This window comes from Candidatus Nitrosopumilus sp. bin_32a, from assembly GCF_054095935.1.
In genome coordinates, this window is sequence record NZ_JBSWSN010000002.1 from 224,025 (window position 1) to 277,669 (window position 53,645).

General features: G+C 34.9%; 61 protein-coding genes and 2 tRNA genes (1 of these 63 only partly in view). 26 read left to right on the top strand and 37 right to left on the bottom strand.

Features of this window, described 5'->3' with window-relative positions:
- Both ACW9XH_RS02365 and ACW9XH_RS02370 read right to left on the bottom strand, forming a co-directional pair.
- Positions 1-264, bottom strand: the 5' portion of a protein-coding gene (locus ACW9XH_RS02365; RefSeq protein ID WP_457759029.1) for a hypothetical protein. Its footprint begins 57 nt before the window's first position; the window shows 264 of its 321 coding nt (coding positions 1-264); its start codon is at positions 262-264; its stop codon lies beyond the left edge, outside the window.
- Positions 265-599: 335 nt separating this feature from the next.
- Positions 600-938, bottom strand: a complete 339-nt coding sequence (locus ACW9XH_RS02370; protein WP_457759030.1) for a hypothetical protein — start codon at positions 936-938, stop codon at positions 600-602.
- A gap of 75 nt (positions 939-1,013) precedes the next feature.
- On the opposite strand from ACW9XH_RS02370, the gene ACW9XH_RS02375 reads away from it, so the two are divergent.
- Positions 1,014-1,472: a hypothetical protein gene (locus ACW9XH_RS02375; protein WP_457759031.1), complete on the top strand. Its 459-nt coding sequence runs from the start codon at positions 1,014-1,016 to the stop codon at positions 1,470-1,472.
- A gap of 12 nt (positions 1,473-1,484) precedes the next feature.
- On the opposite strand, the gene ACW9XH_RS02380 is transcribed toward ACW9XH_RS02375, so the two are convergent.
- The 7 genes from ACW9XH_RS02380 to ACW9XH_RS02410 all read right to left on the bottom strand — a co-directional run bounded on the left by ACW9XH_RS02380 (position 1,485) and on the right by ACW9XH_RS02410 (position 6,836).
- Positions 1,485-2,174 carry a hypothetical protein gene (locus tag ACW9XH_RS02380; protein WP_457759032.1) on the bottom strand — a complete coding sequence of 230 codons (690 nt, stop codon included), beginning with the start codon at positions 2,172-2,174 and terminating at the stop codon, positions 1,485-1,487.
- Positions 2,171-2,461, bottom strand: a complete 291-nt coding sequence (locus ACW9XH_RS02385; RefSeq protein ID WP_457759033.1) for a hypothetical protein — start codon at positions 2,459-2,461, stop codon at positions 2,171-2,173. Before ACW9XH_RS02385 ends, ACW9XH_RS02380 begins: the two co-directional genes overlap by 4 nt.
- A 182-nt stretch (positions 2,462-2,643) precedes the next feature.
- On the bottom strand, positions 2,644-3,918 hold the full coding sequence (locus tag ACW9XH_RS02390; protein WP_457759034.1) for a multicopper oxidase domain-containing protein: 1,275 nt from the start codon (positions 3,916-3,918) through the stop codon (positions 2,644-2,646).
- Positions 3,919-4,170: 252 nt separating this feature from the next.
- A complete protein-coding gene (locus tag ACW9XH_RS02395; protein ID WP_457759035.1) occupies positions 4,171-4,404 on the bottom strand; it encodes an Lrp/AsnC ligand binding domain-containing protein in 234 nt (77 codons plus the stop codon).
- Between the two features lie 50 nt (positions 4,405-4,454).
- A complete protein-coding gene (locus tag ACW9XH_RS02400) occupies positions 4,455-5,780 on the bottom strand; it encodes a DEAD/DEAH box helicase (RefSeq protein WP_457759036.1) in 1,326 nt (441 codons plus the stop codon).
- 101 nt (positions 5,781-5,881) lie between these two features.
- A complete protein-coding gene (locus tag ACW9XH_RS02405; RefSeq protein WP_457759098.1) occupies positions 5,882-6,688 on the bottom strand; it encodes a DsbA family protein in 807 nt (268 codons plus the stop codon).
- Between the two features lie 74 nt (positions 6,689-6,762).
- Positions 6,763-6,836 (bottom strand) — tRNA-Thr (locus ACW9XH_RS02410).
- Positions 6,837-6,959: 123 nt separating this feature from the next.
- Here ACW9XH_RS02410 and ACW9XH_RS02415 point away from each other — a divergent pair.
- Both ACW9XH_RS02415 and ACW9XH_RS02420 read left to right on the top strand, forming a co-directional pair.
- Positions 6,960-7,190, top strand: coding sequence for a hypothetical protein (locus ACW9XH_RS02415; RefSeq protein WP_457759037.1), 231 nt, complete (start codon positions 6,960-6,962; stop codon positions 7,188-7,190).
- Positions 7,191-7,274: 84 nt separating this feature from the next.
- Positions 7,275-7,826: a pyruvoyl-dependent arginine decarboxylase gene (locus ACW9XH_RS02420; RefSeq protein WP_457759038.1), complete on the top strand. Its 552-nt coding sequence runs from the start codon at positions 7,275-7,277 to the stop codon at positions 7,824-7,826.
- Here the strand turns inward: ACW9XH_RS02420 and ACW9XH_RS02425 are convergent, their stop codons facing one another.
- On the bottom strand, positions 7,827-8,975 hold the full coding sequence (locus ACW9XH_RS02425; protein ID WP_457759039.1) for a hypothetical protein: 1,149 nt from the start codon (positions 8,973-8,975) through the stop codon (positions 7,827-7,829). It lies immediately after the preceding gene.
- A gap of 141 nt (positions 8,976-9,116) precedes the next feature.
- Between ACW9XH_RS02425 and ACW9XH_RS02430 the strand changes: the two genes are divergently transcribed.
- A complete protein-coding gene (locus tag ACW9XH_RS02430; protein WP_457759040.1) occupies positions 9,117-9,689 on the top strand; it encodes a hypothetical protein in 573 nt (190 codons plus the stop codon).
- Positions 9,690-9,804: 115 nt separating this feature from the next.
- Here the strand turns inward: ACW9XH_RS02430 and ACW9XH_RS02435 are convergent, their stop codons facing one another.
- Entirely contained in the window at positions 9,805-11,577 is a 1,773-nt protein-coding gene (locus ACW9XH_RS02435; RefSeq protein WP_457759041.1) for a M3 family oligoendopeptidase, read from the bottom strand.
- A 209-nt stretch (positions 11,578-11,786) separates the two neighbouring features.
- On the opposite strand from ACW9XH_RS02435, the gene ACW9XH_RS02440 reads away from it, so the two are divergent.
- On the top strand, positions 11,787-12,719 hold the full coding sequence (locus ACW9XH_RS02440; protein WP_457759099.1) for a transcription initiation factor IIB: 933 nt from the start codon (positions 11,787-11,789) through the stop codon (positions 12,717-12,719).
- Positions 12,720-12,723: 4 nt separating this feature from the next.
- Positions 12,724-13,284 (top strand): TATA-box-binding protein, encoded by a 561-nt coding sequence (locus ACW9XH_RS02445; RefSeq protein ID WP_457759042.1) that lies wholly within the window; start codon positions 12,724-12,726, stop codon positions 13,282-13,284.
- 36 nt (positions 13,285-13,320) lie between these two features.
- Here the strand turns inward: ACW9XH_RS02445 and ACW9XH_RS02450 are convergent, their stop codons facing one another.
- The 4 genes from ACW9XH_RS02450 to ACW9XH_RS02465 all read right to left on the bottom strand — a co-directional run bounded on the left by ACW9XH_RS02450 (position 13,321) and on the right by ACW9XH_RS02465 (position 14,806).
- A complete protein-coding gene (locus ACW9XH_RS02450) occupies positions 13,321-13,584 on the bottom strand; it encodes a UBP-type zinc finger domain-containing protein (protein WP_457759043.1) in 264 nt (87 codons plus the stop codon).
- Position 13,585: 1 nt separating this feature from the next.
- Complete coding sequence (locus ACW9XH_RS02455) at positions 13,586-14,125, bottom strand: inorganic diphosphatase (protein ID WP_457759044.1); 540 nt, start codon at positions 14,123-14,125, stop codon at positions 13,586-13,588.
- A 61-nt stretch (positions 14,126-14,186) separates the two neighbouring features.
- Positions 14,187-14,609: a hypothetical protein gene (locus tag ACW9XH_RS02460; RefSeq protein WP_457759045.1), complete on the bottom strand. Its 423-nt coding sequence runs from the start codon at positions 14,607-14,609 to the stop codon at positions 14,187-14,189.
- Between the two features lie 65 nt (positions 14,610-14,674).
- Positions 14,675-14,806, bottom strand: a complete 132-nt coding sequence (locus ACW9XH_RS02465; protein ID WP_457759046.1) for a hypothetical protein — start codon at positions 14,804-14,806, stop codon at positions 14,675-14,677.
- Between the two features lie 142 nt (positions 14,807-14,948).
- Here ACW9XH_RS02465 and ACW9XH_RS02470 point away from each other — a divergent pair, with 142 nt between their 5' ends.
- Positions 14,949-15,557, top strand: a complete 609-nt coding sequence (locus tag ACW9XH_RS02470; protein ID WP_457759047.1) for a hypothetical protein — start codon at positions 14,949-14,951, stop codon at positions 15,555-15,557.
- Between the two features lie 2 nt (positions 15,558-15,559).
- Positions 15,560-16,666 (top strand): hypothetical protein, encoded by a 1,107-nt coding sequence (locus ACW9XH_RS02475; protein ID WP_457759048.1) that lies wholly within the window; start codon positions 15,560-15,562, stop codon positions 16,664-16,666.
- Between the two features lie 62 nt (positions 16,667-16,728).
- On the opposite strand, the gene ACW9XH_RS02480 is transcribed toward ACW9XH_RS02475, so the two are convergent.
- Both ACW9XH_RS02480 and ACW9XH_RS02485 read right to left on the bottom strand, forming a co-directional pair.
- Complete coding sequence (locus ACW9XH_RS02480; protein ID WP_457759049.1) at positions 16,729-20,568, bottom strand: CFI-box-CTERM domain-containing protein; 3,840 nt, start codon at positions 20,566-20,568, stop codon at positions 16,729-16,731.
- A 4-nt stretch (positions 20,569-20,572) separates the two neighbouring features.
- On the bottom strand, positions 20,573-21,352 hold the full coding sequence (locus ACW9XH_RS02485) for a hypothetical protein (protein ID WP_457759050.1): 780 nt from the start codon (positions 21,350-21,352) through the stop codon (positions 20,573-20,575).
- Between the two features lie 354 nt (positions 21,353-21,706).
- On the opposite strand from ACW9XH_RS02485, the gene ACW9XH_RS02490 reads away from it, so the two are divergent.
- From ACW9XH_RS02490 to ACW9XH_RS02500, 3 genes are all read left to right on the top strand, one after another.
- Positions 21,707-22,555, top strand: a complete 849-nt coding sequence (locus ACW9XH_RS02490; protein ID WP_457759051.1) for a TrmB family transcriptional regulator — start codon at positions 21,707-21,709, stop codon at positions 22,553-22,555.
- A complete protein-coding gene (locus tag ACW9XH_RS02495; protein ID WP_457759052.1) occupies positions 22,552-22,725 on the top strand; it encodes a hypothetical protein in 174 nt (57 codons plus the stop codon). Before ACW9XH_RS02490 ends, ACW9XH_RS02495 begins: the two co-directional genes overlap by 4 nt.
- Positions 22,726-22,862: 137 nt before the next feature.
- Entirely contained in the window at positions 22,863-23,036 is a 174-nt protein-coding gene (locus ACW9XH_RS02500) for a hypothetical protein (RefSeq protein ID WP_457759053.1), read from the top strand.
- Positions 23,037-23,643: 607 nt separating this feature from the next.
- Here ACW9XH_RS02500 and ACW9XH_RS02505 read toward each other — a convergent pair.
- Positions 23,644-23,835, bottom strand: a complete 192-nt coding sequence (locus ACW9XH_RS02505; RefSeq protein WP_457759054.1) for a hypothetical protein — start codon at positions 23,833-23,835, stop codon at positions 23,644-23,646.
- Between the two features lie 152 nt (positions 23,836-23,987).
- Between ACW9XH_RS02505 and ACW9XH_RS02510 the strand changes: the two genes are divergently transcribed.
- A complete protein-coding gene (locus ACW9XH_RS02510; RefSeq protein WP_457759055.1) occupies positions 23,988-24,650 on the top strand; it encodes a zinc-ribbon domain-containing protein in 663 nt (220 codons plus the stop codon).
- 6 nt (positions 24,651-24,656) lie between these two features.
- On the opposite strand, the gene ACW9XH_RS02515 is transcribed toward ACW9XH_RS02510, so the two are convergent.
- Positions 24,657-24,754: transfer RNA gene (locus tag ACW9XH_RS02515), tRNA-Val, on the bottom strand.
- A 95-nt stretch (positions 24,755-24,849) separates the two neighbouring features.
- On the opposite strand from ACW9XH_RS02515, the gene ACW9XH_RS02520 reads away from it, so the two are divergent.
- Entirely contained in the window at positions 24,850-25,098 is a 249-nt protein-coding gene (locus tag ACW9XH_RS02520; RefSeq protein WP_457759056.1) for a hypothetical protein, read from the top strand.
- Between the two features lie 2 nt (positions 25,099-25,100).
- Here the strand turns inward: ACW9XH_RS02520 and ACW9XH_RS02525 are convergent, their stop codons facing one another.
- From ACW9XH_RS02525 to ileS, 6 genes are all read right to left on the bottom strand, one after another.
- A complete protein-coding gene (locus ACW9XH_RS02525; RefSeq protein ID WP_457759057.1) occupies positions 25,101-25,268 on the bottom strand; it encodes a 50S ribosomal protein L40e in 168 nt (55 codons plus the stop codon).
- Between the two features lie 30 nt (positions 25,269-25,298).
- A complete protein-coding gene (locus tag ACW9XH_RS02530; RefSeq protein ID WP_457759058.1) occupies positions 25,299-26,216 on the bottom strand; it encodes a succinate--CoA ligase subunit alpha in 918 nt (305 codons plus the stop codon).
- Positions 26,213-27,319, bottom strand: a complete 1,107-nt coding sequence (locus tag ACW9XH_RS02535; RefSeq protein ID WP_457759059.1) for a succinate--CoA ligase subunit beta — start codon at positions 27,317-27,319, stop codon at positions 26,213-26,215. The genes ACW9XH_RS02530 and ACW9XH_RS02535 overlap by 4 nt, the downstream gene beginning before the upstream one ends.
- A 40-nt stretch (positions 27,320-27,359) precedes the next feature.
- Positions 27,360-27,689, bottom strand: coding sequence for a hypothetical protein (locus tag ACW9XH_RS02540; protein WP_457759060.1), 330 nt, complete (start codon positions 27,687-27,689; stop codon positions 27,360-27,362).
- 114 nt (positions 27,690-27,803) lie between these two features.
- Positions 27,804-28,388, bottom strand: a complete 585-nt coding sequence (dps, locus tag ACW9XH_RS02545) for a DNA protection during starvation protein (protein WP_457759061.1) — start codon at positions 28,386-28,388, stop codon at positions 27,804-27,806.
- Between the two features lie 52 nt (positions 28,389-28,440).
- Complete coding sequence (ileS, locus tag ACW9XH_RS02550; RefSeq protein ID WP_457759062.1) at positions 28,441-31,638, bottom strand: isoleucine--tRNA ligase; 3,198 nt, start codon at positions 31,636-31,638, stop codon at positions 28,441-28,443.
- Positions 31,639-31,724: 86 nt separating this feature from the next.
- Between ileS and purD the strand changes: the two genes are divergently transcribed.
- A complete protein-coding gene (gene purD, locus ACW9XH_RS02555; protein WP_457759063.1) occupies positions 31,725-32,987 on the top strand; it encodes a phosphoribosylamine--glycine ligase in 1,263 nt (420 codons plus the stop codon).
- On the opposite strand, the gene ACW9XH_RS02560 is transcribed toward purD, so the two are convergent.
- Together ACW9XH_RS02560 and ACW9XH_RS02565 are read right to left on the bottom strand one after the other, a co-directional pair.
- Positions 32,978-33,541 (bottom strand): 5-formyltetrahydrofolate cyclo-ligase, encoded by a 564-nt coding sequence (locus ACW9XH_RS02560; RefSeq protein ID WP_457759064.1) that lies wholly within the window; start codon positions 33,539-33,541, stop codon positions 32,978-32,980. The two genes, purD and ACW9XH_RS02560, sit on opposite strands and share 10 nt — an antisense overlap.
- A complete protein-coding gene (locus ACW9XH_RS02565) occupies positions 33,534-34,394 on the bottom strand; it encodes a bifunctional 5,10-methylenetetrahydrofolate dehydrogenase/5,10-methenyltetrahydrofolate cyclohydrolase (protein ID WP_457759065.1) in 861 nt (286 codons plus the stop codon). Before ACW9XH_RS02565 ends, ACW9XH_RS02560 begins: the two co-directional genes overlap by 8 nt.
- A 94-nt stretch (positions 34,395-34,488) precedes the next feature.
- Here ACW9XH_RS02565 and ACW9XH_RS02570 point away from each other — a divergent pair, with 94 nt between their 5' ends.
- Positions 34,489-34,773, top strand: a complete 285-nt coding sequence (locus tag ACW9XH_RS02570; protein ID WP_457759100.1) for an antibiotic biosynthesis monooxygenase family protein — start codon at positions 34,489-34,491, stop codon at positions 34,771-34,773.
- Entirely contained in the window at positions 34,770-35,096 is a 327-nt protein-coding gene (locus ACW9XH_RS02575) for a cupin domain-containing protein (protein ID WP_457759066.1), read from the top strand. The genes ACW9XH_RS02570 and ACW9XH_RS02575 overlap by 4 nt, the downstream gene beginning before the upstream one ends.
- Here ACW9XH_RS02575 and purN read toward each other — a convergent pair.
- On the bottom strand, positions 35,093-35,710 hold the full coding sequence (gene purN, locus ACW9XH_RS02580; RefSeq protein WP_457759067.1) for a phosphoribosylglycinamide formyltransferase: 618 nt from the start codon (positions 35,708-35,710) through the stop codon (positions 35,093-35,095). The genes ACW9XH_RS02575 and purN overlap by 4 nt on opposite strands.
- A gap of 76 nt (positions 35,711-35,786) precedes the next feature.
- On the opposite strand from purN, the gene ACW9XH_RS02585 reads away from it, so the two are divergent.
- Positions 35,787-36,749 (top strand): exonuclease, encoded by a 963-nt coding sequence (locus ACW9XH_RS02585; RefSeq protein ID WP_457759101.1) that lies wholly within the window; start codon positions 35,787-35,789, stop codon positions 36,747-36,749.
- A gap of 188 nt (positions 36,750-36,937) precedes the next feature.
- Here the strand turns inward: ACW9XH_RS02585 and ACW9XH_RS02590 are convergent, their stop codons facing one another.
- Positions 36,938-37,060, bottom strand: coding sequence for a hypothetical protein (locus ACW9XH_RS02590; protein WP_457759068.1), 123 nt, complete (start codon positions 37,058-37,060; stop codon positions 36,938-36,940).
- A 118-nt stretch (positions 37,061-37,178) separates the two neighbouring features.
- Positions 37,179-38,456 (bottom strand): glycerate kinase type-2 family protein, encoded by a 1,278-nt coding sequence (locus tag ACW9XH_RS02595; RefSeq protein WP_457759069.1) that lies wholly within the window; start codon positions 38,454-38,456, stop codon positions 37,179-37,181.
- A 52-nt stretch (positions 38,457-38,508) separates the two neighbouring features.
- Between ACW9XH_RS02595 and ACW9XH_RS02600 the strand changes: the two genes are divergently transcribed.
- The 3 genes from ACW9XH_RS02600 to ACW9XH_RS02610 all read left to right on the top strand — a co-directional run bounded on the left by ACW9XH_RS02600 (position 38,509) and on the right by ACW9XH_RS02610 (position 40,943).
- Positions 38,509-39,453 carry an iron-containing alcohol dehydrogenase gene (locus tag ACW9XH_RS02600; protein WP_457759070.1) on the top strand — a complete coding sequence of 315 codons (945 nt, stop codon included), beginning with the start codon at positions 38,509-38,511 and terminating at the stop codon, positions 39,451-39,453.
- 93 nt (positions 39,454-39,546) lie between these two features.
- The gene (locus ACW9XH_RS02605) at positions 39,547-40,653 is read left to right on the top strand and encodes an LLM class flavin-dependent oxidoreductase (protein ID WP_457759071.1); all 1,107 of its coding nucleotides are present in this window, start codon (positions 39,547-39,549) and stop codon (positions 40,651-40,653) included.
- Positions 40,654-40,712: 59 nt separating this feature from the next.
- Positions 40,713-40,943 carry a hypothetical protein gene (locus ACW9XH_RS02610; protein ID WP_457759102.1) on the top strand — a complete coding sequence of 77 codons (231 nt, stop codon included), beginning with the start codon at positions 40,713-40,715 and terminating at the stop codon, positions 40,941-40,943.
- On the opposite strand, the gene ACW9XH_RS02615 is transcribed toward ACW9XH_RS02610, so the two are convergent.
- Both ACW9XH_RS02615 and ACW9XH_RS02620 read right to left on the bottom strand, forming a co-directional pair.
- The gene (locus ACW9XH_RS02615) at positions 40,938-41,351 is read right to left on the bottom strand and encodes a hypothetical protein (protein ID WP_457759072.1); all 414 of its coding nucleotides are present in this window, start codon (positions 41,349-41,351) and stop codon (positions 40,938-40,940) included. The two genes, ACW9XH_RS02610 and ACW9XH_RS02615, sit on opposite strands and share 6 nt — an antisense overlap.
- Positions 41,352-41,560: 209 nt before the next feature.
- The gene (locus ACW9XH_RS02620; RefSeq protein ID WP_457759073.1) at positions 41,561-41,785 is read right to left on the bottom strand and encodes a hypothetical protein; all 225 of its coding nucleotides are present in this window, start codon (positions 41,783-41,785) and stop codon (positions 41,561-41,563) included.
- Positions 41,786-41,862: 77 nt separating this feature from the next.
- Here ACW9XH_RS02620 and ACW9XH_RS02625 point away from each other — a divergent pair, with 77 nt between their 5' ends.
- Positions 41,863-42,495: a pyridoxamine 5'-phosphate oxidase family protein gene (locus tag ACW9XH_RS02625; RefSeq protein ID WP_457759074.1), complete on the top strand. Its 633-nt coding sequence runs from the start codon at positions 41,863-41,865 to the stop codon at positions 42,493-42,495.
- Positions 42,496-42,532: 37 nt separating this feature from the next.
- Here ACW9XH_RS02625 and ACW9XH_RS02630 read toward each other — a convergent pair whose 3' ends face one another.
- Positions 42,533-42,670, bottom strand: a complete 138-nt coding sequence (locus ACW9XH_RS02630) for a hypothetical protein (RefSeq protein WP_457759075.1) — start codon at positions 42,668-42,670, stop codon at positions 42,533-42,535.
- A 122-nt stretch (positions 42,671-42,792) separates the two neighbouring features.
- On the opposite strand from ACW9XH_RS02630, the gene uvrB reads away from it, so the two are divergent.
- The 3 genes from uvrB to uvrC are packed head-to-tail and all read left to right on the top strand — an operon-like array spanning position 42,793 to position 49,137.
- Positions 42,793-44,748 (top strand): excinuclease ABC subunit UvrB, encoded by a 1,956-nt coding sequence (uvrB, locus tag ACW9XH_RS02635; protein WP_457759076.1) that lies wholly within the window; start codon positions 42,793-42,795, stop codon positions 44,746-44,748.
- Complete coding sequence (uvrA, locus tag ACW9XH_RS02640; protein WP_457759077.1) at positions 44,735-47,554, top strand: excinuclease ABC subunit UvrA; 2,820 nt, start codon at positions 44,735-44,737, stop codon at positions 47,552-47,554. The genes uvrB and uvrA overlap by 14 nt, the downstream gene beginning before the upstream one ends.
- Complete coding sequence (uvrC, locus tag ACW9XH_RS02645; protein WP_457759078.1) at positions 47,551-49,137, top strand: excinuclease ABC subunit UvrC; 1,587 nt, start codon at positions 47,551-47,553, stop codon at positions 49,135-49,137. Before uvrA ends, uvrC begins: the two co-directional genes overlap by 4 nt.
- A gap of 20 nt (positions 49,138-49,157) precedes the next feature.
- Here uvrC and ACW9XH_RS02650 read toward each other — a convergent pair whose 3' ends face one another.
- The 3 genes from ACW9XH_RS02650 to ACW9XH_RS02660 all read right to left on the bottom strand — a co-directional run bounded on the left by ACW9XH_RS02650 (position 49,158) and on the right by ACW9XH_RS02660 (position 51,698).
- Complete coding sequence (locus ACW9XH_RS02650) at positions 49,158-50,396, bottom strand: cupredoxin domain-containing protein (RefSeq protein WP_457759079.1); 1,239 nt, start codon at positions 50,394-50,396, stop codon at positions 49,158-49,160.
- 76 nt (positions 50,397-50,472) lie between these two features.
- A complete protein-coding gene (locus ACW9XH_RS02655; RefSeq protein ID WP_457759080.1) occupies positions 50,473-51,072 on the bottom strand; it encodes a cupredoxin domain-containing protein in 600 nt (199 codons plus the stop codon).
- Positions 51,073-51,317: 245 nt separating this feature from the next.
- Complete coding sequence (locus ACW9XH_RS02660; protein WP_457759081.1) at positions 51,318-51,698, bottom strand: hypothetical protein; 381 nt, start codon at positions 51,696-51,698, stop codon at positions 51,318-51,320.
- A gap of 106 nt (positions 51,699-51,804) precedes the next feature.
- Here ACW9XH_RS02660 and ACW9XH_RS02665 point away from each other — a divergent pair, with 106 nt between their 5' ends.
- Positions 51,805-52,011, top strand: a complete 207-nt coding sequence (locus ACW9XH_RS02665; RefSeq protein ID WP_026090100.1) for a hypothetical protein — start codon at positions 51,805-51,807, stop codon at positions 52,009-52,011.
- Position 52,012: 1 nt separating this feature from the next.
- Here ACW9XH_RS02665 and ACW9XH_RS02670 read toward each other — a convergent pair whose 3' ends face one another.
- Positions 52,013-53,176, bottom strand: coding sequence for a citrate synthase (locus ACW9XH_RS02670; protein ID WP_457759082.1), 1,164 nt, complete (start codon positions 53,174-53,176; stop codon positions 52,013-52,015).
- 117 nt (positions 53,177-53,293) lie between these two features.
- Between ACW9XH_RS02670 and ACW9XH_RS02675 the strand changes: the two genes are divergently transcribed.
- On the top strand, positions 53,294-53,485 hold the full coding sequence (locus tag ACW9XH_RS02675; protein WP_457759083.1) for a hypothetical protein: 192 nt from the start codon (positions 53,294-53,296) through the stop codon (positions 53,483-53,485).
- Positions 53,486-53,645 lie beyond the last annotated feature (160 nt).

Consider the following 53,645-nt stretch of genomic DNA (forward strand, 5'->3'; position numbering starts at 1 on the left):
GTCATATCTTGATTTGGGCATTGCAATTGTGATTTGAGTTTGTTGGTATGATTTGATATTGACTGTGGGCTGTGCTTGTAAAATTGCTTCTAATAATGGCATGACTTGTTCTTTAGTTTCTGAATCTAATCTCTTTGAAACATTCTCAATGATCAATTGTTTTTGTGAAATTGGCTCTGTTGTGATATTTTCAATTAAAGTTAACTGGACCATTTGACCGTTATCTACTATCTGAGTAATTTTAAATTCATTCGTTTCAGGCATAATGTCCCTTGGTTTTCTTTATGATTTATCTTTAACGAATTGAAAAATACAATACTATTACTGCAGTCACTACTGCCGATGTCACTCCTAATCCAAAGATAATCTTACTTCCATCAATCTTCATGTTTCTTATTTCCTAATGTTAGAATTAAACTGTACTGATTTTTAATTTTTTAAAATAACTCCACTGATGATTCCTACGTAAGTGTTTTAATAGAAATTCAACTACATTTGTCATCGCACGTTAACTGTATTCATACATCTGCGATAGTACGACCAGTCCAACAGGAGTCATAAAGAGTGTCCAATTGGGCACTCTTTTTCATTAAAATTTACTAGTTTGAATCTGTATTTTCAGGTGTGTTTTTTGTTTCATTTTCCATGGGTTCGGGCTTTGGAGGATCAAGAATTGATTTTTTAATTATCGCTGCCCTGTCTTTTATGATTTGGTTGAATTCTCGCATGTCATCTAAACCTGGTGTCTGTTGTTGATTCTGATATGCTTGCAAAAATCCCGAATATACACATCCTGTAATGATTCCAAATGCTGTATCTGGAACTGATTCAATTTCAGGAACAAAATTTTCTGCTATTTGTTTGTAAGATTCTGACTCGTTGATGTAATAGTCAATTAAACTGTCGATGAAATCCTTGTTTTCTTTGGAAATTCCCATGTATACTTTCTTTATTTTCTAGTTTATTTAATTGTCTTTGATTAATCGTTTATTTATTCATGAACTGATTTCAATATGTTGTGGAAATTAGAATCCGATGAAGGTTTTTTTAGAATATATGATTCTAAAAAACTCGTAGCGGGATATTTTGATCCTGACTATGGGGATATTTTTCCAAAAGAAAATTCTGAAGAAATCATTTCATCTATGTTGAAAAACCAAGATAAAATTTTAGGTGGAATTGTTATGGTTCCTCTTGTTAAATTTAGATTATTTGACACTGATTTGGATACTACTTTAACAAATGTAGAATCTCAAGTAAATCGTGTAGATGAGCATTTGCAGAAATGGAAGTTATTTTTATCTAAAATGGATTATGAGTGGCACTCTGTTCGAATCTCTCACACTGATCAGGATATGCTTACAATAGCATTTCAGATAAAATTCTCAAAACCCACCCCTCTTGAAAAAATGTCTTTAGGTGAGGAACTTTTTGATATTTTTGAAACGTTGCAAAAATATGATTTGTTGTAGAATCTTGTTTATCTAAGGCAGGTGGTCTTTTTTCCATTTTTCAGCCTCATTAAAACAGTTGAACCATTCAATTTCAGTTTCATCAGAATCAAATTCGTTTATTTCATTTTTAAATTCTAAATCGCAATTCTTTTTCATATTTTCTGAGATCTGAATCACTTTTTGCTTGAGCACATTATCTGGAGGTGAGAATTTATCTGCTTCATCAAATTCTACTATTCCTGCCTTGGCTAATTGGAATTCAGCTAGTCCTAAATTTTCATATTCATATGCTTCTTGAATTTGTGTATCTGACCTTACCTTTGCTAATTCGTCGCCTGATGTAATCCATTTGATATATTCAACATCGCTTTTTAATTGTGTTTCAGATGATATCCTGAATAATTCTACTGAACTTTCAAATAATTCAGGTGTGGATAGATTATCATATCTAGAAACAATGTCTTCAAATTTATCCACATGTTCTTCATAATATTTTAACAACTCTTCTTTTGTTATGTCGCCTTCATCCCATTTTGTTTTTTCAGAATAAAATTTTGTTTGTAATTCTGATACATCTTGTTGAATTTGAGCAAGTTCATTTCCGAACTGAAATCCTTTTTGCTTGGTCTGTTCAGCCGAATAATTGTATACAATAATTGCAATGATGATTATAATCCCTATTGCAGCTATGGTGATGTTTTGAATTTTATTTTTTTTCAAAGATAATCTATGTAATTCCCTTCATCATCTAACTTTAATTCAATTGTAAATTCAGTCCCGCTAATAAAAGAGTCATTTCGAGTAGTTCTGACTCTGCCAATTACCAACTCGTATGGCCAAATCTCAACTACGATTGCACCTACAGTCACAATTGGCGTTTCTGTAATTTCCATATCTTCGCGTTTTACACCGTGTCTTTCAAGCATGTGTATGGCGTGATCTAATAGTGGTTTAGGATTATTATAATTTAGTACCCAAACTTTTCCTTCATAATCAATTTGCTGCAATTTGAAACAATCCTAAATTAACTCCTATAACAATTAATCGCCAATAGATTCTGACTTTGAATTTTATACCCACTCTCAAAAGAATTCCGTATTGTTTTGGATGTTTTTTGGTTCAACTCCGCGGGGATTCACCTGTTAAATTGAGGATGGAAATGGACGCAGACAGGCTTGAAAAAAAATGATTAGATCACTTCAAAAAGTGACATCATTCCTGCAGAGATATGATCATTGACGTGACAGTGGAACATCCATGTTCCAACATTGTCTGGAATAAAGTCAACAGTCTTTAGACTAGCTGGCATTAACTCCATTACATCAACTCTCATTCCATTCCACAAGACAGTGTTTCCATGCCAGTGTGGGGTATGCAAATCTACTTCAGTTCCCATACCAATTAGATACCAACGTACATGTTCACCTTGTTGAAGCGTTTGTCCTGGCAGATTACCATAGACGTATCCGTTAATACCGTGCATGAGATTACTCTCAGCAAAATCATCATCTCCAACTAATTCCTCATTATCACAAGTTTCATCAGTGAATGTTTCCAGGTTATCACAAAGATAGTTGCTAGAATTTTCATCAGAAACTGTAAAGAGACTTACCATTTCTCTGTTCACATCAATCGGTCTACCGTTTGAATCGGCCATTCCTTTAGCAGTTACAACCATTGGACCGACAAGTCCTGAATTGGTATCCATTGGCGAATCAACATGTGAATGATACATCCAAATTATTGAACTAGGATCGCTTGGCCCTGGGCCTGCACGTTCTGGTACTGCCCATTCGTAAGTGTGTTTTTGTCCTGGAGCAACTATTCCATCAGATTTGTTACTTGCAGGAGTCCCATCATTGTATTCAGCACCTTCAGAATCTTTATCATAAAAGACCCCATGTGGATGAACTGAATAATCTAGTTCGACAGAATTATTTTTGAATACAACTTTGATTGTATCACATACTTCGGCATGAATCATTGGTCCTAGTGTTCCAAGATGTTCCCATTCAGAGGTCCTTGGTTTGAGTTTTGAAAATGTGTCATCAGTATACTCACGATATAATGCCTTGATGTAAGTACTTCCAATTCTATCTGAAGAATTTTCAACAAATACATTTTCATCTTCATTAAACTCTTGTCCCTTCATCTGGTTTAGTCCCAAAGGAGCATAATCCCATTCTACTTCGTCTGCAGCAATGTAATAGGTGCGTGTTTTACCCTCATTGCTTTTACATTCACTAGTTTGAATGGTTTGAACTGAAGCTACTTTTGGGGAAGAATAACTTGAATCTGATTCAGAGCATAATCTATCTCCACAAACTTTGTCAGATCCTGTCACTGGCAGTCCTACTCCTTGACCTTTTGTGGCTTCACTTTCTTGAAGTAGACCAAATGACAAGAATGCTACAAGTGTTACAGATAATGCAATTAGCATAAGAGAAGTTCTTGACTTAGTCATTGTACCAACGAAAGAAAAATTTCTTTTAAACTGTAGGTACATTCTTCGAAGTTATTCTGATTTTATAGAATAGACGTCTAGATTCAATTCCGTAAAGGCTTGAACCTTTCTTGGGAAATAAATTAGACACATGAAAACTAATCAGCAACTCGGTATTTTATTCACTAAAACTGCTCTTAAATCGATATTCAAATTAGGTGTGAGTTTCTGATAGTTTTACAAAACAATAACTGACAATACAGCTTAGATCAATTAATCGGGATGAATTACGTTTAGAGTCATAGTGCTGACAACTCTGGATAATTTTCTAATTGATGCTATCACCTTTTCGAATTCATTTTGATCTTCGGTCTGAATTTCAGCAATCACGTCATAAGCCCCAAAAGTCAGATATGCATTAGTAATATTTTGCATTTGTTTTAATTCATCTACGATGTATTCTTCTGCTCCTAAGTCACAATTTAATAAAATGAATCCTTTGTGCATTGGCTTATCTTAGAATTATTAGGTTGTTCGAGTCTTTAAGTTTTACAGTATTACCATCTACTACGTCCGCCGTAGCTATTGCCACCGCTTCCACTATCTTTGTCCCCATATCTCTTTCTTGGACCTCTGTCGTCTCTTGGATTTCCACCACTGCGTGATCCTCCATATCCTCCAGAGCGACCTCCTCTAGAATAATTTGATCTTGATTGACCTCCATATCTTCTTGATGGGGTTTGTCTTTTGAGTGGATCTGGGATTGAAATTTGAATTCCCATTTCTTGATTTAGGTCTGTAAGTGGAACTTTGATTTGACGTTTAATGAGATTCCAGTCTCCTACTGATGAATAAGACACAAATGTCACTGCTTTGCCTTTTGTACCCGCTCTTGCTGTTCTTCCAATTCTATGGAAATATACCATTTCTACATTTGGAACATCATAATTAATTACTAATTCTACTCGCGGAACATCTATTCCTCTAGATGCAATATCTGTTGCAACTAGAATGTCTGCTTTACCGTTTCTGAATTTTGCCATGGATTGCTCTCTTCTATGTTGTGACATGTCGCCTTCAATTGCAACTGCATCGTATTTCTCTTGATGGAGGAATTTTTGAACATCTCTGGTTCTATATTTTGTTGAACAAAATACTATGCATTGACCCTTTACTGGTTTGATAAAATCTAATAAATATTTGAATTTGTCTCTATCTTTAATCACTAAATATGATTGATCAATTCCTTCACCACTAAGATCATCTGCATCTAATAGGAATTGCTTTGGATTTTTTAGATAATCTTCAGAAAGTCTTAGAATCTGGGTTGGCATTGTTGCTGAAAACAATGACATTACTCTATCTTCTGGTGCTAAATCTAAAATAAATTGAATATCGTCAATGAACCCCATGTCTAGCATTGTATCTGCTTCATCTAGAACAATATGGCTGATGTCTCTTAGTTCTATTGAGCCCCTTTTGAGATGATCAATTAATCTACCTGGTGTTGCTACGAGGATTTCAACTCCTCTGTGGAGTGCATCAAGCTGGATTCCCATTCCCTGTCCTCCATAAATTGTCGCTACTTTGATTCCTGTATATTTTCCGAATTTTTTAATTTCATCTGAAATCTGCATGGCAAGTTCTCTTGTTGGTGCCATAACTAATCCTTGAATTCCTTGTTTTGGTTGAATTTGTTGTAACATTGATAATGCAAATGCTGCAGTCTTTCCAGAACCTGTGTGTGCTTGTCCTACGACGTCTCTTCCTGATAATAATACTGGGATGGCTGCTTCTTGAATTGGAAATGCTTCTTCAAAACCTTGATCTGTAATTCCTTTTAGAACGTCGTCGCTTAATCCTAAATCTTTAAATTTTGTCATTTTATCTTTATCTCTTTGGCAATGACGAAAAAGCTCATTGCCCACTCGTCATTATTCTGATGATTGTTGTCGCTCGTGGTCTAATAAACGCTTGGTATTTTTCATGCATCTAATTGAGCATCAATTATTTTTTTGAAACTTTCAAATGGTTGGGCTCCTTTCAATTCAACAAATCCAATTTGATCATTTCCTACAAAGAATCCTGGAGTTCCAGAAACTCCATAGTTTCTTCCATCATCTAGATCTTTTTGGATTTCTGAAACATGTTTTCCACTAGTAAGACATGAATCAAATATTTTCTGATCTAGTTGCATAGTTGAAGCATATTGGCTAAACATGGATAATGCATCGGCAGTTTCTAGTTTATTCCAATCATTTTGTTTTTCAAATAGCATGTCATGCATTTCTCTAAACTTGTTTTGATCATTTGCACATTCTGCAGCAACTGATGCTGGTAGTGCGTTTGGATGAATACTTTGAATAGGAAAATCTCTAAAAACTAATTTCACTTTGCCTTGTTCGATATAATTCTCTAGAATTGATGGTAATGTCTGAGTATGAAATCTTGCACAAAATGGACACTGAAAGTCTGAAAACTCTACGATTGTAATTGGCGCATCTGGATTTCCTATGATCGGATCATTGTCTATTGAAATTTTCACTGGTGCTGCTGCTTGTTTTGTAGGTAGTTGATTTTGTAACAGTTTTAGCTCCAGTTTTGCCATTGCATCATTAAGATCATCTGTTGAAATTTGGTTTGGATTTAGATTTGATGTGTATGACCCTGCAAAGAATGCTGAAATTCCAACTAGAATTATCACTCCTATAATTAGTCCGTTAAATGTAGATTTTTTTATGGATATTTTTCCATTATTATTTTGACTAATTTCTGAATCCTCTAAACTCATTTCAATTGATTCAAAATTTATCATACTTATTCGTATTGCCGACTTTTGGACTGGAGATGTTTTTAGAAATGAAGAGCCAATGACGGGATCTGAACCCATGACCTATTGATTACAAATCAATTGCTCTACCAGGCTGAGCTACATTGGCACGAAATAAAATAAAATTTTTGAAGGTTTAAAGTGTTACCTGTGGTTAATTTGAAAATTATTTTATTGTAAAATCATTGAAAACACAGTCAGTTTATAATAATGCCCTACTCTGATACCTCTTATGAGATACATCGAACCTACTCGAGTCAAGGTTTTGATGATGATGTTTTTTGCTACTGGTGCGATCGGTATTGTTGTTGGATTATCGCCAATTTCTCCGCCTTCTATGACCATGATGATTACTTTCATGGGCGTAATCAATGTCGGATTGGGTGCATTCTTTTCATTTCTACTTTTGACACAGATTCAAAAAGAACCTGATAAAAGAAAGAAGAAAAGAAAAACTGACTAGTCTTTTTCAGACCATTTGAAATTATTCTAAAATATTTCGTCCCAATTAAAGTATAAATAATAACTTTCTATCATGAATTCAGAAATGCTAGATCTTGTTGCAAAGAATTTGTTTCTTACAAAAGGTAAGGGTGTCCATGAGGACAGATTGACCAGTTTTGAATATGCACTTCGAGATGCTGGTATTGCCGGAACTAACCTTGTTTTAATTTCTAGTATCTTTCCTCCAAAAGCAAAACTGATCAGTAGAAAAGAAGGCTTGAAAAAAATATCACCAGGACAAATACTATTTACAATTTATTCAAAAAATCAAACAAATGAACCTCAAAGAGTATGTTCAGCATCTGTGGGTCTTGCTCAACCAAAAGACAAGTCGCGATATGGATATCTATCTGAATATGAGGCCTTTGGACAAAATGAAACCCAAGCAGGAGATTACGCTGAGGACATTGCAGCCCAAATGCTTGCATCTTCTTTAGGAATTCCTTTTGACGCAGATAAAGCATGGAATGAAAAGAGACAACAGTGGTTAATCTCTGGAGAGATTTACAAAACTCACAACATTACACAATCTACAAAAGGTGACAAAGATGGCAAGTGGACTACTGTCTTTGCAGCAGCTGTTCTTTTACTGTGATCATTTTTTATATCCTTTAAGATAAAACAATGCAGCTGCAATTGCAACTATTGTGATTATGATTACCACTGCAATTGATTCATCAAATTGTGGTTTTTCAACTTGAAGATTTTTTCCACCTAGAGAAAATTTTAATTCATTTTCATTCACTGATGACTCTTTACCAAAAATGTATTTTCCTTGAATTCTTTGTCCTTCTTCAGGATCAAAAATCCATCCATGTTGTGTAACCTCTATTGGAATTCTTTCATTACCTATGATTTGCGTCGGGACTATGTTTCCATTAACATCTGAAACGTTGGTATCATCAGATGATAGAATCACTACTTGAATTATGGAATTTAGTGGGTAAAATCCTGTGGAGAAATAACCTGATCTTTTTAATTCGTCTGTTTTTAAAAATTCTAACGGATTGACTTTGTCTATGTTGGATGCCGTCTGTGGATAGCTCGTTGACAGTCTTAATTGAAGCAATGACTTGTTCTCTGTAGGTATTATTGAGAATGACATTTTTGCATTCTCATCTGTTGATAGATTTCTTGCAACATCGTAGAATCCTCCACTCTCTCTGATGATTTTTGGTAGTAGGATTGCTGATATTTTCTCATACATTGAATCCGTATCTTCCATAGGCATGGTGTATACTGCTGAAATAGTTCCTTTGCCTGAAATCACTCCTGATGTCTGCAATGCAGTACTTGTTTCATCATTGGTATGAATGAAAACAGAATGAAGTTCTGCTTTTGTGTCAAACACTTGATTTATCTCATCAATAAATTTCTCTGATTCCCTCAATGTTGAATTTCGAATTTCTAGATAATTTTTATCTGCTGAATTTCTTTTTACATTTATCAAAATACATGATTCGTCATTAACTCCTAGAATGCATTGATTTTGGTTTGTTATGGTTACTGCTGAGATGTTGCCATTCTCTCTGATTCTTTGCTCTAATTCTGCTGGAATTTTGATTTCTTGAATGCTGGTACTTTGCAATGTTATTGACGATGTAACGTTTTGAGATATGCTCTTGTCTATGATTACTTGTGCCATTTCCTGAAAAGTTGCAAGACCTATCTCTTGTGAATACGCATTATTTGCTGAAACTCCGATCAAAATTATTAATGTGAGAAAAATCAAACTCTTCAACATGTTTCCTAACTCTGATGAGGAAATTATTAAATTTACTCTTGATTCATTTGCTAAAATTCTACGAAGAAAAGTTTTTTGTTTTTTTAGAAAAATATCTTATCTGGTAACTAATATTCCCATTTATGCTAATATCTAGATAACATGGCACTAATTCCAATATTTGTAGATCTTTTTCAGCATCCGATAATTCAATTAATTGCAATTTTGAGTGCTTTTGGTATTGGTTTATTTCAAGGAATTGTTCTTGGCAGGGCTATTCTAGTAAGATTTCCACGTCTACAAAATCGTGTAAAAACAGTATCCATTACAATGTTTGTCTTATTTTTGATAAATGCAATTTTAAGTGTCCCACGGTTTGCCTCTCCTGAGAAAATCACTCTCTCAAATCTGTCTGCAAATAGTCCTGGCGAATTAGCATCTGTGCTGTTTTTGATTTTTGGAATGAATACTGGCTTTCTAACCGTACTTGCAATTTCATTCACTGTGATGAGTTTTGTTGTGTTAAAATTTACTAATCTGAATGGAATTACCAGAGCATTTGTTTTCTTTTTCAGTGCACTCTTGCTGGTATTGACTGCAGTCAGTAGATTTACTGATCTTACCCCGAGCACCTTTGAAGTTTTACTGTATTTCCTTTATCAGTTAGGAATCACTATTGGCATTCTTATGGGCACAATTAGGAAGATAAAACCAAAAAAACTGAACCTAAAATAATTTCAAACGTTTAAATCAGATTATCTATGCATTTGATTTGACATCGAATTCAAACCGTTCGGGGAACAAGCCGGCAGTCCATGCGTTGGACTGTCGGCCCCATTTATTCTAAAATTTAATTCAAAGATGAGAGTGCTTTTACTTGCTCTTTGACATAATCAAATCCTTCTTGCCAGAATTTTGGACTGGTGATGTCAAATCCATATTCTGAAAGTAGTTTCTCTGGTTTCTTGGAACCCCCAGCTGCAAGAATGCTGATGTATGCTGGAACAAAGTCTTTGCCTTCTTTTTTGTATCTTTGAAACAATGACAAAGCTAACAAATTACCAAAAGAATACGCATAGCAGTAAAACGGAGTATGGTAAAAATGAGGAATGCTGCTCCACTCTATTGCAAAGTCATCAGACAAACTAACTGAATTTCCAAATTGAACTTTGAGATTTTGCAAATATGTTTTTGATATTTCATCTATGGTGGTGCCCTCTCCAATTTGTTTATGGGCATCAACTTCAAAAATTGTGAAAAATGACTGTCTTAGTATTGTGGCATACAAATCATCGATTTTTTCTGAAAGCATTGCCTTTTTCTCATCGTCTGAAATTTTGTTTGAGAGATTATCATATAGAAGTAATTCTGAAAATGTTGATGCAGTCTCAGCCAACGGTAGCGGGGCATCTTGAACCAGAATTGATCTATCCTGCGCTGCTTGACTGTGCACTGCATGACCTAACTCGTGAGCCAAAGTAAACACATCCCTTGACTTGCCTGTAAAATTTACCAGCACATAGGGTGTGATTTTAGGAGTCAAGGTGCTGCAAAAAGCCCCGTCTCTTTTTCCTTGTCTGATGTCTGAATCAATGTGTTTTTCATTGAATACTTTGCGTGCATATTCTTCTAGTGTGCTGCTGAATTTGCCTAGGGATTCAAAAACCAGTTTCACTGATTTATCGTACGAATAGTTTTTTTCTTTGATGTTTGCTGCTGCTGGAGCGTACAAATCATACCTTTGCAGTTTTTTCATATTTAGCATCTTTGCTTTTTGGACGAAAAATTTTTGAAAAACCGGTGAATTCTTTTTGCAAACTGAGAGTAGGGAATCTGTGGTTTTATCATCTACATCATTTCCAATATTTCTCATTGATATTGGGGATTCATATCCTCTGATCTCCATTCCTTCATCTTTCCAATTAAGAACAATATTTTGATAAATTTCTCCAACCACTCCTTTGTTTTCATGATATTTTGAAAGAATTGTTTTGTATGCTGTCTCTCTGATTTTTGGATTTGTGCTTCTTACATAATTTGTAAGTTCTTCTCTTGTCATTGCTTTTGTTTTACTTCCAATTTTCATTTTGTATTCAAAAGAATTCGTAATTTTATCATACAGTTTTACAAGTGCAGATATTCCTGTCACATCTAGCGTGTTTATGATGCGTTCTTCAGGTTCGCTTAATGCGTATTTTGCAAATAATCTTTTGTGTGAAAGATACTCTGTAATTTCTCCTGCATCCTTCATGAGTCTTTTAGCATTTTTTTCATCAACTTTTATTTTCCACCATAAATCAAAAAACAAAATTTTGTTTGAAATTTCAGAGCCAAGTTTTGACATCTTTGTCATCAGTGACGTTGCTTCATCTGATTGAGTATCTGAAGAATATGCCAGTGATGCGTATCCTCCAATCTTGCTCATGTTTTCTGAAATCTCTTCGACTTGATGGAGAATATTCATAAATTCTTTAGATGACATTTTAGGATCTAACTTTGATTTTATTTTTTCAAATTTTATTGCCTGTTTTTCTAACTCTTGGATTTGTTTTTGAAAAGCAGGACTTTTTGGATTTTTTACTAATTCTGTTAGATCCCATTTGCCTAACTGATACGATGACATCCTAGTCTGTGCTTTTTTGTAACTATTAAAAAATGCATGCGGTGATGTCCAATTTTCCCAATAGTTTACCTGAGAGAAAATTCTCTTTAAAATGAAATTTTAGGCCTTTTTTTGTCAGATCTCCTGTCTTTTTAGGCTCAAAAATATGCCAAAAATCTGCAAATAAATCGGTTATTATAGGAAATCAATCATACAATATTGGAATAGTGTTGGTTTTGGAAATTGTTAATGCAGATTCGATTTGTGGTCGTTGTGGAAAGAATTCCATGTTGGCTGATAATGTCACTGGTGAGCGATTCTGTGGAAAATGTGGTTTTGTTATTACTGAGACTTTGCAGGATTCTGGTCCTGAATGGAGATCATTTTCAAAAGAAGGTGGTGCAGATCCAACTCGTACTGGCGCTCCTACATCATTAGCAATGCACGATAGAGGCCTTGCAACAATTATCAGCCCTATGAACAAAGACTCTTCTGGAAAACCACTTACATCTACAATGAAGAGTACTATTGAAAGACTGCGAACTTGGGACAGTAGAAGTAAAGTAAATGCCTCATCTGACAAAAATCTCAGACAAGCACTAAGTGAATTATCTACATTAAAAGACAAACTTTCATTATCTGATGCAGTTATTGAAAAAGCATCATACATTTACAGAAAAGCATTGGAGAAGGGTCTTGTAAAAGGTCGCTCTATCTCAGCATTAATTGCAGCATCACTTTATGCTGCATGTAGAGACACTGAAACTCCTAGAACTCTAAAAGACGTTTCAGATGCTGGTAACATTAAGAAAAAAGATATCTCAAGATGCTATAGAATTTTACATCAAGAATTGGAATTAAAAATGCCTGTAGTGGACCCAGTACAATGTGTGGCAAGAATTGCAAGCTCTATTGGAATTACAGAAAAAACAAAACGATTTGCAGTCAAAGTACTCAGAGATGCACAAGCCCATGAAGAGTCTGCAGGAAAAGATCCGATGGGACTGGCAGCGGCAGCACTATACTTGTCTTGTGTGAAAAACGGTGAGGATAAAACTCAACGTGATATTGCAGAGGCTGCAAATGTTACTGAGGTTACAATTAGAAATAGATACAAAGGCCTGAGATTAGACCAAAATATGGATATGATGGGAGGCAAATGAAAAAATGACTCAAACTAAACCTATAATCGCAATTGTCAATGTGGTAGCTTCTGCAACTATTGAACAAAAATTAGACCTTGTTGATATCACTAAAAAATTCCCAGCAGTAGAATATCATCCAGAACAATTCCCAGGTGCAGTATTCAGACTAAAAAGTCCAAAGACTGCAACATTGCTCTTTGGTTCAGGAAAAATGGTATGTACAGGCGCAAAATCTCAGGAATTAGCAGAAACTGCAGTCTTTGAGGTAGTGAAAATCTTGCGAAAAGGAAAAATCAAAATCAAAAATGATCCTATAGTTTCAATTCAGAACATTGTATCTTCAATTAATCTTGGAGGCAAGGTAAACTTGGAGCAAGCTGCAAGAACTCTGCCAAGAAGCATGTATGAACCAGAACAATTCCCTGGACTAATTCATAGAATGCTTGATCCAAAAACTGTCATTCTGATTTTTGCATCAGGTAAGCTGGTGTGTGTTGGAGCCAAACTTGAAAAAGACGTTCATCGCTCTGTCAACCAAATCCATGCATTGCTTGAAGAAAAAGACTTGATGGTTTACGATTAAAATCGTAAAAAATACTTTCTTATCTAAAATCCAAAATTATTCTGACTGATAATACTCTTCATGAATGTAGCACCATTTCCAAATGTTCTCTGGAACTGCTTGCATTACAGGGTGACCTGTTTCCTCAAAATGTTTAGTCGCATGTTTACCAATTGATGAATCACAACAACCAACATGCCCACATGTTAAACACATTCGAAGTGCAACCACTGGAAGATGCTCTATTTCACATTCTTGACAATTTTTTGTATTCTGAGATACTTTGTTTCCTTGAGTGAAATGCTCGCATTCTTTTGGCATGCTAATATTTTTTCAAAGTGTCCTTGTATCTTTTGATTGATTCGATGATTACAACTTTGGCCTCTTTAGCTGACTTCCATCCTATGATCTCTACTTTTTTCCCTTCCAAATCTTTGTAAACTTGGAAAAAGTGAGCAATCTCTGAACGATAGTGATCTTCAAGACTGGTGATGTCCGTAGTGTGCAAATATCTTGGGTCATTTGTTGCAACACAAATAATTTTGTCATCCATCTTTCCATCATCTTTCATTTGCAGTAATCCTATTGGCCTTGCTTCAATCAAAATTCCTGGATATGTGGGATTTGTAACTAGTACCAGTGCATCAAGCGGGTCTCCATCCTCAGACAATGTTTGAGGGATTAATCCGTAATCTCCAGGGTAATGAAATGGGGAAAATAATACTCTGTCTAATTTCATCATGTTATTTTTTTTATCATATTCGTACTTGTTCATGGATCCTTTTGGAATCTCTATTATGGTGTTGATTATTTCAGGGACGTCGTTGCCTGATTCTATGTCGTGCCAAAAATTCTTGCTCATTTTCTAGCTCTTCATTTTGGCATTCAGTATATGAATTCTATGAAAATAATGGCTCTGTTGATTATACTAGATCATTGGTATTTGGAATCACTTTGTAGATTTTTACTGTATAGTCTCCTTCAAAGATATTGACAAATTCACCTGTGTTCAAATCTAGATTTCTTACTCTGAATTTGTATTCGTATGAACCGTCACCTTTTGCATCGACTTGAGCAAAGTGAACTGGATCTTCTCCTTTGTAGAATTGAATGATTATTGGATATCTTTCAGCGACATCTGATGCTCCACCTCTTACGGTTCCCCATGGCAGTTTGTTGTCTTCAGGAACATTCATTGTGGTAACTGTTTTTTCCAAACTGACTTTTTCATTAATTGGAGTTACAGTAACTTGATTTGATTCGGCAGAAATATCTCCTGGTACAGTCATAATTGCAAATACTGCCATAATTGATGCCATTAGCAATATGGTTGATTCTGAACTCATTTCATTCTCATTTTTGTAAAGTCATTTAAAAAATTTGTTACTAATTCGTACTAATTCTGGTCTAGTTATGGCAATTCTTCTTCCAAGTCACAGCATGCCTTGTGAACCCACTGATCTTTAGAGTTCTTTAGAATCTCCTTGCCTGATTTTATCATATCGCCGCATTCAACGCATTTTCCGGTAAACTTGGCTTTCATGATATTGCTCTGATTTTGACCCCTTTAAACCAGAGTTATTATGATATATTGCGAAAACCGCCCAAAAAATACCTAAGATTTTATCAAAAATAATATGTCTATCTACTTTAGAGTCAGTTGTAAAGAGAAATGGTGATTATAGTTGCTTAGTGAAGAAGACCTTATTGCGCGAATTTTAAAAATAAAACCCCTCAAAGAAAATTGCTTCAAATATCTTGAGGAAAGTTCAAACCAATTATTGACTCAAAAAATTCTTTTTGCAATTTCAGAATTAACTGCTGAAGAGATGGGCCCAGTAAAACTGTCTCAAATTGCTCTAAAGACAACAGGTGAGAATGACAAATTAAAACAAGATTTGGTTCGCTTGACAATTGAAAAGTCTCTTCTAAAATGTGGACTGGTTGAGAAACTCAAATACGCATCAAATGATGTTCGATACATTTTGACTGCATACAGATTCCAAAAAATCAAGGAGATTGATAGTTTCAGGGGTGAGAGTTCTCAGCCAATTGGCGATGTGTTTGAACTGCCAAAAAACACCTGGCCTCTGTCTGATGAATTCTATCTTTTATTGGCAAAAAAATACGGATACGAGCAATCTCTGAACAAGCTCCATTCTGATTATGATGCTGATGTAATTCCCCGTGGAAAATACGAAACACTAAACAGCGATTACAAAAAATCCCTTGATCAAATTAATGAAAAACTAGATTCAAAGTATTCTGGATTGGAAACATTGGTGGCATCTTAACCATGAAGTTTTTGATGATCTTTGGTTTGGTTTTGGCTAGTTTTGTTTTTGCTAGTGGGTATGATTATTTGGCATATGGGCAGTTCTCAAATACAAATACACTAAAGGTGAGTTTCGAAAATAACCTCCTTCCATCATATGAGGTTCCATTAGTTTCTGGACAAACCTTTACACTATCCCAAAATCATTCATGGGTTCAAGATGAAACTAGTAGGTATAATCTAGTATCCTACACTTTGGATGGTGAGACTGTGAAACTATCTAGAACAGCTCGTGGTGATTTTACATTATCTGTTCCAACTGATTCATCACACAGTATCGTATTTTCAGCAGTTCCTCAATACGCTCTAAGTGTAGAGGGAACAAATGATTTTTCCTTCCTTCCCTCTTCTCCTACAAATGATAACTGGTTTGATTCCGGAACTGAAGTATCTGTAAATGTGCAGAAAACTACTGAGATTGAGCCAAACAAGGTTCGACAAGAGATTACTGGCTGGTCTTTGGATAAGGCCGAATTTTGGGAAATTGAAGGTGATGACTCTACATCATTTACTACTCCTCCAATTCTGCTGAATGAGTATCATCAGGTTGATTTTTTCACTACATACCAGTACAAACTCAATGTTATTTCTGACTATGGAGAAACTCGTGGAAGTGGCTGGTATGAGCAGGGAGTATCTGTGCCAATAGAAATTGATGCTGGCAGTGATGGATTAGTTTTAAACTCTGTATCTGGCTGGGAAGGTGCTGATGTGACATATGATGGAAATGTTGCTCAAGTATTCGTTGATGGTCCTGTGACGGTTTCTGCCAAAGTTGATAAAAATTACTCTCTTCTAATTGGAGTGATTGTAATTCCAATATTGATTATTGGTGTGGTTGGTTTTAGAAAATTCAAGAGCAGGGTTCCTGTAGTTGAGGAGAAACCTATTGAGCGAATCGTAGAAAAAGTTATAGAGCGAGTAGGGGAATCTGAGAAAAAATATGAAGATGGATATGACAAGAAACTCTCAGATTATTTATCTGAACAAATTAAATTAAAATTAGATGAGATGCATTCATCTAGAATTGTATCTGATTCAAAATATTTGAAAATTACAGAAGATTGAGAGTTTATCAGGCCAATATGTGATAAAATTCCTGGTAAATTATTGAAAATTTAATTAAAATACTAAGGATTTACCGAAACTGTTACAGTATCTGTGTGTGTTTCACCATCATTATCTGTTACAGTTAATCTGAAATCAAATGTCTTGTTCTTTTGACCATTAGATGTAGAAGTTACTGTTGCAGACTCTGAATTTTCATTAGTAAGGGTTAAAGCTGGATTTCCACTAATTGCTTCCCAAAGATATGTGCTTATTGTTCCATCTGAATCTGATGAACCTGAACCATTCAGAGTGCCACTAGGTCCGTTTACATTAATTGAGACATCTAATCCTGCGTTTGCAGTAGGTGGTGTATTTATTGTAAATGTGGTGGTCGTTGAGGTGTCCGAATTTGTACCATCTGTAATACTAAATGTTGCAGTATCATCAGCTGCATCAGCATTTAATGTTATGATCATCCAAAACTCTACAGTACCTGGTCCTGTAATTTCACAAGTTGAGACGCTTGATGTTCTAGCTATTGTAGATGATATGGATTCCGTCCAATCAGTAGTAGTTGAACATCCAGAATTTAAAATATCGCCCGATACAATAGATCCCAATACATCATTAGATGCGACAGATGATTCAAAATCTAACTGAGTAGGACTTCCTGCAGTATCACCTGTATTGTCAACTTCAATTTCAAATTGATATGTTGCTCCTGGCCGAAGAATTCCACCACAACTTGAATCTGATTTTAGATCTACATTCTCACAAATTGCAGTACCGTCTCCTAACGTTGTAGTTGATGATTCATAGACATCCAAAAAGTCAACAACATATGTAGTTCCACTGCTAGCAGATGCCATCGTAACTGTTCTGACACCATTAGGTAAGCTTCCTTGCCCGCTGAAGCTTACTGTAATGACATAATTCCCTTCCTTTGTTGGAGTAAATGCAAATGGTTGTGATTCTGAACCACTTCCTATTGTTACATCATCAGGATCCTTTACAAGAATTGTTATGGAACTTGTCTTATCTTGTCCACCATTGTTTTTAGCTGTGAAGTCTTTTACTGTATATTCTAGATTCACAGTACCTGATGTATTTGTAGAATCATTATCCGTAACTCCTGCTTGGGCATTATTTCCATTCCCATTACCGTTGTTACCATTGTTACCATTGTTACCATTGTTACCATTGTTACCATTGTTACCATTGTTACCATTACCATTGTTACCATTACCATTGTTTGATTTAGCTTTATTCTTTCCTGGAGCGTCTGCACTCTTTCCTGGTGATTCGCCTAACTGACCTTTGCCATTACCGTTACCTTTCTTAGTTCCGTCAAAGTTCTTCTCAAAACTCTTTTCTATTTTAGCTTCAAAACTATTCTCATAATAATCGTCAGGACTTGATTCAAAATTTGATTCAAAATTAGCATCAAATTTCTTTGCTAATCCTGGTGGAAGATTTCCAAACCCGTTCTCTGATGGATTATTTTCAAAAGATTCAACAATGCTGCCATCTACATTGCTCTCAAACATTTTCTTTGCTAATCCTGGAGGAACTTTGCCTGTTCCTAATCCGTTACCCTGACCATTTGCTTTTCCAGTATCTGATGCACTATCAAATCCTGGTGGCAATCCAGTCTCTTCATTATCTTTTTCCTTGTTCTGTCCTGGTGCTTCACCGCTCTTTCCTGGTGATTCATCCCCACTGTCAGCCTTGTTCTGTCCTGGTGCTTCACCGCTCTTTCCTGGTGATTCATCCCCACTGTCAGCCTTGTTCTGTCCTGGTGCATCCTCACTGTTTCCAGAATTTTCTTTATCTTTTACTTCCTTTGCAAACTCACTGTTATCATCTGTTTTATCTAAAATTTCATTGATATCTCCACTCTCTAAAACTGCCAATGTGCTTTCCAACTCATTAATTGCTTTTTTAGTTAAACCTAGATTGTCTTTTTCTAGCATTTCATTGATGTTGCTTATACTATTATCTACAAATTGCTGAATTCTTTCATCTTCGTTATCCTTTACTGCTTCGTTGATTTGATCATATAGATCATCTTTGATCTCCTTTGCAACTGCTAGTTTTGCTTGTGCATTTGGAATATCTCCGCTTAGCAAAACCTCTTTTGCCAAATTTACTGATTCGTTTGCTTTTTCTAAATTAACTGGTAAATTGCTTGATTCAATTAAATTCTGTAATCCTTCTATCTCGCTATCAATCTCTGTAATTTGCTCTTGAATCTCAAATGTGTTAGCAGCTGTAATTTGATTCAATATTCCTGGTGGAACGCCTACTCCTAATCCCTGACCTTGTGTAATTCCAGTATCTGATGCGCTTCCAATTCCTGCTCCCAATCCTGGAGGCAATTGAGTTGATGCCTGTTCTTCTAATGCTCCAATCTCTTCTGCTGATTTTTCAAACAATGCCATTGCAATCAATGCACTGTTTTTGGCATCTACTACATCATCTTCGTTTAATGCGGCAATTGCAGCATCATACTGTATTTTTGCTTCAGTATAATATGGATCATTTTCAGGGTTGATTCCCGCATCTTCTAGTGAATCTAAAATATTTTGATGAGTAATATCTAGAACCATTATGATTGGTGATTCTGCTAATTCAGTTGATTGTGCAAAAGCTGAAGGCACACTAACCGATAATACGAATAGTGCAATTAGGCCGAAGAGACCAATTTTCAATACTGATCTATAGTTACAATTGGTTATAACGACCAAGCTCGACTTCTGCAGGCGTCTGGTTCGCATAAACCTCATAACATAATAACATATTACAAATGGCAAAACAAAGTACATTCCAATATTCATTAGGATCACACTGATACCTAATCCTAAAATTTCACCGTCTGTTTCTGCATATTCCATTACAAAAAGTGATGATAACAATGGGGTAATTCCAATTTTTACAATTTCTTTAAGGATTGGATTCTCTCTTTCCAGATCTGCCACATGTGGTGAGAATGAATAGTAAAATGAATTGAATCCGGTCATAAATGATACTCCCGATACAGTATTCATCAGTTGATTGTCTCGAATTTCTCTTAGCAACTGAACTTGTGGTGCCATTTCAGAGCCATATGTTGCAGTTGCAATGAGACAACCGCCTCCTTCCTCTGTTTTCTCTGTCGTATCTAGAATTTTGACTAGACCCTTCTCATGAGGATCTATTCTAATCCATGAATGTGTTGAATTTTTGTGAAATTGTGTAAAATCTACTTTTTCACCATTGAGTAACGCGTCATTTGGATTGGTCATTACCTTTGTGGGAATAATTGTCAAAACAATTGCCCTGTCTTTTATGATAAATTGAATCTCGTCTGAATTTGCAGAGAATCCTTCAATCTTTGCTGCAGTGATTGTCTCTACTTTATACTCTGAATCCCCGACAGGAACAAAAAATTCCTTTGATGTGACTGGCCTGATGGTAAAACTCAGAGTAATGTCTCCTGGAGGTAACACGTACTCCTCATCAGTGATTTCTATTGGGATTGTATTTAGCGATACTAGTTTTGAGAGTGGTGGAAGATTGACCCTGGATTCCAGTTCGCTGTTATATTTGAGTTTGAAGACTCCTGATTCATAGGATAGGATATCTGCATTATATTTTAAATTCACAGAGGATGCCCCGAGAGTTGCAATTTTTAGCAGTTCCTGATTCTGAGATGTTCCTAGGAGAATGTTTTGCTCATCAATTGCTAACAGATTTGAAATGTTGTCCGAAATTACCTTGACATCTATTGTGGAGACAAATGTCTCTGGAAACAAAGACTGGGAAATCTTGGCTTTTCCTTCAGATGTAACTGTGATGAATATCTGCTCATTTCCTATTTGGGCTAGACCTACTGTAATTCCTATTGATACAAGCAGAATGACAATGATCTGTAGTTTCATTATACTACCTTCTTGGTGATGGTGGTCCGCCCTTTCCTGAAATATCTATCCATTCACCTTTTACGAATTTTTGTAGTGTGTTTGTCATGCTGTTGTAAAATAATTCTCCTTCAGTACCGTTAGTTGCTGGCGTGCTGAAATATGGTTCATCTCCCTCATACTCAAATCTACTCGTACTAGTAAATTCGATTATTTTTTCTATCTGTGTAACTTCCTCTTCTGTGTATTCTATTTCTAAGGTCAGTGATACACATTCAAATTTTGTAACTTCTCTGATTTCAACTGTTCCTGTATTTTCTACAAACCATATTTTTCCTAACGAGTCTACACCGTGAACAAAATACTCTGTAACATCACAATTAGAATATTTTAATGTCTCAATTATCTCTCCATCTCCAGAAAAAATATCTATATTCACATTCATTCCCTTGTTTTTAAGCAATGTTGTTTTTGCATCAAGAGATTTTTTTACCAATGAGTAAAATGGCTTTTTGTCCTTGCTTGGAACTGATTCTAGTAAGAAATTTCCCTCTCCATCTACAAATCCAATTCTTGAAAATGAATCAAATGGATACTCGATGTTTGTTCCTGTCGGGTTTATTCTGACGAGTATTGTCTTTGCTACGTTATCATTTGATAGTGTTTCTCCTGCATATGCCTGAATAATATCCAAATTGGAGTAAACTGTAGATAATGTTAGCAATATTGCTACTGACGCAATCGTAATGACGGCTATTTGCCTATTTTTCAATATGGGATTTACTTGTTTTTGCTTTATAAGCAATAGTATGTAATCCCACTTCTGGTATGCAAAATAGGGGAGGTTCGCATGGTTCGAACCAATTTTTACGCCTAATCGAAAACCTTGGTTATATCCATTGTAACCACTACGATCATTGAAGACCAATGAACACAACGACACAAACTCCAGCATTTGACTCAAATTCTTTATTTTTGGACCCCGGAATGGAGTCACTTTTCAATATGACAAATAAAGTCATGATGAAGATTAAACTCCAATCCAAGGAGATTTACCAATGACCATACAATTTCCAGATGATCCTTCAATTGACCATCTCTTAAAAATGACAAACAATGTGATGATGAAAATCAAACTCAAATCTCAGGAGAATTTCAAATGAATTCTAGTAATCAAATCAATCTGTTTGATAACGAATCAGACACTGCAATGTACAAGCATAAACTCACTCTTGAAAAAATTAAAAACGAACTAATCAATTTTGGCCTGACAAAAAGCCAGGCTAAGGTGTTTATCTATCTCGGCAAGTATGGATCGAAGACTGCTTCTGAGATTGCAAAAGCACTGCAATTGCCTAGAACTGAGACATATCATCTGGTGAATTCCCTCCAAAATATGGGTCTGGTAGTGGCAGAACTGTCACATCCAACAAAATACACTGCAATGGATATGAGAGAAGCAGTAGCTACCTTGGTCAAACAAGAACAAGATAGAATCGACGTTCTTGCAAACAAGGAAGAATCACTCTCTGAGATGTGGAAAGAGATTCCGTTTTTTGCAGTAGAGACAGACGAATCAAAATCTGAAAAAATGCAATTATTGCATGGAACTGGCCCGATCACAAACAAAATCAAGGACATGGTTGGAACCAGTTCTGAAGAGATCAAAATCTATGGAACCGTTTCTGATTTGCTTAGGATGTATCATTCAGATGTATTTGATTGGATTGAAACTTCACCAAGCAATCTCAAAATGGTAGTTTCACCACTAAACAAAACTCCTGAATTTCTATCTGAAATGAATTCTGATTCAATCAGAGCAATGCCATCCAACTCTGAAAACAAGTGCTTCATTGTAAATGACAAAAAAGAGGTTCTTATCTTTATGCGCAATGCAACCCATCCAACCAGACAAGTCTTTGCATGGTGGTCTGATTCGGAAACTCTAGTAGATATGATGAGTTCATTATTTGAGCTGTCCTGGGAAAAAGGAGACGTGCTATATTGAGCACTATTCTGGCTCTTGAGAGCCTGCAAAACGAAGTCTCATTTATTGCCCAGCATTCCATTGATGAAGGCAGAGAACATCTCGATGATCTTGAGGTTGAACATTTGATTAAAATGACATCTGATGTGGTATCAAAAATTAAAAATCAAGCAAGGGGGTTATCCTACTGAACTTTCTAAGACAATTCTACTTACTTCTAACTGGACAGGTAGAGCAACTATCTGATGAGATATCTTGGTAAGTGCTATGAGGAAATTCTACTTACTTCTAACTGGACAGGTAGAACAACTATCAAAGGAGATTGACGATGAATCTTTGCGAGGATAGACACGAACCAACACTCAAAGTAACCTACAAACCTGCTCCAGGCCATGATTACTGTCCTGTTTGGCTTGTATGTGGACAATGCTTTGAAAAAAGACATTTTGGTTCTGATGAATTTATTAAATCTGTTGAACCATTATCTGAAATTTCAGCATGATTTCAAATTTAAAATCAAGTAATCGAAATTCCATATTGTTTCATCTGGATATTTTGGATGAGAAATCTGAAATTGATAATGATCTTTCAGAGTATTCTTGTTAGAATCTCAAAGTATTCACTAAATTCATGAGGTTCGATACCATCGATACTTAATTCATGCCTAATCGAAATCCTTTGTTATATTCATTGTAACTAATAGTATAATGAAGAAAGATGAATACAACACAACAAACCATAATGTTTGATTGCAATTCAGACCTTGTTTTAGATTCTGAAATGGCAAATCTCTTACAGATGACAAATAAAGTCCTGTTGAAAATTAAACATCAAACAAAGGGGTATTGCATTTGACCTTACAATTTGTTCAAGACCCTCAAATGGAGGAACTACTTAAAATGACAAGCGATGTCATCATGAAGATTAAACAGCAAACAAGGGGTATGTCCACTTGAACGCCTGCAAAGTTTGCGTAAAGCCATTCTATGTGGGTCATAAGGGTTGTTGCTCAGTTGAGTGTCATTTGAAAATGCTTCAATTTAGACTGGATGAGTGTTTCAGAAATGATACTAGCCATACACAACTTTTAGCTGCTCTGGTCTGATGATCTAATTTTTAGATTCTGAGATAAAATCAAGCAGTCTCTTTTTTTCAACATCGTATTTGTTGTAATTTTTAACATAATCTTTGATTGCAATTGCAATCAAATTCATATCTAAATTTTCTTTGTTTTTTAGAATTGTCTGTAATAGAACTTCTTTTGATGTTTCAACTTCAAACCTTATTTGGGAAACGTTCACAGGCTTTGTTTGTTTTCTAGATTTTAATAATTACTATCGTTTTACACTGCTGGGTTTTTGGTAATTTTGGACATTTTTGCCCATAATTTAGTCTGATTTTTGATCTCATTCTTCAATTGGTTTTTAATGACATATGGTATATTGGAAATAATATGGATTCCAAAGATGTTGTAGATGAAGTAAACGCCTTGTTGAAACTCGGTGTTGGTGATTCGTACAGATTGGAGCATATCAAACAAACATTCATTCAAAACAAAACAATCTGGATTACTGATGAGAATTATCTAAAACGAATGCGAGAAAAATATCTGATTCAGCATACTTCTGACGTACAAACCGATGATATTGTTTTTGAAAATGAACCTGAAAACAAAGAAACTATCCACTGTTGGAAATGTGGAAAAAAAGGTCCATTGGGTGCTAATTTTTGCATGATTTGCGGCACTTCTATTTTTGAAGTTGGTTCGACTCCAAAATCCGTTATAGCCTCTAAAAGTTTTACAACATCAATCCCACTAAAAATCCCAATAATTATTGGAATTCCTGTTTTAATATTGATAATACTTGGAGCTGGATATTCTCTAGGGTATTTTGACAATGCCCTGGATTCATCATCTGGCACAATTTCTACATCTGTGATTGAAGATGAGGATATTTTCTATGGTGAATTTGATTCAAAATGTGGTCCTGGTACTGTTCTTGATCCTGATACAAATGCATGCCGAGTCGGTATTGTAAAAACATCCGAAACTGATTCAAAATGTGGTCCTGGAACTGTATTTGACTCTGAATCCAATTCATGCATTCTTGGATAAATGAAATGGTGGACCGGATGGGATTTGAACCCACGACCTTTGCGGGAAGTTAATTCCTTACGCAGTGTGAGTGCGTCATCCAAACCAAACTAGACGACCGGTCCAACTAGATTAATCTGAAAGGAGTTTTTTTGTCTTTGCTATCTGATTATGTTACAATTACCTTGGACCTTTATTGCTAATTTTCGAAATATTCTTCATGTCTCTGCAAGAATTTGACGCATTAATTGACCGGATGAAATTGGCCTTTGAATATGCTGATAATTTAGGACAATATGTGGAAGCTGCCAAGGTTTTGTATCAGATGAATGATCAACTCCCTGAGGATCTACAGATTGCTTTTGAAGAGTTGGATAGTCCTGAAGATGCAAAACCCTTTGTCAAACAATACAATAATGAATTAAAATCTGCAATTGTAAATTATAGGCAAAGATTGATGATTTCTTAATTCTATTTCTTGACCCCGAGATTTCTGTTCTTTAATCTCAAGTATGGATTTCTACATTTTCTGCATCGTGTAGCATCAATGTCATTTCTAGCCCCACATTTGAAGCAAATTCTCATTACAAGACGTGCTTGTTGTGCAATTCGTTTCTTTTCTGGGTCTGTAATAGGCATTAATTTTCTCCTTTATCTCTCTCTTTTATTCTAATCGGATTTTTGCATTTTTCCTGCTAATAATACTGGTACTTCTGCAGGTCTTTTTGCTACTGGAATGTTTGCTTTGTTAAACATTGAAACTTTGGATTCTGCTGAACCGTAATTTCCCATTACTATTGCCCCTGCATGACCCATTCTCTTTTCTTTAGGTGCTGCCCTTCCTGCAATGTATGCTACAGTTGGTTTGTTGAACCCACTGTCGATAATTCTTTGAGCCAAAATTTCTTCAGAGTCTCCTCCGATTTCCCCTACTATCACCAAGCCTTCCATATCTGGAATGTCTTTTACCATTTCAAATGCATCAATCAATCTTGTTCCGTTAACTGGATCTCCTCCAATTCCAATTGTAATTGATTGACCAAATCCTGAATTTGTTAATGCATCTGAAATTTCATAGAGTAAAGTTCCGCTTTTTGAAAGTACTGCGATTTTTCCTGCTTTGAATGGCATTGGTGGCATGATTCCTATTTTGATTAATTCTGGAATCATTATTCCTGGAGTATTTGGTCCGATTATGGTTGCTCCTTTTTTGTTTGCCAAATCCAATGCTTCCATCGTGTCTCTGATTGGGACATGCTCTGGAATAGCTACTAGCAATTTGATTCCTGATTCTAATGCCTCTTTAGCAGCTGATAAGAAGAATTTTGCTGGAACAAAAACTATTGAAATTTTTGCATTGGTTGCATCTATTGCCTCTTGCATTGTATTGTAAATTGGAACCTTGTCTTCAAATTTTTGTCCTCCCTTACCTGGAGTGACGCCTGCAACAACATTGGTTCCATATGCAATCATTTGTTTTGCATGCAGTGATCCATATGCGCCAGTAATTCCTTGGACAATCACTCCTTTATTTTCATAATCTGAATCTCCTGGTTTTCCTTTTAGTATGTCAAAGATGTCTGTCATTTTTTTATCCCCATAACTGCTGCATTAATTGCCTCTTCTACGGAATCAAATATGTTGGTTCTAGAACCTTGTAACATTTCTTTTGCTTTTTCTGATTCAGTACCTTTTAGTCTTGAAAATACTGGCAAGTCGATTAGATTATTTTCATATGCTTTAAGAAATGCTTCTGCAACAACTGTAGTTTTTACAATTCCACCGTATAGGTTTACAAGAATTCCTTTCACTCTTGGCAATCTGCTGATTAGAGTTAGAGCTTCATAAACTGATTCTGTTGTTGCACCGCCCCCTACATCTAAGAAACATGCCGGCTTTCCTCCGTTATCTGATAACATATCTAATGTTGACATTACAAGACCTGCACCATTGCCTACAACTGCAATATCTCCGTCAAGCTCTACTAGTGAAAATCCACTTTTTTCAGCTTGTTCTTCAATAGCTGTTTTTTCTTGATATTTTTGTAATTCTGGATGTCTGAAATTGCTATTATCGTCTGTTACAAATTTGCCATCTAGTGCCATGATTGAATCGTCTTGCATGATTGCAAGTGGGTTGATTTCTACAAGTTCTGCTTCTTTTTCAATTGTTAATTTTGATAATTTTCTCAAAGTGTCTGCAAATTGCTCGGCAGTTTTTCCTTCGAGTTCCATTTCTTTTGCAACTTCTTTTGCTAATTCCTCTGAAACATCTCCTAATCCAACTTCTTTGATGATTTGATTTTTTACAGATTCAATTTCTACGCCGCCCTCAGCTGATGCAATAATTGTATAGCATCTCTTTGAACGGTTCAAAAATATTGAAAGATACAATTCTTTTTTAATATCTGCCATTTTTTCAAGTAAAATTGCTCTTGCCTTTTCACCTTTGATTGTCAAATCCATAACTTGTGGGTATTTTAGCTCAAATTCGTCATCGTTTTGACATTTTTGAATGCCTCCTGCCTTTCCTCTTCCTCCGACAGGCACCTGAATTTTAATTACAAATGGATATCCTAATTCTTTTGCATGTTTTCGACCATCCTCAATATTTGTAGATGAAATGCTTTCAAGTAGATTAATTCCATACTCTCGAAATAATTCTTTGGCCTGAAATTCTAGTAACTGCATGCAAAAATCATGCAATTTACGGTCTTTATTAACTATGACTCTATTTCAATTGCTCATCTAGAAAATCAATCATTTCTAAAAATCGATCTTTACTTTTTCGTAATAATTCCTGAGGGTATTCTTCAATTGTAAATACAAATTGTTGATGAAAACTTGGAACTAGAATTCCTCCTGATGTGACCATTTGTTCAATTACGTATCCTTTGGTAAGTGTGCATACAATCTCTTCATAGGATTCTTCCTCTTCTTCAAGTGTTTGTCTATACAATACAATTGGCCTGTTTGTTTTTGCAACAATGTTTGAGCCTCTTTCTAACAGATCTGATAACTGCTGAATTTGCCACGTATCCAGACTAATCTGTTTTACCATATAATCAATATGTGATTTTTATATTTAACCGTGATAAAACAACGCATCTTCACAACTTGTCGTGTATAAAGTCACTTTAATTATGAAATCAAAATAAAGAAAATGATTTGGCACTTAGGCCATATCTAGTGCTCTAGAATGTTTTTTTGTATGTGGTCTTTCACCTGAATACTTTCTTCTCATGTGTCCAGATGGTCTTCCATAGATTAGTTCTAGGAACCAAGACTCATGCTCGATCTCTTCAGCTAGGATATCTTTTGCAATATCATATGTGGCAGGATCTTTTCCTAATGTCATTTGGCATATTTTATTCCAGTTGACAATTGCACCCTGTTCTGCTTTGAGACATTTTTCTAGAATTGCTTTATGATCTGTTGGATTTGCGGGAAGTTGTAAGAATTCACATCCAGACATTTTGATAAATTCTGTTGCATCATTTGGAAGAATCCCACCTAACTGGTAGATTCTCTCAAGACATGATTCAAAATGGCTAAGATCTTCTAATCTTGCATCTTCGATAATTCCTTTCAATCCTTCGCCTTCCATGCCTGTACAATGTGCTCTGAGGTTGGTAAAGTAATAGTATGCAGTAAATTCGACTGCTGCATTTTTGATTAATTCCTTTAACAATTCATCCACATCTAGGCCGTTTTGTTTTAGAACGTTAATTCCAACAACATTTGGGGTTGATTCGGACATTTGTTTATGGGATTTCTAAATGTAATAAAAATATTGCATTAATTTTCAAAACCTATTCTACTGAAATCTTGATTTTTTGGCCATCAATGTCGTCTTCCTTGTATTCTTTACATGATTCTGTAAAGTTGACTTTTTTTACTCTGACCAAAAATGCCAATTCATCAGCTTTCTCTTTCATCATTTCAAGGGATTCTTCATCTAATTCTAAAATTGATGCAACATCTAAAATGTCTGTTGGGGTGTATCCTCTTTCTTTTCTAAGTGTTTGAAGTCTTCTTGCAATGTCTTTTACCAATCCTTTTGCCATCATCTCTTTGTTTCTAGATGTAGAAATAATTACAGTGTAGCTGTCTCTTTTTGCAACTGCAAAATTTTCACTTGCATCAAAGTCTATGATGAAATCTTCCTTATCTAATGAGATCAATTCTCCATCTATGTTGAAATCATATTTTGAATCTTTTTGCAATGATGAAATTATTTTATCTGGATTGGTTTCATTAAATGTGGAAACGAGTTTTCCCATGTGTTGTTTTGCTTTTGGCCCAATTCTTTTTCTTTCTAATTCAACTACGCCTTTAACTGGTAATCCTAATTGTTTTAGTTCTAGGATTTGCTCCAGCCCTGATTCTTTTTCTGTTTCGGTAATTGTAAATTTTTCAACGTTGAGTTGAGATTGTAATAGTTCTGATAATGATTCCAGTTTATTTTTCTGTCCTTTCTTGACACAAATTTGTGCTTCATTTAATGGCCATCTTCTTTTTAGCTTCCCTTTCATTCTTGCAGCTGATGAAATGGATACGATGTCTTTCATTATGTCAAATGACTCTTCAATTTCCTCATTGACTAAATCTTTTTGATACGTTGGCCACTTGTCAAGTAGGATGCTTTGTTTTTCATGAAATATTGATTGGTAAAGATGTTCACTTGTAAATGGACAAAATGGATGAATCAAAATATCTAATGTTTTTAGAACTTCACTTAGAACTGCATATATTGACAATCTTCTGTTTTTCTTCTCTTCATCCTCATCCCATAATTCCCCTCTGGTGATTGGGATGTAAATTTGACTGAGGTTGTTGATTATGAAATCATCTATTGCTTTTGCCCCTTCGTGGAATTTACATGATTCATTTTTCTCAGTTAGAATTTGAATTAATTTTTGGAGTTTTGATAATAGCCAGATGTCAGGTGATGTGAGTAAATTGTTTTGCTTTGCCCATTCTATTGTGTTTGTTTGATCAAAATTATCATATTGACTGTTCTGTTGAAAGTACAGATGAAGATTGAATAGCGTATTGATCACCTGATATGGTCTTGACATTAATTCATCTGTACTGAAACTCAGTGGCTCTATTGGACTTGCTTTCCACATGAAATAGAATCTAATCAGGTCGACTGGATATTTTTGAAGCAATTCTGCCCCTTCTAGGACGTTGCCTTTACTTTTACTCATTTTGCCTCCGTTTTCATCTAGCACGTGTCCTTGAAACAAAAATGCTTTGTAAGGTGGGGTTGCAGCATTGTTTAAAATTACATTTTCAATAAGTAATGTGTATGCCCAGCCTCTAGTTTGATCAATGCCTTCTGTGAAAAAGGGTGCGGGAATTTCATTGGCATATTCTTCATCAGTTAATGATGAATATGGTGCAGAACCACTGTTGTGCCAAGTATCTAAAACGTATTCTTCTCTTTTTGTATTGACGCCGTTGCACTTTTTACATTTTATTGCAATGTTATCAATCCATGGTCTGTGTAATTCAAAGTTTGGACCGTCAGGCAACTTGTCTGCTGAATCCACAATGTCTTTTCTTGTAAAGAACCAATTTTTTTCACCACAATCTTCACAATTCCAAACTGGTAGAGGGCAGCCCCAAATTCTTTCCCTGGAAATACACCACGGGTGTCTCTCTTTGATAATTCCAAGAAATCTGTTTTTTGGTTGTTCAAAAAAGTATTCTACACTTTGTGCTGCATCGATTGCCTTGCTGTCTAATCTGTCTAATTTGTAAAACCATCCTCTCCTTGCAAGCCAGACGATTGGATGGTGTGATCTCCAACATAATGGGTACTTGTGTTTGATTTTACCAATTTTTACTAGGGCATTGCACTCTTTTAGATCCTCGACTATTGGTCTGTCTGCATCTCTGACAAACATCCCTTGATATTTTCCAGCTTTTTCAGTAAATTTTACCTCGTCATCAATTGGGCTGAAAATTTTGACTTTACGTTTATTTGCAATTTTGATATCTTCCTCACCATTTGCAGGTGATAGATGGACCAGACCGCTTCCTGTGCTAGCATCCACAAATGTCTCTGATACTGCAACATGATAGTTATCTAGTTTTGAAATTTCTTTTAGTTCTGGAATTAAATGTAGTAATGGGTGGATGTATTTTTTCCCTTCAAATTCTGAGCCTTTTGCAGTTTTCTCAATTTTATAGTCTTCAATTTTAACATCTACCATGAACTCCTCTAGTCTTGTTTTTCCAATGATCCAAGTCTCATTTTCCACTTTGACATATGCATAGTCTTCTTCAGGATGTAATCCTACCATTGCATCAGTAACTAGTGTAAATGGCATTGTAGTCCAAACTATCAGGAATGCATCTTCATCTACTAGTTTGACTTTATAGTATAGTGACGGGTCTTTGACTTCTTCGTATCCTTGATTCACTTCTGCATGACTAAGTGACGTTTGACAACTTGGGCAATATGCAATTACGGTAAAGTCTTCTTCCAAAATTTTATTTTCATATGCTTTTTTTAGCACTTGCCATTCTCTTTCAATAAATTCATCTCTAAAAGTCCAATATGCTTTTTTATGATTAAATGACATTCCAAGCATCTCATCTACTTCAACCCATGTTTTGTTGAATTTCTCTACAACTTTTTTGCATTCTGAAACAATTCTTTCAACCCCGAACTCTTTGATGGCTTCACTTTTTCCTCCTGTGACTCCTAATTCTTTTTCAACTTGTAATTCCACTGGAAGCCCTTGCGTGTCCCATCCTCCATTAAATTCAATTTTTTTTCCTTGTAATGTGTTGAATCTATACCACAAATCTTTGATTACTCTGCCTCTTAGATGACCTGCATGTGGAATTCCATTCATTGTTGGTGGGCCTTCGATGAATCGAATTTTTTCACGTTCATCTGATGCAAAAATTTGTTTTTCCAAGTCAATAGATTTGATGTATTCTTTGACTTGATCTTCGATTGCTTTGGCATCAAATTTTGTGGAAAGTTCCATCTGAATTTTGGTATGTTTGTGGCATTATAAAGCTAAATTGATTTGTTGAGACTTGGATTATATAATTGGGAAAAAGATAATTTTTGTTGGTAAATGTCTTAGTGATTGGTTCTGGTGGACGAGAACACGCTTTATCTTGGAAATTATCTCAAAGCAGTAAAGTTGAAACCGTTTTTACTGCTCCTGGAAATGGTGGCACGCAAAACAATGTTCCAATAAATGCAAATGACTTAGATGGGTTGGCTGATTTTGCTCAAAAAAATAATTGTTTTACTGTGGTTGGACCTGAAGATCCACTAGCTGCAGGAATTGTCGATAAATTTAACAAACTAAACCTCAAAATTTTTGGACCCACTCAGCAAGCTGCTCAGCTTGAATCAAGTAAGATTTGGGCAAAAGATTTCATGAAACGAAATGAAATTCCTACTGCTCGTTTTGAGATATTTGATGATGCTCAAAAAGCTCAGGAATATGTGAGATCTCTTGATTACAATGTGGTTGTAAAAGCAGACGGTCTTGCTGCCGGAAAAGGAGTGATTGTTTGTAATAGTAATGAGGATGCAATTTCTGCGATTCAGACAATTTTGGTAAAGAAGACTTTTGGTGATGCAGGAAATAGAATAATTATTGAGGAGAGAATTGATGGGATTGAGGCATCGTACATTGCCCTTTCAGATGGGGATGTGGCTATCCCTATGGCTTCCAGTCAGGATCACAAGAGGATTTTCGATAACGATGAGGGTCCTAATACTGGAGGGATGGGTGCTTATTCTCCAACGCCTGTTATTGATGATAATCTATCGAAAATAATTCAAGAAGAAGTCATTGAGAAAACCATTCATGCAATGAAAAAAGAAGGAATTTTGTTCAAGGGATTTTTGTATGCGGGAATTATGATCAAGGATGGTAGGCCCTTTGTTCTAGAATATAATGTACGAATGGGTGATCCTGAGTGCCAACCCATCACCATGAGGATGGATTTTGACTTGTATGATTATTTTGTAGCAAGTGTTGATGGAACCTTGTCTTCTTTGCCTCCAGCTGTTTGGAAACCACAATCTGCAGTTTGTGTTGTGTTAGCATCAAAGGGATATCCTGAAGATTATTCAAAAGATGATGAAATATCTGGATTTGATTCTATTACTAATGGGGCAGTTGTTTTTCATGCTGGCACAAAAAAATCTGGAGACAAGATTCTTTCAAATGGCGGACGTGTATTGGGTGTAACTGCATTAGGTGATAATTTAGAATCTGCAATAGCAAACGTCTATGCTGCAACTGAAAAAATTATTTGGTCTCAAAAATACAATCGCAAGGACATTGGTCAAAAAGGACTTGCTTATCTTTGAGTTTGTATCATTTTATCTTCAGTGACAATCCAATCAATTAAAACATCGTGTTCTGATTTTGGAATTTTTTTGATTATCTGTTTTTCCAATGTGAGGGAAATTGTTGTAGTTTTATTTTCTGTTAAAAATTTGTCATAGAACCCATATCCGTAACCTAGTCTAACTCCGCTAAGATCTATTCCTACTGTTGGTACTAAAATGACATCTAAATTGTTATCTACTGGGCAATCTTCTTTTGGCTCCATAATGTCAAAACTACCTTGTTCTAGGCTTGAAAAATTGATAATTTTTCTAAATTCCATGGTTTTACCCGTAACTTTGGGCAGGTAAACCTCTTTTCCCTCACTAAGTAATTCTTGGATTATATCTTGCGTGAACATCTCACTTCCAATTGGATAGTATGCTCCAATTTTCTGAGCGTTTTTGAATGCATGGATTTTTTTTAATCTTTTCTGAATATTCTGACTTGCAATTTTTAACAAATCGTGAGATGTGTTATCTCTTGTTTCCAAAAGACGATTTCGCAATGATTCTTTTTCGGGATTGTTATCCAATTTGACTACTCAATGATGCTGCCGTGATTGTATTTTTTAATAGCATTGCAACTGTCATTGGTCCAACCCCTCCTGGAACTGGTGTTGCAAACGATGCTTTCTGAATTATCTTGTCATAATCGGAATCTCCTACTAATTTTTCTTGAAATCTTGATATTGCAACGTCAATTACAATTGCTCCTTCTTTGATCATATCTGGTGTTAATGTGAATTTGTTTCTATCGCCAACTGCAGTGATGATGATATCTGCTGCTTGACATAATTCAGTTAAATTTTTAGTTTTAGAGTGGCATGTCAATACGGTGGCATTTTTTTCCAATAACAAATGATATAGTGGCTTTCCTACTAGATTACTCCTGTTAATCAATACGATGTTTTTTCCTTCCAAATCAATTTTATGATAGTCAAACATCTCCATTACTCCTGATGGGGTACATGCAACCAATGCAGCTTTTTTCATCGCAAGCAATCCTGCATTATGAGGTGTTAAACCGTCTACATCTTTTAGTGGCGATATCCTTGAGGTTGTTGTAAATTCGTCTAATTGTTTTGGTAATGGAAGCTGAACCAAAATACCGTGAACTGATTTATCTGCATTTAGATCATCAATAATTTTACTTAATTCTGATTGGGTTGTATTTACATCGAGTTTGTAATCCTTTGTTGCAATTCCAACTTCTTCACATGCTTTGTGTTTGTTTTTTACATATGTGGCAGAAGCTGGGTTATCTCCAATCAAGACTGTGGCTAGACAAGGTGAAATCCCTTGATTTTTTAGTTCCTCTGCTGCTTTCTTGACTCTGTCTTTGACTGATTGGGCAATAACTTTACCGTCAATTCTAACTCCTGCCATGAACTGTTTTTTGATTTATTGATATTTAATCCTTGGAATTCAAAGTATGAAAATCACGGAAAAGAAATTAAGTGGTTGTTTTTCTAGTCATATCATGTTTGTAATGATTGCAGATATTCAATTGAAAGATGGTGCTGAAGAAGATTTCAAAAGTTGGTTTGCTGAATCAAACAAAGTTTTATGTAATTTCCCTGGATTTATCTCAAGAAAATTCTTAAAATCGTCTGATGGCAGTTATAGAATTCTTGTGGAACATGAAAGTAAGGAGACTTTTGTCAAAATGCACCAAAGTCCTGAACATGAAAAAATTCATCCTACTGGACATTCTTTCATGAGTGCTGATCCTCAAAGAAAAACATACACAGTAGCTGCTGAGTGATATTGAAACTAGAATATGATTTAGACACATATCTCGAAAAAATAAAAAATAATGATTCGTATTTTCATACTTTCATCAACAAGGATAGTTTAGCTGCTGGCATTCTAGTCCTTAATCCTGGAGAAGAAGACACACAAACACCTCATGATAGTGACGAGGTATATTATGTCATTTCAGGTGATGGATTTTTAAAAATTAAAGACAAGGATTACAAAGTATCTAAAGATAAATTATTTTTTGTTGCAAAAGATGTAGAGCATTTTTTCCATGGAAACAAGAAGGAACTAAAAGTTTTGTATTTTTTTGGCGGTCCTGACTCTTAACTGATGACTGTTCTTCTACCCGAAACTCTGATTTTTTTTCTAGCAAAAAGATTAACTGCTTCTGGATAAATTCTGTGCTCCTCTTTTAGAATTCTTTTTGATAATGACTCTTCTGTGTCTTTTTCATCTATTTTGACTACTGCTTGGATGATTACTGGACCTGTGTCCATTCCGGAATCTACAAAATGAACTGAGCATCCTGATACTTTGGCTCCGTATTCTAGTGCCTGTTTTTGAGAATTTAACCCTGGAAATGCTGGAAGTAAAGCTGGATGAATGTTGATTATTCTATTTTTATATTTTTTTACAAATTCTGGACTTATAATTCTCATGAATCCTGCAAGACATACAAGACCATTCTTTGGTGTAACTCCATGTTTTGTTAGAATTTTAATGATTTCTTTATCGTATTCTGCTCTGGTTCCTTTGAATCCTTTACTTTCAACTATTTCAATCACAACTCCTAGTTTTTTAGCAATCTCTAGACCTTTGGCATCATGTTTGTTGGAAATTACTATTGCAGGATTAATTGGAATTTTTTTTTTCTTAATTGCCTTTAGGATGGATTCCATGTTGCTCCCGCGTCCTGATATTAGAATTCCTAGATTTAGCAACTAGTCAATAGTTGATCAAACCTGCAATTTATATCAAATCCAACTAATTTGATCTTCATTGCCTAGTAAAGTCAGGATGTCAAAAAATGGAATCCTGTGTGATGTTGGGGGCAAACGAGTTTACTTGGATCCGAAAAACAGTGATGCTAATGGGATCAATTTTGTATCTCATGCACATTCTGATCACCTTCCATCAAAAAATGGGGGGACTATTTTGTCCTCTATTGAGACTAGTGAAATAGCTAATCTTCGAGGATTTAAGATGGAAAATCATGTTGAATCGATTGATAATTTCTCTTTAATTGACAGTGGCCATATTTTGGGTGCAAAGGGTTTGCTTTTTGATGATATTTTCTACACTGGTGATGTCTGTACAAGAGATCGTGGATTTCTCAAAGGCGCTAAAATTCCAAAATGTAAAACCCTAATCACAGAATGCACCTTTGGTCTGCCTGAATTTGTTTTCCCAAAACTTGAGAATATCTTAAAACAAGTAAATGAATTGATTTCTGAACTTTATGGGAAAGGCGTTCCGGTAATTTTGATGGGATATCAATTAGGTAAAGCCCAAACAATTACACAATTCTTCGGTCACTGGGGTCCGTTATACCTTCATGATTCTGTAAAAGATATGAATACACTACATCGAAAATTTGGCGTGTCTCTAAATGATGGAATTGGCCATACAGAGGCTGAAAAAAATGGCTTGCTTGAAAAAAAGCCTTGGGTCATGGTTGCTCCGATGATGTCCAGCAAAAATAAATTCGTTCAAGATATGAAATTAAAATATGGTGCTGTAACGATTGGATTTTCTGGTTGGGCACAATCAATGAAATATTCTTTTGGGAGACGAACTGATTATTCATTTCCAATGAGTGATCATTGTGATTATAATGAATTAATCGAATTGGTTGTACAATCTGAAGCTGAGCATGTGTACACGATACATGGATTTGTAGGCGAATTTGCTGAGGATTTGAGGAAAAGAGGAATTACTGCACAACCGCTACTGGAAAATTCATTGGATGATTTTACTTAGTAAATTCGTTACATTCACAATTATCTACTAGACATGTTTCTAAATTCCTAATGTGGTCATGAGAGAAGTGTTTACATTTTTCATTTTTACAAATTCTTCGCTGAGATTCTTTTTGTACCACCGTTTGGGCAATCTCATTTGCTTTGTCTTTTGAAAATCCCTTTTTATCGATATAGAAATGAACTACTCTATTGTACAGCATTTCTGGGTTGAATTGTTTTTCTAACAATACTGTCTCTTCCTATTTCCTCTTCTAAAACTTGATCCCTTATGACAGTCACATTTACAAGATATGTCGTTACAAAACCCATGATTGTTCTTTATCATGTTCTAATTGGGCAATTATGATATTTGAAGGACTCTTCTTTTTGAGTAACCGTTTGTTTAATTAAAACTAAAAAAGTTGATATTTTTACATCTAATTAAAAATTATTTCAAAATTACGCCTATATCCATTAGATTTGTGTGTGTTGGATTTGTTTTGATGTTTCCTTTTTGTTTTTGAAAGAATCGTCCGGAATCATTATTTTTGAGAAATTCTTTCATTATGCCTAAATCTATTTTTACATTCTCGGTGATTGCTCCTGCAAAAACTGAATTGCCATCTACTCCATCGGTTCCTGCAGATGCCATTATCATCTTTTTCATTTTCTGTGTATTTTTTAATAATCTCAAAATTAATTCTTGATTTCTTCCCCCCATTCCTTTTCCCAGAACTTTAACTGTTGTCTCTCCACCAAAAACTATGCATGTATTTTTATTTTCTGAAATTTCTTCAAGCATTGTCGTAACTGCTTTTTTAATATCTCCAAATAGATGCAATGTGCTGACAGTATATCCAATTTTTTCTGCTTTTTCTTGCATGGCTTTCAAACAATCATCATTATTTGCAATTACGTAATTTTCAATTTTAGCTTTTTTTGGAGTCTCTGACTTTCTTTCTTTCATCCTATTTTCTAAAAGTGTTAAAACCTCATTGGGCATTTTCCATCCTATTTTATATTTGGCAATAATTTTCAATGCATCCTCATATGTTGTGTCATCCATGTATGTTGTACCTGATGCAATAGATGAAAGATCATCTCCTTGAACATCAGACATTACCAAACTAATTCCATCACATTTCATATTCTCAACTAGTTTTCCACCTTTGATTTTTGATAGATGTTTTCTAATACAATTAAATTCTTGAATAGTAGCTCCTGATTTTAATAACACATTTGTGACATGCACCTTGTCCTCTAGAGTGATATCATCTGGCATTGCTAACAGTGACGAACCTCCACCTGAAACTAGAAAAACTATCAATTCATCGTTACGCTTGTTTTGAACAAATTTCATGACTTCCTTTGCTGCTTTTACACTTGTTTGGTCTGGTTGTGGGTGTCTTGAATTAAAAATTTGAAATTTTTTACCCTTAATCACTGATTTTGAGCCTTTGGGAATGACTATGATTCCACTTTTTATTGGAATTATTGCATTTAGCGCTCTGGTCATAGTATCACCTGCCTTGCCAAAAGCAACAGAATAGATGCTTGAATATTTTGCAAGATTGAAAGATTTACCATTAATTTTGATTTCATTAGGTGTTACAAATTTTGGAATGATGTTTTCTGGATTTGCTGCTTGTAATCCTGCCTCTAAAATTTCTAAACAATCTTTTTTCTTGTCTGTAGTTGCCAAATCATCAAAATTTTGAATTATCATGCTGTCCATAGATAATGCAAGATATAATAATAATCAATGATGCCTTTCATTCATGAATACAGTACGCATTCCAAAGGTTATCAACTTTGGAGAAAATGCACTTGGTGAAACAGAGTATCCGAAAAATGCCCTAATTGTCACAACAGTTCCTCCTGAACTTTCTGACAAATGGATTGCAAGAATGGGAATTAAGGATTACATGTTGTATGACCAAGTAAAACCTGAACCATCAATGGATGACGTCAATGCTGTTATTTCACAATTCAAAGACAAAGACCCATCATGTCTAATTGGACTTGGTGGTGGAAGTTCTATGGATGTAGTAAAATATGCTGCACCTGAGATGAAAAAAGAAAAAATCTTAATTCCGACTACATTTGGAACTGGAGCTGAAATGACCACTTATTGCGTTCTGAAATTTGATGGTAAAAAGAAATTGTTACGTGAAGACAGATTTCTAGCTGATATGGCAGTTGTAGATTCCTATTTCCTAGATGGAACTCCACAACAAGTCATAAACAGTTCTGTCTGTGATGCATGTGCTCAAGCTACTGAAGGCTATGATAGCAAACTCGGTAATGACTTGACAAGAACTCTGTGTAAACAAGCATTTGAGATTCTATATGATGCAATTATGAATGACAAACCAGAAAACTATCCATATGGATCAATGTTATCTGGAATGGGCTTTGGTAATTGCTCTACAACTTTAGGACATGCATTGTCCTATGTGTTCTCAAATGAGGGTATACCACACGGATATTCATTATCCTCCTGTACTACCGTTGCACACAAGCATAACAATTCCATCTTCTATGATCGATTCAAAGAGGCTATGGAAAAACTCGGCTTTGACAAACTAGAACTCAAAGCTGATGTTTCAGAAGCTGCTGACACTGTAATGACTGATAGAGGACATTTGGATCCAAATCCAATTCCGATATCAAAAGATGATGTCATAAAGTGTCTTGAAGACATCAAAGCAGGTAATTTGTAAAAAATTCAATATTTTTTACTTTTTTTCTATTTTCTTGATAAAGTGCGAAATTGGCAGCTTGATTAAACTTTTTATTCTAATAATCTGACGTAAATGTACTTGACAGATAAAAAATTGAAATTTGGTATTCAAAATGGACTCAACGTCGCTAGAGCCGGATATACTGAAGATCAAATTTTAACTGCATGTATGCTTGCTGATAAAACTGGTTATGATTCAATTTTCTATATGGATCACACAAATGTCCCACAATGGAAAAATGCGATTGTTCTGGATCCTTGGGTAATGCTATCTGCCATTGCTGCAGTAACAAACAATGTAGAACTAGGAACATGTGTGACTGACGCAATTAGAAGACATCCATCAAATATTGCACTAGCTGCTATTACTCTTGATAGAGTTTCAAAAGGTCGAGCAATTTTGGGAATTGGAGCAGGCGAAGCACAAAACCTGAAAGAATTCTGTATTCCATTTGAAAAACCCGTCTCAAAATGGGAAGAACAAATTGAAACTATTCACAAATTATACGAATCAACTCCGGATAATACGGTAGATTATGATGGAAAATACTATCAACTCCAAGGTGCATGTTTGCAAGCACCTCCGATTAGAAAACCACGTCCACCTACTTACATGGCATCTGGTGGTAAACGTACACTTGAATTAACTGGAAAGCTCGGCGATGGATGGTTGCCTATTGGTTACACTCCTGAACTCTTTGAGGATCATGCTGCACAAATCAAAGTGTCTATGGATAAAAACAATCGAACTCAAGAAGAGAAAGATAATTTCGAGTATGCCTTAGACATTGATGTCTACTTTTCTGAAGATGCTGAAGAATCGTGGGCCAAAATGAAAGAAGCCGTAAAAGTTAGTCTATTCAAGCCTGAAATTTTAAGAGTTCACGGAATAAAAGAAATTGAAGGATTTGATTTTGTAAAATACTTTACAGAATATTCAATGTCTGACCAGAGTTGGATTGTAAAGATGAGGGAAGCTGCAACAAAATTGCCTGATGGTGTTGCACGTTCATCAACTGCAATTGGCACTCCTGAAGATATCATCCCGACATTTGAAAGATTCATGGAAGCTGGTGTAAATCACTTTGTGATTAGATTCTGGGGAAAGAATTACTTTGGCTCTATTGATAAATTTGCAAGTCATGTGATGCCTGCATTACGTGAAAAAGCCAAACAATAAGACGTTATTTCCTATAACATACAGCAAATCATTTAGTTTACCTTGTTCTAGATATTATGATGGATGAAGACCTTCCTGAGTCAGTAAAAAAATGCCTTGATATTTTAGAAGAAAATGTTGGCATTTTGGCTAATCTTGAATTTGATTTAGATGATGAAAAAGAGGATGAATTGACTCCTGATATGGAATTACATAATCTATATGATATGACTGAAGATGTGGCCGAATCTGCTAAACTAAAACGTGCAGAATCTAATTTCGCAAGGCGGCAAGCTGAAGATTCTTTATGATTTATGTGGTCTTTTCTTTTTTGTAAATGATTTGGATTTTCGCTTGTTTCTTTGTTTTTCTAATCTCTTTCTAGTTCGCTCTGTTGCATTAGTTGAACCTTGAATGATCTTTGTTTTACTTCCGTCCCTTAACATTATCTCTTTTCCTTTGAATCTAAACTCAATGTCTCTACATTTGATATAGTATTTTTTGAGGCAGAAAAATATTCTATTGTTAGTCCCATGCATTTCTTTAACCTCTTTCGATTTTTTTAATTCATTGAGGATGTTTCGTAGTAATCCTTTGTCAATATCTGTAATTCTATGCAGTTCTCTAAACCAGATGAATTTTGATGCAGAACCCCACTCTTCTAGTAGATCTAGTGTTGTTTTGATGGCTTCTTCTCGCTCTTCATCAATTCCACTCATTTCATATGTTGAATTAATCCTAAATTTAGCAATTTACATTAATGAAGAATTTGGATGGACAAAGTCAAATTTTAGAATGTTGTTTCTTTTTGATTATTTTTGTGATGGTGCTCTATGGGCATAGAATTCAAAACAGAATGCAGCGAATTAGAATGTAGAATTTTGGAAATTCAGAAAATGGCCAAAGAATTAGATGAAGAGGATTGAATCTATTTCTTTGATTTTGATTTTCTTTCTTTAATTCTGGATTTGGTCACCTTTACTGATTGTCTCTGATTATTCTCCATCTTATTTGCGATGGAATCAATTTGTTTGATAATTTTTGCTTGTAATTCTGGAGAATCCGTTTTTAGTAATTTTGTTTTTAATTTTTTTAATTGATTTGAATATCCTTGAAAATCGTCTCTTAATTCATTCAGATAGGGATCATCCATGTTGATTTTTCATCTATCTTCTATTTTAGGGGTTTCTATGCTCTAAATTTATAATATTATTTCAATGAATTAATTTAATGCAATTAACTGGAATTCTTCAAATTAAATCATATGAGAAAATAAAAGAATTTTTGAATGATGAACACGTTGGACGAGTAGCAAGTATTGATGAGAATGGATTTCCGCAAATTATTCCTATGAATTTTGTATTTCTTAATGATACAGTTTACATGCATTCGCATGTAAGGGGGGAGAAACTAGATAACATTTCTAGAAACAACAAGGTGGGATTTGAAGTAGATAGGGAACTTGAATTTTTACCATCATATTTTGAAGACCCTCATAATGCATCTTTAGCTGATACATTGTACATCAGTGTTGTAATCAAAGGATTATCTTATTTTGTATCTGATAGGGAAGAAAAAACTCTTGCACTTAATGGATTGATGGAAAAATATCAGCCTGAGGGCCAATATGATCCAATACAGTCTGATATGCGGGTACTAGATGCTGTAAGTGTGATCAAAATAAAACCTCAAACAATTCATGGCAAATACAAAATTGGTCAACATATGAGGCCTGCTGACAGAATGGATTTGGCACAAAAAATCTTGAAGAAAAATACTCCGTCTGGAATTGAGACTTTGAAAATAATGGGCTTTGAAATCACTGAATCTGGTTTAAAGATGGTAGATGAGCCTGTTTGGTGAGTTATTTAGAAATCTGATCTATTGTAGCCATTACGTCTTACATTTGAACTCTGTTCTTTTTAGTCTCGGCTTTTAATTTTTCAAGAAAACTGTTTGTCTTTAACGCTAAATCTATCATTAGTTCTTGCTGTGTTTCTTTGAGTTCTTTTTTAGGATCTTTTTCTACTACCAACACTATTTCATTGTTGAAATTTTTGAATATAACAATGCTCTAAAATTCCCAAATTTGATACTTTGTTGACTCGTTGTTCTTATTTGGTAAACGTTAGCTATAAGTTCAGTTTTTCGGGATTGTATATGTTGGAACAAATATCTCAATTTGAATTAGCGTCTGATTATGAACCTACGGGGGATCAACCCCAAGCTATTGATTCCTTGGTTAAAGGTGTCCAAAAAGGATCTGTTCAAACTTTGCTTGGGGTTACTGGAAGTGGTAAGACCTTTTCTATAGCAAATGTCATTGCAAGAACTGGAAAAAATACACTTGTAATTTCTCATAATAAGACCCTTGCAGCACAATTATACTCTGAATTAAAACAATTTTTCCCAAAAAACAATGTTGGTTATTTTGTATCATACTATGATTACTATCAGCCAGAAAGTTATCTTCCACAAACTGATACCTACATTGAAAAAGATACTCAAATCAATGAAAAAATTGAGAAACTCAGATTGGAAGCCACTGCAATGTTGCTTTCAGGAGAACCTACAATTATTGTATCTACAGTTTCCTGTATCTATTCACTTGGAAATCCTCAAGATTGGGAAGACCTGGCAATCACATTAAACACCGGTGATGAAATTAAACGAAGTGAAATTATTAAAAGATTTGTAGATGCAAGATATGAAAGAAATGACACTGAAGTGGCACCTGGAAATTTTAGAGTAAAAGGGGATACAATAGATATAACACCTGCATATTCAGAAGATTTAGTTAGAATCTCTATGTTTGGAGATGAGGTAGAAAAAATTACTATTTTGGATCATGTTTCATTAAAAGAAAAAAAGAAGGTATCTCAAATGAAAATTTATCCTGCAAAACACTATCTTATTGCAAAAGATGTTCGTAAAAAAGCTGTTAAATCTATTAGAGATGAATTAAAAAAAAGATTACCTGAATTAAATGAATTAGAAAAACAAAGACTTGAGATGAGGACAAAATATGATCTGGAAATGATTGAAGAATTGGGGTATTGTTCTGGGATTGAAAACTATTCAAGACATTTTGATGGACGAAAAGCAGGAGAAAAAGCATTCTGTTTAATGGATTTTTTTGGGAATGATTATCTTTTAGTAATTGACGAATCACATGTAACATTGCCACAACTTCATGGAATGTACAAGGGTGATCACTCAAGAAAAAATGAATTAATTACATATGGATTTAGATTGCCAAGTGCGTTTGATAATCGTCCATTAAAATTTGAAGAATTTGAAGAATACATACAAAATACAATTTTTGTCTCAGCAACTCCTTCTGATTATGAGAAAAAAATCTCATCACACATTGCTGAGCAGCTTGTAAGGCCCACTGGTTTACTTGATCCCAAAATTGAAGTAAGATCGACAAAAGACCAGATGGATGATTTGATTCAAGAAATTAACAAAAGATCTGCTAATTCTGAGCGTGTTTTAGTTACAACTTTGACTAAACGTATGGCTGAAGATTTGGCTGAATATCTATCAAAAAAACAGGTTAGAGTTAGATACATGCATTCTGAAATTGAAGGGTTGCAGAGAACTGAGATAATTAGGCAATTACGATTAGGTGAATTTGATGTTCTTGTGGGGATTAATCTTTTAAGAGAAGGGTTGGACATACCTGAGGTTTCTTTAGTTGCAATTTTGGATGCAGATAAGGAAGGATTTCTACGGAATTTTACTAGTTTGATTCAGACATGTGGTCGTGCTGCAAGAAATGTAAATGGAACTGTCATAATGTATGCTGATAACACAACAAAATCTATGAAAAATACTATAAGTGAAACTAAGCGTCGTAGAGAAAAACAAATACAGTATAACAAAGATCATAATATTATTCCTAAAACTATTATCAAATCTGTTCCAGATCAAGAGGTTGCCTTGGATGATTCAAAACTAAAATCAACTCATGATCTTACTACTGAAATAATAGATTTGGATGCACAAATGAAAAAATATTCAGAAGAATTAGACTTTGAACGTGCAATTGAATGCAGAGATAGAATAAAAAGAATAGAAAGGGAGATTGAATTTAAAATTGGTAGAAAATAAATTAAAAATTCGTGGAGCACGACATCACAATCTAAAGAATTTGGATATTGATATTCCGAAAAATAAACTAGTCGTAATTAGTGGGTTGTCTGGCTCTGGAAAATCTACTTTGGCATTTGATACAATCTATGCTGAAGGTCAGCGACGATATGTTGAGTCTCTTTCAGCATATGCTCGTCAATTTTTAGAGATGATGGATAAACCTGATGTTGATTCAATCGAAGGTTTGTCTCCTGCTATTGCTATACAACAAAAAACTACTAGTAAAAATCCACGTTCAACTGTTGGAACTACTACTGAAATTTATGATTACATGAGGTTGCTGTTTGCACGAATTGGAATTCCATACTGTACTAATTGTGGACGTAAAGTTTCAACACAATCTATTGAAAGAATTTGCGATTCAGTTCTCAAGGATTTTTCTGGAAAAAAAATTCTGATTTTAGCTCCTATCATTCAGAGGAAAAAAGGCACATATGAGAAATTATTTGAACAAATCAAAAAGGATGGTTACTCTAGAATACGCCTAAATGGGGACATATTGAGCCTGGATGATGAGATTCCTCCTCTTGATAGGCAAAAGTGGCACAATATTGAGATCGTAGTTGATAGAATTACTACTGAAAAGTCTGAACGTTCTAGACTTTTTGAGGCAATACAAACTGCAATCAAAGCATCCAAAGGCGATGTAATGATTGCGACAGACAAATCTGAAAGGATTTTTTCACAAAATAATGCGTGCCCTTACTGTGGATTAACTGTGGGTGATCTAGAACCTCGCTCTTTTTCATTTAATTCTCCTTTTGGAATGTGTAAAACATGTAATGGTTTGGGAGTCAAGATGGAGTTTGATGCAGATTTAGTGGTACCAGATAAAACAAAATCTATTCTTGATGGGGCGATTGTTCCATGGAGTGGCCGATTCTCTGCATTTAGACGTCAAGCATTAAGAGCAGTTGGAAAAAAATTTGGCTTTGATTTGATGACTCCATTTGATAAAATTAAACCAAAACACCTTAAAATTATTTTACATGGTACGGATGATTTGATTGATTTTACATACCGTTCAAAATCTGGAGATTCATCTTGGCAATCAACTAATACCTTTGAAGGCGTTTTAGTTAATTTACAACGCACATTTATGGAAACTGATTCTGAATCAAAAAGAGAATGGTTAAAACAATTCATGAGGGACACTCCATGCAACACATGTAATGGCAAAAAACTAAAACCTGAATCACTTGCAGTAAAAATTAATGAAAAGGGAATAATGGATGTGTGTGATATGTCAATTGATCATTGCTATGATTTCTTCTCTTCATTGAAATTAACTGAAAATGAGCAATATATTGCAAGAGATGTTTTAAAAGAAATTAAAGAACGTCTTGAATTTTTAATGAATGTTGGATTGAATTACCTTACATTAAATAGATTAAGTTCAACATTGTCTGGCGGTGAATCTCAAAGAATTAGATTGGCAACTCAGATTGGTTCTAATTTAACTGGAGTTTTGTATGTACTTGATGAACCTACTATTGGATTACATCAGCGAGATAACACACGTCTCATTAAAACGCTAAATAAGCTACGAGATCTGGGAAATACTGTCATAGTTGTAGAGCATGACGAAGAAGTTATACGAAATTCAGACTGGATGATAGATTTAGGTCCCGGAGCTGGGGTGCATGGGGGAAATGTTGTTTTTGAAGGTACAGTAAATCAAATTCTTAAAGATACTAAATCTGTAACGGGTAAATATTTGAAAAATAACTCTTTGATTAATTTAGATGATAAAATTCGCAATCGTTCTGGTTCTTTATTGATAAAACAAGCATCTGAAAATAATCTTAAAGGCATTGATGTTGAAATTCCTTTGGGCCTGTTTGTTTCTGTAACTGGTGTTTCTGGATCTGGAAAATCTACTCTGATTAATGACATTTTGTTAAAAACATTGGAAAATCATTTTTACAAATCCAATATTCGAGCTGGAATGAACAAGGAGATTACTGGTTTGGAAAATATTGATAAGGTAATTGCAATTGATCAATCTCCAATTGGAAGAACACCTCGTTCAAATCCTGCAACTTACATTGGTGCATTTACTCCTATTAGAGAACTTTATGCAAATACTGCATTTTCAAAAGAGCGTGGATATGCTCCCGGTCAATTTTCATTTAATGTAGCTGATGGGAGATGTTTTGCATGTGATGGAGATGGTGTAAAACAAATCGAAATGCAGTTCTTATCTGATGTTTATGTAAAATGTGATGAATGTAAAGGAAAAAGATACAATACTGAAACCTTGTCTGTATTGTATAAGGGTAAAAATATTTCAGATATTTTGGATATGACCGTATTTGAGGCCTTGAATTTCTTTGAAAATATCCCTGCGATTCAACGAAAATTACAAACTGTATATGATGTAGGCTTGGGTTACATTAAACTTGGACAATCCTCTACCACCTTATCTGGAGGTGAAGCTCAAAGAGTGAAACTTGCATCTGAATTATCAAAACGAGGAACTGGAAAAACTCTCTATATCTTAGATGAGCCTACCACTGGCTTGCATTTTGCAGATGTTCAAAAACTATTAGATGTTCTTAATCGTCTAGTCAATTTGGGAAATACAGTGGTAGTGATTGAACATAACATGGATGTTATCAAAAATTCTGATTGGCTAATTGATCTTGGACCTGAGGGTGGAGATGAGGGTGGTAAGGTGGTAGCCATTGGTACTCCTAAAGATCTTGCAAATGCACCTGGAAGTTATACTGGAAAGTATTTGAAAAAATTATTAAAAAAATGACTTTTGATATTTCTAAAATTTCTCTTCCTACTGATCCTGGAATCTATTTGATGAAAGACTTTGATGGCAAAATTATCTATATTGGCAAAGCAAAAAATTTGAAAAATAGGGTAAGATCATATTTTAACAAAAATCAAAATTATAAAACACAAAAACTTGTTGAAAATATCTCTGTTATTGAATTTGTATTAACTGATAATGAAAGTGAAGCATTTCTTTTAGAATCAAACATGATCAAAAAATATCGGCCTAGATTTAACATTGAATTAAAAGATCAACAAAGGTATACATATCTTAGAATATCTGATGAAAAATTCCCTCGACTGTTAGTTTCAAGAAGAACTAGGGATGGCAAATTTCTTGGTAAGGGGAAAACTTTTGGTCCTTTTACACAAGGTAGTTCAAAACTACTCACCATTGGTACGTTGAGAAAAGCATTCCAAATCAGAATTTGTAAAACTCTTCCAAAAAAAGTCTGCTTAGAATACCATCTGGGAAATTGTGAAGGTCCTTGTGAGTTTAAAGATGCTGAGGAAAGATATCCTAAACATGTTGCAGCACTACAAGATGTTTTGAAAGGAAAAGACCATACTAAAGTTTTCACAAAAAAATTGGAAGAAGAGATGCAACAGGCTGCGGAATTGCAGCAGTTTGAGCGTGCAAAAGACATTCGTGATACTTTGATTAGACTTGGCAGTCTTCAAACTAAACAAAAAATGGAATATGTGGAAAATTCTGATGAGGAGTATTTTGGAATAGGTATTCAAGAACAGTCTGCAACTGTGATGAATTTTAGAATGATTAATGGTGTGATTAGAGACAGCGACAAGTTCTTTTTTGATTTGGTGGGGGATAATTCTTTTTCAAATTTTTTGTATCAGTATTATTCTACGCATAAAATTCCAAAATTCATTATAGTTAGTGAGATTCCTGAAAATCAAAAATTATTGGAATCATTACTCTCCAAACAATCTGGATTCAATGTTCAAATTTTACTCCCTACAAAAGGGAAGAAAAAAGAAATCATTAATTTGATCTTAAAAAATATTGAATTGATTCATTCAAAAGGAGGTGATCCTGGTTTAGTTGAATTAAAAGAAATTCTTAGTCTACCCGTTATTCCCAATATCATTGAATGCTTTGATATTTCAAACCATGGTGAAGATTTTGCAGTAGGATCTATGTCTAGATTCATCGGTGGCATTCCAAACAAATCTGGATATAGAAAATTTAAAATTAAAACTGTTTCTGGGAGGGATGATTTTTCAATGATTGAAGAAATTATCAAGAGACGGTACTATCGATTACTAGAAGAAAATTCTGAACTTCCTGACTTGATTGTAATTGATGGTGGGAAAGGACAACTTAGTTCGGCAATGAAGGCTTTGGAATCACTCGGTTTGAATTTACCTTGTATATCTTTGGCTAAAGAAAATGAAGAAGTCTATCTGCCAAAAAATAAAAATCCTATCGTTATTCCAAAATACAAATCATCTCTGAAAATTTTACAATATGCTCGAGATGAAACACACAGATTTGGTGTGGCATATAATAGAACTATTAGGAAAAATCAAATAAAATAATAAAAAAGGAAAAATTTTGGTTAGTTCACTGTAACACTACCGACCATCCATGGGTGAACCATACAGAAGTAATCGTAACTGCCTGCGTCATTAAATGTAAATGCATAGGATGCATTTGCCATGACTAGACTGCTATCAAATACGCCAGATGGGCCATCTGATGGACTGCCACCAGTTACTGTATGTGCTGCTGTGTCGACATTAATCCATTCTACTGTATCTCCAGCATTGATTGTGATATCTGCTGGTGAGAAACATGAATTGTTTTCTTCACATCCTGGAACTGAAGTGCCCTTTGGAATATCAACACTATGTGTCGTTGGTCCTACTGATTCGTCATGAGTTTCCTTCATGGCGACTTCTTCTTCTAGTTCAACAGTTTGTCCTGCTGTTGCAGTTGCACTTACAGAATAACTGACTGTAAATTGGTTTGTGTTCATTGTGTGAACAGCTAAAGCATTACCTTCGAATTCCCATGAGCCCATTGCATTCTTTGGATCAACAAATGTTAATGCAAAGATAGTTTCACCGTCCGGTGTCCAAGTCTTTGCTGGTTTTTCGTCAGCGCTGATTGGTCCTCTCAGTGTAACTAGTTGAATATTTTCAGAAGCAGAGTATGAAAGAATTCCTGAATAAACATCACTTGATGGTGCTAATAACACTGCAAGTTGATGTCCTTCATGACCCATACCTGGATCTTGTATTGACATAGTTGTTCCTGTCACTACATTATCAGACATTGGTTTTTCAGTATAGTCTACTTTGTAATCAACTGTGAATGGTTTGGTATTCATTGTATGTACTGCTAAGGCATTACCGGCAAATTCCCATTTGCCTTTCGTATTCTTTGGATCAACAAATGTTAATGCAAACTTTGTTTTTCCATCAGGAGTCCAAATTGCTTGTCCTTTGTCTTCACCATCTGCTAATGGACCATGTAATGTAACAAGTTGAATTTTTTCAGATGCATCGTACTTGAGTGTACCTGAATATACATTGCTACTTGGTGCCAACAGTATTGCTAGTTGGTGTGATTCATGACCCATTCCTGGATCAACATCTGATGTTATTCGCTCATAACCTGATTTGAGTGGTTTTACTGGTTCAGCTTTATCAGTTGTAACTGATGGTGCTGAAACTACTGGAGCTTTAACAACTGGACCGGCATCTTGGGTTGCACCCATAGTGGCTGCAATTCCTAAGAATATCGCTGTGATTGCAATTGCTATTGCAATTCCAGCATTGTCTATACTTGTCATAATTGATCCAAAATTCAGGTTGTTGTAAATAAAGCTAATCTTTAAAATAAAAATAATAAAAAAGGAAAAATTTTGGTTAGTTCACTGTAACACTACCGACCATCCATGGGTGAACCATACAGAAGTAATCGTAACTGCCTGCGTCATTAAATGTAAATGCATAGGATGCATTTGCCATGACTAGACTGCTATCAAATACGCCAGATGGGCCATCTGATGGACTGCCACCAGTTACTGTATGTGCTGCTGTGTCGACATTAATCCATTCTACTGTATCTCCAGCATTGATTGTGATATCTGCTGGTGAGAAACATGAATTGTTTTCTTCACATCCTGGAACTGAAGTGCCCTTTGGAATATCAACACTATGTGTCGTTGGTCCTGTAGCTGCCATTGCATCTGCTGCTTTTTTAGCTGCCATTGCATCTGCTGCTTTTTTAGCTGCCATTGCATCTGCTGCTTTTTTAGCTGCCATTGCATCTGCTGCTTTTTTAGCTGCCATTGCATCTGCTTTTTCAGACATGGAATCACTTTGTGATTCAATAGTTTTTGAAACTACTGGAGCTTTAACAACTGGACCGGCATCTTGGGTTGCACCCATAGTGGCTGCAATTCCTAAGAATATTGCTGTGATTGCAATTGCTATTGCAATTCCAGCATTGTCTATGCTTGTCATAATTGATCCAAGACTTTCAGCATACTAAATAAATCTAATCTTTGTAAATGATCAATTTCGAAAGTTTGTCTTATTGGAATTCATTATTATTGAAATATTTTCAACATTATTGATTATCTCTTGAAATTTTCATAGGATTGCTCTATTTGAAGATAAAGTGTTGTTAATCAAGTTAGACAAATCTTTCTTTTATGAATCCAATGTTTAGTATAATTACAAACTGCAAATGAGATCTCACCAAGTAACTATCCGTTTTTGGTCTTAATCTCTTTTGCATAGAGTATCTTATTTGCTAAATTATCTTTTTGTTGAATCAATTCAAATTCTATCTTTAATTTTCTTTGCATAGTTAATTGTTTAATGAATTTAATACGGTTTTGAATGAACTCATCTCCAATTTTAAAATCAGTAGTTAATTGATCAAACATTATTTTTTCATCTAATTTTATTTTAACAAAGTCTTTATCTTTTATTTTAAAAACTCCTATTCCCCAAAATAATCCTACATGTAATGCAACATATTTTGATTGTAAATTTAGGATTTTATTTTTGTAAATGTCTGCATGTTCTCTACTTTGTTTCATAGTTGAATTATTTGTTTGAATTATCCATGAAATTTTCTGCATATTTCCATCTGAATAAAAAATATGGTTCAATTGTCAACCAAAAAGGGGTCTTTTGTTAATATATTTTGAATCCCCCACTTATGATCAAAGATTGAAAGGTGTACATATGCTTGAATCTCACGCCTTCTTCTCAAAAATGGTGGATGAATTAGTTGAATTTTCTGAATATGATCCGGAACTAGCAGATGGAATCAAGTGGCTTGATGATCAGGCTCAAAAAAAAGGTATAACATTTTACGATATGGTTTTTGAAGTTTTGTACAAACATGATGTAAATTCCAAAGCTAAAGATTGGCTGAGTACAAGAAATTAGATTATTTTCTCAAATCAAGTGTTTTGTATTCGCATCCTTCTGGACCGCAATATTTTCCTACGTAGACTGCTTTAGGTCGGTATAATGCTGTTTTTGGTGCAGCTTCTGCAAATTTTTCTTCAATGATGTGTGCTGCCCACCCTACAACTCTTGCAATTGCAAAGATTGGCGTATTGAGGTCTAATGGAATCTTTAACATGTAATAAAGCGATGCACTGTACAGATCTACATTTGGATAAATTTCTTTATTTTTCCGTGATTTCATTTCTGCCATGGTTACAGTTTCAACTTTTTCTGTTATGTCAAACCATGATTCTTTAGTTTTCTCAGCAAGTTTTCTTGATAATTCTTTTAGTACTTGCGCTCTAGGATCATATGTTTTATACACTGCATGTCCCATACCCATAATTTTTTCACCTGCACTCATTTGTTTCTTAATCCATTCTTCTGTTTTTCCTACTTCCCCGATATCTAACAGCATTTTCATTACTTCAGTATTGGCTCCTCCGTGTAATTCACCACTCAATGCTCCAATTGCTGCACTTGCAGCAGAATACATGTGTGCTCTCGTAGATGCAACTTGTCTTGCAGTAAAAGTTGATGCATTAAATGTGTGATCTGCATGAAGAATTAAACAAACGTCAAAGATTTTTTCAACTTCTGGATCTGGTTTTTCACCTGACATCATATATAGAAAATTAGCAGCATGACTCAGTGATGAATCAGGATTTACTGGTTCTAATCCATTTCTAATTCTTTGCCAACTGGCAATGATTGTGGGAACTTTTGCAATGAGGTTTATAGCTTTATCATAACTTGCTTCTTTACTTGCAAATTCTTCATCATAATATCCTGCTAATGCAGATACAAAAGCTTGAAGCATATCCATTGGATCTGCATCCTTTCTCCAATTTGCCATGTTCTTCTGCATTTGTTTGGGGATGTATCTTGCGTCAATGAGTTTTGCATTGAATTCATCTAATTGTTGCTTAGTGGGTAAATTGTCATAAAGTAATAGATATGCAGTTTCTTCAAATGTTGAATTTTTTGTAAGATCTAATATGTCAAATCCACGATAAATGAGCTTGCCTCTCTCCCCGTCTATGTTTGAAATTTTAGTATCTGCAACTTCAATTCCACGTAGACCTATATTTTTTGTCTCCATATTGAGCCTACTGGAAATCTTTTATTATATTTTCGCCATAATAACGTCTATGAAGTTTAGTAGTTAGTCTAATATGGCAACTTTTGGTCATAAATGACAATTTTTAATCAAAACTTAATGACTCCTAAAGAGCGAGAACATTTGAAAAAATTAGATGACTTGGTCCTAAATGCTTCATCTGAAGAACTTAAAAAAATTCAGGAAATAGATAATCAAACACAATTGGAAGGACTATCTCTATATGATGTATATCTTGATTCAAGTTCATTGATTAATCAAAGTATCAAAAAACCATTTAGAAAATCTTAATTTTGCATTCTTCATTTAAATGAGGGTTTGTAATTTTCGAATCTATATTGGTGTCCTCTAAAACCAAAAAAACAGCAGCTAAAAAAGTAACCAAAAAAACAGCAGCTAAAAAAGTAACCAAAAAAACAGCAGCTAAAAAAGTAACCAAAAAAACAGCAGC

Coding starts and splice junctions, on each gene's coding strand:
- ACW9XH_RS02465 (WP_457759046.1), bottom strand. CDS start 14,806: ATGAAAGCCAAGTTTACCGGAAAATGCGTTGAATGCGGCGATATGATA.
- ACW9XH_RS02400 (WP_457759036.1), bottom strand. CDS start 5,780: ATGACAAAATTTAAAGATTTAGGATTAAGCGACGACGTTCTAAAAGGA.
- ACW9XH_RS02605 (WP_457759071.1), top strand. CDS start 39,547: ATGTACTTGACAGATAAAAAATTGAAATTTGGTATTCAAAATGGACTC.
- uvrC (WP_457759078.1), top strand. CDS start 47,551: ATGACTTTTGATATTTCTAAAATTTCTCTTCCTACTGATCCTGGAATC.
- ACW9XH_RS02480 (WP_457759049.1), bottom strand. CDS start 20,568: ATGAAACTACAGATCATTGTCATTCTGCTTGTATCAATAGGAATTACA.
- ACW9XH_RS02370 (WP_457759030.1), bottom strand. CDS start 938: ATGGGAATTTCCAAAGAAAACAAGGATTTCATCGACAGTTTAATTGAC.
- ACW9XH_RS02610 (WP_457759102.1), top strand. CDS start 40,713: ATGGATGAAGACCTTCCTGAGTCAGTAAAAAAATGCCTTGATATTTTA.
- uvrB (WP_457759076.1), top strand. CDS start 42,793: ATGTTGGAACAAATATCTCAATTTGAATTAGCGTCTGATTATGAACCT.
- ACW9XH_RS02475 (WP_457759048.1), top strand. CDS start 15,560: ATGAAGTTTTTGATGATCTTTGGTTTGGTTTTGGCTAGTTTTGTTTTT.
- ACW9XH_RS02570 (WP_457759100.1), top strand. CDS start 34,489: ATGTTTGTAATGATTGCAGATATTCAATTGAAAGATGGTGCTGAAGAA.
- ACW9XH_RS02500 (WP_457759053.1), top strand. CDS start 22,863: ATGAATCTTTGCGAGGATAGACACGAACCAACACTCAAAGTAACCTAC.
- ACW9XH_RS02430 (WP_457759040.1), top strand. CDS start 9,117: ATGGCACTAATTCCAATATTTGTAGATCTTTTTCAGCATCCGATAATT.
- ACW9XH_RS02445 (WP_457759042.1), top strand. CDS start 12,724: ATGACTCAAACTAAACCTATAATCGCAATTGTCAATGTGGTAGCTTCT.
- ACW9XH_RS02600 (WP_457759070.1), top strand. CDS start 38,509: ATGAATACAGTACGCATTCCAAAGGTTATCAACTTTGGAGAAAATGCA.
- ACW9XH_RS02450 (WP_457759043.1), bottom strand. CDS start 13,584: ATGCCAAAAGAATGCGAGCATTTCACTCAAGGAAACAAAGTATCTCAG.
- ACW9XH_RS02665 (WP_026090100.1), top strand. CDS start 51,805: ATGCTTGAATCTCACGCCTTCTTCTCAAAAATGGTGGATGAATTAGTT.
- ACW9XH_RS02625 (WP_457759074.1), top strand. CDS start 41,863: ATGCAATTAACTGGAATTCTTCAAATTAAATCATATGAGAAAATAAAA.
- ACW9XH_RS02525 (WP_457759057.1), bottom strand. CDS start 25,268: ATGCCTATTACAGACCCAGAAAAGAAACGAATTGCACAACAAGCACGT.
- ACW9XH_RS02675 (WP_457759083.1), top strand. CDS start 53,294: ATGACTCCTAAAGAGCGAGAACATTTGAAAAAATTAGATGACTTGGTC.
- ACW9XH_RS02620 (WP_457759073.1), bottom strand. CDS start 41,785: ATGGATGATCCCTATCTGAATGAATTAAGAGACGATTTTCAAGGATAT.
- ACW9XH_RS02520 (WP_457759056.1), top strand. CDS start 24,850: ATGTCTCTGCAAGAATTTGACGCATTAATTGACCGGATGAAATTGGCC.
- ACW9XH_RS02435 (WP_457759041.1), bottom strand. CDS start 11,577: ATGTCATCGTATCAGTTAGGCAAATGGGATCTAACAGAATTAGTAAAA.
- ACW9XH_RS02510 (WP_457759055.1), top strand. CDS start 23,988: ATGGATTCCAAAGATGTTGTAGATGAAGTAAACGCCTTGTTGAAACTC.
- ACW9XH_RS02390 (WP_457759034.1), bottom strand. CDS start 3,918: ATGACTAAGTCAAGAACTTCTCTTATGCTAATTGCATTATCTGTAACA.
- ACW9XH_RS02425 (WP_457759039.1), bottom strand. CDS start 8,975: ATGTTGAAGAGTTTGATTTTTCTCACATTAATAATTTTGATCGGAGTT.
- ACW9XH_RS02530 (WP_457759058.1), bottom strand. CDS start 26,216: ATGACAGACATCTTTGACATACTAAAAGGAAAACCAGGAGATTCAGAT.
- ACW9XH_RS02595 (WP_457759069.1), bottom strand. CDS start 38,456: ATGATAATTCAAAATTTTGATGATTTGGCAACTACAGACAAGAAAAAA.
- ACW9XH_RS02420 (WP_457759038.1), top strand. CDS start 7,275: ATGCTAGATCTTGTTGCAAAGAATTTGTTTCTTACAAAAGGTAAGGGT.
- ACW9XH_RS02565 (WP_457759065.1), bottom strand. CDS start 34,394: ATGGCAGGAGTTAGAATTGACGGTAAAGTTATTGCCCAATCAGTCAAA.
- ACW9XH_RS02655 (WP_457759080.1), bottom strand. CDS start 51,072: ATGACAAGCATAGACAATGCTGGAATTGCAATAGCAATTGCAATCACA.
- ACW9XH_RS02650 (WP_457759079.1), bottom strand. CDS start 50,396: ATGACAAGTATAGACAATGCTGGAATTGCAATAGCAATTGCAATCACA.
- ACW9XH_RS02405 (WP_457759098.1), bottom strand. CDS start 6,688: ATGAGTTTAGAGGATTCAGAAATTAGTCAAAATAATAATGGAAAAATA.
- ACW9XH_RS02460 (WP_457759045.1), bottom strand. CDS start 14,609: ATGAGTTCAGAATCAACCATATTGCTAATGGCATCAATTATGGCAGTA.
- ACW9XH_RS02590 (WP_457759068.1), bottom strand. CDS start 37,060: ATGGGTTTTGTAACGACATATCTTGTAAATGTGACTGTCATAAGGGAT.
- ACW9XH_RS02455 (WP_457759044.1), bottom strand. CDS start 14,125: ATGAGCAAGAATTTTTGGCACGACATAGAATCAGGCAACGACGTCCCT.
- ACW9XH_RS02540 (WP_457759060.1), bottom strand. CDS start 27,689: ATGGTAAAACAGATTAGTCTGGATACGTGGCAAATTCAGCAGTTATCA.
- ACW9XH_RS02615 (WP_457759072.1), bottom strand. CDS start 41,351: ATGAGTGGAATTGATGAAGAGCGAGAAGAAGCCATCAAAACAACACTA.
- ACW9XH_RS02660 (WP_457759081.1), bottom strand. CDS start 51,698: ATGCAGAAAATTTCATGGATAATTCAAACAAATAATTCAACTATGAAA.
- ACW9XH_RS02395 (WP_457759035.1), bottom strand. CDS start 4,404: ATGCACAAAGGATTCATTTTATTAAATTGTGACTTAGGAGCAGAAGAA.
- ACW9XH_RS02585 (WP_457759101.1), top strand. CDS start 35,787: ATGTCAAAAAATGGAATCCTGTGTGATGTTGGGGGCAAACGAGTTTAC.
- ACW9XH_RS02375 (WP_457759031.1), top strand. CDS start 1,014: ATGTTGTGGAAATTAGAATCCGATGAAGGTTTTTTTAGAATATATGAT.
- ACW9XH_RS02670 (WP_457759082.1), bottom strand. CDS start 53,176: ATGGAGACAAAAAATATAGGTCTACGTGGAATTGAAGTTGCAGATACT.
- ileS (WP_457759062.1), bottom strand. CDS start 31,638: ATGGAACTTTCCACAAAATTTGATGCCAAAGCAATCGAAGATCAAGTC.
- ACW9XH_RS02535 (WP_457759059.1), bottom strand. CDS start 27,319: ATGCAGTTACTAGAATTTCAGGCCAAAGAATTATTTCGAGAGTATGGA.
- ACW9XH_RS02415 (WP_457759037.1), top strand. CDS start 6,960: ATGAGATACATCGAACCTACTCGAGTCAAGGTTTTGATGATGATGTTT.
- ACW9XH_RS02490 (WP_457759051.1), top strand. CDS start 21,707: ATGAATTCTAGTAATCAAATCAATCTGTTTGATAACGAATCAGACACT.
- dps (WP_457759061.1), bottom strand. CDS start 28,388: ATGTCCGAATCAACCCCAAATGTTGTTGGAATTAACGTTCTAAAACAA.